The sequence below is a fragment of the Rhodoferax sp. RT4P68 genome (genome assembly GCF_056521305.1).
In genome coordinates this window covers 168,978-226,648 of record NZ_JBWMBB010000012.1, presented here as the reverse complement: position 1 = coordinate 226,648, position 57,671 = coordinate 168,978, and the positions used below count along the sequence as shown (strand labels likewise).

General features: G+C 67.4%; 43 protein-coding genes, 1 tRNA gene and 5 pseudogenes (2 of these 49 cut by a window edge). 31 read left to right on the top strand and 18 right to left on the bottom strand.

What is annotated here, in order from left to right; genetic code table 11:
- From AC099J_RS23880 to AC099J_RS23860, 5 genes are all read left to right on the top strand, one after another.
- Positions 1-60: the 3' end of a response regulator gene (locus tag AC099J_RS23880; RefSeq protein WP_479617786.1), read on the top strand. It extends 309 nt beyond the left edge of the window; only the last 60 of its 369 coding nucleotides appear in the window; its start codon lies beyond the left edge, outside the window; its stop codon occupies positions 58-60.
- 395 nt (positions 61-455) lie between these two features.
- Positions 456-1,448 carry an SOS response-associated peptidase family protein gene (locus AC099J_RS23875; protein ID WP_479617785.1) on the top strand — a complete coding sequence of 331 codons (993 nt, stop codon included), beginning with the start codon at positions 456-458 and terminating at the stop codon, positions 1,446-1,448.
- 139 nt (positions 1,449-1,587) lie between these two features.
- A complete protein-coding gene (gene imuA, locus AC099J_RS23870; protein ID WP_479617784.1) occupies positions 1,588-2,391 on the top strand; it encodes a translesion DNA synthesis-associated protein ImuA in 804 nt (267 codons plus the stop codon).
- Entirely contained in the window at positions 2,333-3,646 is a 1,314-nt protein-coding gene (locus tag AC099J_RS23865) for a Y-family DNA polymerase (protein WP_479617783.1), read from the top strand. The genes imuA and AC099J_RS23865 overlap by 59 nt, the downstream gene beginning before the upstream one ends.
- Positions 3,643-6,756: an error-prone DNA polymerase gene (locus tag AC099J_RS23860; protein WP_479617782.1), complete on the top strand. Its 3,114-nt coding sequence runs from the start codon at positions 3,643-3,645 to the stop codon at positions 6,754-6,756. The genes AC099J_RS23865 and AC099J_RS23860 overlap by 4 nt, the downstream gene beginning before the upstream one ends.
- A gap of 295 nt (positions 6,757-7,051) precedes the next feature.
- Here AC099J_RS23860 and AC099J_RS23855 read toward each other — a convergent pair whose 3' ends face one another.
- Positions 7,052-7,402 (bottom strand): RNA recognition motif domain-containing protein, encoded by a 351-nt coding sequence (locus tag AC099J_RS23855; protein ID WP_479617781.1) that lies wholly within the window; start codon positions 7,400-7,402, stop codon positions 7,052-7,054.
- Positions 7,403-8,262: 860 nt separating this feature from the next.
- Positions 8,263-9,234, bottom strand: coding sequence for a hypothetical protein (locus tag AC099J_RS23850; RefSeq protein WP_479617780.1), 972 nt, complete (start codon positions 9,232-9,234; stop codon positions 8,263-8,265).
- A gap of 157 nt (positions 9,235-9,391) precedes the next feature.
- Here AC099J_RS23850 and AC099J_RS23845 point away from each other — a divergent pair, with 157 nt between their 5' ends.
- Both AC099J_RS23845 and AC099J_RS23840 read left to right on the top strand, forming a co-directional pair.
- The gene (locus tag AC099J_RS23845) at positions 9,392-10,480 is read left to right on the top strand and encodes an alpha/beta fold hydrolase (RefSeq protein WP_479617779.1); all 1,089 of its coding nucleotides are present in this window, start codon (positions 9,392-9,394) and stop codon (positions 10,478-10,480) included.
- Positions 10,481-11,528: 1,048 nt separating this feature from the next.
- Positions 11,529-12,158 (top strand): hypothetical protein, encoded by a 630-nt coding sequence (locus tag AC099J_RS23840; protein WP_479617778.1) that lies wholly within the window; start codon positions 11,529-11,531, stop codon positions 12,156-12,158.
- Here AC099J_RS23840 and AC099J_RS23835 read toward each other — a convergent pair.
- The 5 genes from AC099J_RS23835 to AC099J_RS23815 all read right to left on the bottom strand — a co-directional run bounded on the left by AC099J_RS23835 (position 12,139) and on the right by AC099J_RS23815 (position 15,388).
- Positions 12,139-13,323: a tyrosine-type recombinase/integrase gene (locus AC099J_RS23835; protein ID WP_479617777.1), complete on the bottom strand. Its 1,185-nt coding sequence runs from the start codon at positions 13,321-13,323 to the stop codon at positions 12,139-12,141. The genes AC099J_RS23840 and AC099J_RS23835 overlap by 20 nt on opposite strands.
- Before the next feature lie 171 nt (positions 13,324-13,494).
- Positions 13,495-13,585, bottom strand: a tRNA-Ser gene (locus tag AC099J_RS23830).
- A gap of 24 nt (positions 13,586-13,609) precedes the next feature.
- Complete coding sequence (locus AC099J_RS23825; RefSeq protein WP_479617776.1) at positions 13,610-13,987, bottom strand: DUF2237 family protein; 378 nt, start codon at positions 13,985-13,987, stop codon at positions 13,610-13,612.
- A gap of 18 nt (positions 13,988-14,005) precedes the next feature.
- Positions 14,006-14,917, bottom strand: a complete 912-nt coding sequence (locus AC099J_RS23820; RefSeq protein ID WP_479617775.1) for an SPFH domain-containing protein — start codon at positions 14,915-14,917, stop codon at positions 14,006-14,008.
- A gap of 42 nt (positions 14,918-14,959) precedes the next feature.
- The gene (locus AC099J_RS23815) at positions 14,960-15,388 is read right to left on the bottom strand and encodes an NfeD family protein (protein ID WP_479617774.1); all 429 of its coding nucleotides are present in this window, start codon (positions 15,386-15,388) and stop codon (positions 14,960-14,962) included.
- 131 nt (positions 15,389-15,519) lie between these two features.
- On the opposite strand from AC099J_RS23815, the gene AC099J_RS23810 reads away from it, so the two are divergent.
- Positions 15,520-17,874: an Orn/Lys/Arg family decarboxylase gene (locus tag AC099J_RS23810; protein WP_479617773.1), complete on the top strand. Its 2,355-nt coding sequence runs from the start codon at positions 15,520-15,522 to the stop codon at positions 17,872-17,874.
- Positions 17,875-17,880: 6 nt separating this feature from the next.
- On the opposite strand, the gene AC099J_RS23805 is transcribed toward AC099J_RS23810, so the two are convergent.
- Both AC099J_RS23805 and fabI read right to left on the bottom strand, forming a co-directional pair.
- Positions 17,881-18,717 (bottom strand): DNA ligase, encoded by an 837-nt coding sequence (locus tag AC099J_RS23805; RefSeq protein ID WP_479617772.1) that lies wholly within the window; start codon positions 18,715-18,717, stop codon positions 17,881-17,883.
- 13 nt (positions 18,718-18,730) lie between these two features.
- The gene (gene fabI / locus AC099J_RS23800; RefSeq protein WP_479617771.1) at positions 18,731-19,513 is read right to left on the bottom strand and encodes an enoyl-ACP reductase FabI; all 783 of its coding nucleotides are present in this window, start codon (positions 19,511-19,513) and stop codon (positions 18,731-18,733) included.
- Positions 19,514-19,679: 166 nt separating this feature from the next.
- Between fabI and AC099J_RS23795 the strand changes: the two genes are divergently transcribed.
- The 15 genes and pseudogenes from AC099J_RS23795 to AC099J_RS23725 all read left to right on the top strand — a co-directional run.
- Positions 19,680-21,440, top strand: a complete 1,761-nt coding sequence (locus AC099J_RS23795) for an extracellular solute-binding protein (RefSeq protein WP_479617770.1) — start codon at positions 19,680-19,682, stop codon at positions 21,438-21,440.
- Between the two features lie 9 nt (positions 21,441-21,449).
- Entirely contained in the window at positions 21,450-22,484 is a 1,035-nt protein-coding gene (locus AC099J_RS23790) for a microcin C ABC transporter permease YejB (RefSeq protein ID WP_479617769.1), read from the top strand.
- Positions 22,484-23,533 (top strand): ABC transporter permease, encoded by a 1,050-nt coding sequence (locus AC099J_RS23785; protein WP_479617768.1) that lies wholly within the window; start codon positions 22,484-22,486, stop codon positions 23,531-23,533. The genes AC099J_RS23790 and AC099J_RS23785 overlap by 1 nt, the downstream gene beginning before the upstream one ends.
- Complete coding sequence (locus tag AC099J_RS23780; protein WP_479617767.1) at positions 23,530-25,143, top strand: ABC transporter ATP-binding protein; 1,614 nt, start codon at positions 23,530-23,532, stop codon at positions 25,141-25,143. Before AC099J_RS23785 ends, AC099J_RS23780 begins: the two co-directional genes overlap by 4 nt.
- A gap of 152 nt (positions 25,144-25,295) precedes the next feature.
- Complete coding sequence (locus tag AC099J_RS23775) at positions 25,296-25,907, top strand: LSm family protein (RefSeq protein WP_479617766.1); 612 nt, start codon at positions 25,296-25,298, stop codon at positions 25,905-25,907.
- 67 nt (positions 25,908-25,974) lie between these two features.
- Positions 25,975-27,471, top strand: a complete 1,497-nt coding sequence (gene nusA, locus AC099J_RS23770; protein WP_479617765.1) for a transcription termination factor NusA — start codon at positions 25,975-25,977, stop codon at positions 27,469-27,471.
- A gap of 24 nt (positions 27,472-27,495) precedes the next feature.
- Positions 27,496-27,802: pseudogene (locus tag AC099J_RS23765) on the top strand (translation initiation factor IF-2 associated domain-containing protein); the annotation flags it as partial.
- A 56-nt stretch (positions 27,803-27,858) separates the two neighbouring features.
- Positions 27,859-30,411: pseudogene (gene infB / locus AC099J_RS23760) on the top strand (translation initiation factor IF-2); the annotation flags it as partial.
- Positions 30,412-30,429: 18 nt separating this feature from the next.
- Positions 30,430-30,801 carry a 30S ribosome-binding factor RbfA gene (gene rbfA / locus AC099J_RS23755; protein WP_479617764.1) on the top strand — a complete coding sequence of 124 codons (372 nt, stop codon included), beginning with the start codon at positions 30,430-30,432 and terminating at the stop codon, positions 30,799-30,801.
- A 2-nt stretch (positions 30,802-30,803) separates the two neighbouring features.
- A complete protein-coding gene (gene truB, locus AC099J_RS23750) occupies positions 30,804-31,757 on the top strand; it encodes a tRNA pseudouridine(55) synthase TruB (protein WP_479617763.1) in 954 nt (317 codons plus the stop codon).
- Positions 31,754-33,580 carry a translational GTPase TypA gene (gene typA, locus AC099J_RS23745; RefSeq protein WP_479617762.1) on the top strand — a complete coding sequence of 609 codons (1,827 nt, stop codon included), beginning with the start codon at positions 31,754-31,756 and terminating at the stop codon, positions 33,578-33,580. Before truB ends, typA begins: the two co-directional genes overlap by 4 nt.
- Before the next feature lie 222 nt (positions 33,581-33,802).
- On the top strand, positions 33,803-34,498 hold the full coding sequence (locus AC099J_RS23740) for a DUF6781 family protein (protein WP_479617761.1): 696 nt from the start codon (positions 33,803-33,805) through the stop codon (positions 34,496-34,498).
- A gap of 297 nt (positions 34,499-34,795) precedes the next feature.
- The gene (locus tag AC099J_RS23735; protein ID WP_479617760.1) at positions 34,796-35,083 is read left to right on the top strand and encodes a hypothetical protein; all 288 of its coding nucleotides are present in this window, start codon (positions 34,796-34,798) and stop codon (positions 35,081-35,083) included.
- Positions 35,084-35,314: 231 nt separating this feature from the next.
- On the top strand, positions 35,315-37,969 hold the full coding sequence (locus AC099J_RS23730; protein ID WP_479617759.1) for a beta-propeller fold lactonase family protein: 2,655 nt from the start codon (positions 35,315-35,317) through the stop codon (positions 37,967-37,969).
- 60 nt (positions 37,970-38,029) lie between these two features.
- Positions 38,030-38,695: pseudogene (locus AC099J_RS23725) on the top strand (transposase); the annotation flags it as partial.
- An 84-nt stretch (positions 38,696-38,779) separates the two neighbouring features.
- Here the strand turns inward: AC099J_RS23725 and AC099J_RS23720 are convergent.
- Positions 38,780-39,027, bottom strand: a pseudogene (locus tag AC099J_RS23720) (citryl-CoA lyase); the annotation flags it as partial.
- 240 nt (positions 39,028-39,267) lie between these two features.
- Between AC099J_RS23720 and AC099J_RS23715 the strand changes: the two are divergent.
- Positions 39,268-40,188 carry a DMT family transporter gene (locus AC099J_RS23715; protein WP_479617809.1) on the top strand — a complete coding sequence of 307 codons (921 nt, stop codon included), beginning with the start codon at positions 39,268-39,270 and terminating at the stop codon, positions 40,186-40,188.
- A gap of 22 nt (positions 40,189-40,210) precedes the next feature.
- Here AC099J_RS23715 and AC099J_RS23710 read toward each other — a convergent pair whose 3' ends face one another.
- The 3 genes and pseudogenes from AC099J_RS23710 to AC099J_RS23700 form a co-directional block, all read right to left on the bottom strand.
- On the bottom strand, positions 40,211-41,149 hold the full coding sequence (locus AC099J_RS23710) for a DMT family transporter (RefSeq protein ID WP_479617758.1): 939 nt from the start codon (positions 41,147-41,149) through the stop codon (positions 40,211-40,213).
- Between the two features lie 146 nt (positions 41,150-41,295).
- Positions 41,296-41,790: pseudogene (locus AC099J_RS23705) on the bottom strand (methylated-DNA--[protein]-cysteine S-methyltransferase); the annotation flags it as partial.
- Positions 41,787-43,346, bottom strand: coding sequence for an AlkA N-terminal domain-containing protein (locus AC099J_RS23700; protein ID WP_479617757.1), 1,560 nt, complete (start codon positions 43,344-43,346; stop codon positions 41,787-41,789). The pseudogene AC099J_RS23705 and the gene AC099J_RS23700, both read right to left, overlap by 4 nt.
- A gap of 179 nt (positions 43,347-43,525) precedes the next feature.
- Here AC099J_RS23700 and AC099J_RS23695 point away from each other — a divergent pair, with 179 nt between their 5' ends.
- Positions 43,526-43,822, top strand: a complete 297-nt coding sequence (locus AC099J_RS23695) for a hypothetical protein (protein ID WP_479617756.1) — start codon at positions 43,526-43,528, stop codon at positions 43,820-43,822.
- A gap of 300 nt (positions 43,823-44,122) precedes the next feature.
- On the opposite strand, the gene AC099J_RS23690 is transcribed toward AC099J_RS23695, so the two are convergent.
- Together AC099J_RS23690 and malQ are read right to left on the bottom strand one after the other, a co-directional pair.
- Positions 44,123-45,031: a cation diffusion facilitator family transporter gene (locus AC099J_RS23690; RefSeq protein WP_479617755.1), complete on the bottom strand. Its 909-nt coding sequence runs from the start codon at positions 45,029-45,031 to the stop codon at positions 44,123-44,125.
- Between the two features lie 46 nt (positions 45,032-45,077).
- A complete protein-coding gene (gene malQ / locus AC099J_RS23685) occupies positions 45,078-46,622 on the bottom strand; it encodes a 4-alpha-glucanotransferase (protein WP_479617808.1) in 1,545 nt (514 codons plus the stop codon).
- A gap of 85 nt (positions 46,623-46,707) precedes the next feature.
- On the opposite strand from malQ, the gene AC099J_RS23680 reads away from it, so the two are divergent.
- Together AC099J_RS23680 and AC099J_RS23675 are read left to right on the top strand one after the other, a co-directional pair.
- Complete coding sequence (locus tag AC099J_RS23680; RefSeq protein ID WP_479617754.1) at positions 46,708-46,950, top strand: antitoxin; 243 nt, start codon at positions 46,708-46,710, stop codon at positions 46,948-46,950.
- Positions 46,947-47,339, top strand: coding sequence for a PIN domain-containing protein (locus AC099J_RS23675; RefSeq protein ID WP_479617753.1), 393 nt, complete (start codon positions 46,947-46,949; stop codon positions 47,337-47,339). The genes AC099J_RS23680 and AC099J_RS23675 overlap by 4 nt, the downstream gene beginning before the upstream one ends.
- 69 nt (positions 47,340-47,408) lie before the next feature.
- Here the strand turns inward: AC099J_RS23675 and glgX are convergent, their stop codons facing one another.
- The 3 genes from glgX to AC099J_RS23660 are packed head-to-tail and all read right to left on the bottom strand — an operon-like array spanning position 47,409 to position 53,931.
- Positions 47,409-49,520, bottom strand: a complete 2,112-nt coding sequence (gene glgX / locus AC099J_RS23670) for a glycogen debranching protein GlgX (RefSeq protein WP_479617752.1) — start codon at positions 49,518-49,520, stop codon at positions 47,409-47,411.
- 1 nt (position 49,521) lies between these two features.
- Positions 49,522-51,423 (bottom strand): 1,4-alpha-glucan branching protein GlgB, encoded by a 1,902-nt coding sequence (gene glgB, locus AC099J_RS23665; RefSeq protein WP_479617751.1) that lies wholly within the window; start codon positions 51,421-51,423, stop codon positions 49,522-49,524.
- A gap of 39 nt (positions 51,424-51,462) precedes the next feature.
- Positions 51,463-53,931, bottom strand: a complete 2,469-nt coding sequence (locus tag AC099J_RS23660) for a glycogen/starch/alpha-glucan phosphorylase (RefSeq protein ID WP_479617750.1) — start codon at positions 53,929-53,931, stop codon at positions 51,463-51,465.
- 169 nt (positions 53,932-54,100) lie between these two features.
- Here AC099J_RS23660 and glgC point away from each other — a divergent pair, with 169 nt between their 5' ends.
- From glgC to yjjJ, 4 genes are all read left to right on the top strand, one after another.
- Positions 54,101-55,372, top strand: a complete 1,272-nt coding sequence (gene glgC / locus AC099J_RS23655) for a glucose-1-phosphate adenylyltransferase (RefSeq protein ID WP_479617749.1) — start codon at positions 54,101-54,103, stop codon at positions 55,370-55,372.
- Positions 55,369-56,820 carry a glycogen synthase GlgA gene (gene glgA, locus AC099J_RS23650; protein WP_479617748.1) on the top strand — a complete coding sequence of 484 codons (1,452 nt, stop codon included), beginning with the start codon at positions 55,369-55,371 and terminating at the stop codon, positions 56,818-56,820. Before glgC ends, glgA begins: the two co-directional genes overlap by 4 nt.
- A gap of 110 nt (positions 56,821-56,930) precedes the next feature.
- Positions 56,931-57,437, top strand: a complete 507-nt coding sequence (locus AC099J_RS23645; RefSeq protein WP_479617747.1) for a DUF1993 domain-containing protein — start codon at positions 56,931-56,933, stop codon at positions 57,435-57,437.
- Between the two features lie 92 nt (positions 57,438-57,529).
- On the top strand, positions 57,530-57,671 hold the 5' end (the start) of the coding sequence (gene yjjJ, locus AC099J_RS23640) for a type II toxin-antitoxin system HipA family toxin YjjJ (protein WP_479617746.1). The gene runs 1,172 nt beyond the window's last position; only the first 142 of its 1,314 coding nucleotides appear in the window; the start codon lies at positions 57,530-57,532; its stop codon lies off the right edge, out of view.

Sequence of the window (57,671 nt, the reverse complement as noted above, 5' to 3'; positions counted from 1 at the left end):
CATCTGCTCAAGCCCTCTAGACGGCTGGACGGCCACCAGTCGAGACGGTTCGGCGGCTGAGATCCAGGTGCCCTGAACCACACAGCCTAGAAGGCAGGTACCGGTGCGAAGGGGGCGATGGAACACCGGTGCCCGAAGCGCCTGCGCCACTGCCAGCACCAGCGCAGTGGCCCGCGAGATGGCCGCGCCACAGGTGCGCAGGCCGGAGCGTCCGGGTGCCCGCAGATCGCCGCCCGTGCCAGGCGGGCATTCGCCGGGCGTCGCAGGACCCGGCTGCCCATCTTCCTCCCCCAGTGTCGCGTGGTGACGGTCGTGTCCTCGAGGCTGCGGTTGTCCATGGCCGCCGTACCCTACGGCGGGGCGAACATCGGCCTCCACCATGCTGCGCTGGCCCCCAGGCACAGCACGTACGATGTGCGCTCTTGCGCCCGCTGCCATGAAGGATTGAACGGCCGATGTGCTACTCCGCCCAGATCAAGGCCGACTACCTGCGCTTCACCAGGGAGTACGGCGCCCAGCTCAGCCTGCACGACTTTTACGATGTGTTCTGGCGCCGCCTGACCGACCGCAAGATCCAAGTCCCGCGGGCCGTCGAGTCAGCGTTCGCGTCACCGCTGACCGACGAGGCGCGCGCGATCAAGGCCCTGATCGGGCAACACGCGGCCGCGCACGCGCGAGTGCTGCGTGGGGAGCAGGCCAAGCAGCAAGAACGCTTGGACAAGGCGCAAGCGAAGCTGCTCGTCAAGACGACGAAGACGGCGACCGAGGAACGGCGCATCGCCCACAAGAAGATCGCCGAGCTGCAGCAGCGCTTCGACCAGTTGGAGCGCACCGAGCTCAGCGCTGCGGACGCGCGCTTCTTCCCCGGCAGCTACGTGCCCGTGATGGTGGTGGAGAACGGCGAGCGCGTCTTCAAACCCATGCGCTACCAGTGCCGGCCTTGGCACGTGCCGGCGACGTTCGATGCCCAGTACCCCGGCACCTACAACGCGCGCAGAGACAGCCTTCGGCAGTTCTGGAAAGAACTGTACGGAACCCACCATGGTGTCGTCATCCTGAGCGCGTTCTTTGAGCACGTGCCGCTGCACATGGCAGAAGGGCGGGCGCTGGCGCCCGGTGCGCTCGCGCGCACGACACAGGTGGAGTTTCGGCCGGAGCCGGCTCAGGACTTGCTGGCGGCCTGCATCTGGTCGCGTTGGTCGGGGCCGGGGGAGCCCGATCTGCTGTCCTTCGCGCTGGTCACCGAGGACCCGCCGCCGGAGGTGCTGGCCGCCGGACATGACCGCTGCATTTGCCCGATCCAGCCGCAGGACCTCGACGCCTGGTTGCGGCCTTCACGCGCGGACCTGGCGACGCAGGATTCGATCCTGGACCGGCGGATGCGGCCCTACTTTGCGCACGCGATTGCCGACCGCAGCGCAGCCATCCATGCGGGACAGTCGGCATGAGACTGCCGCTGCCATCGAGGCGCGCGCAGGCGCTGCGTCGCTGAGGACGGCGGCCGGGGGCGGCGCGGCGAGGGCCTCCAAGATCCGACAGACGCACGGATTCTTTCGTGGTACTGTATGGATATACAGATTGACTGCCATGTCCGCTCTCCCGATCTTCGACCCACCAGCCGCCGCGACTGCAGGCGCCTTGTCTGCGCTGGCGCTGCCGCGCCGCGTGGCGCAGGCCGTCTGGCGCGGTGACGCACTGGGTACCCGCCAGGCCGACACGTGCCCGACCGGCTGGCCTGCCCTGGATGCCGAACTGCCAGGCGGCGGTTGGCCACGGCAAGCCATTGTCGAAGTCCTGGCGGCCCAGCCGGCCGTGTTCGAATGGCGCCTGTTGGGTGCGGCCCTGCGCCGCACGGCAGACGCGGGCGGCCAGGTCGTCGTGGTGGCCCCACCGCGCGATCCGCATCTGCCCGGTCTGCAGCACATCGGCGTGCAGGAGCGCCAGTTCATCTGGATCCAGGCCGCGTTGCCGGCCGAACGCTTGTGGACCACCGAGCAACTCATCAAGTCCAACGCGGCCGGGGCGGTGGTCGCCTGGTTGCCCCAGGCGCGGCCCGAGCAATTGCGGCGCCTGCAGGTGTGCGCGCTGGCCTGCGAAGCCCTGGTGTTTTTGTGCCGGCCTGAAGCGGCCCGCCATGAATCGTCGGCGGCACCACTGCGCGTGCAGGCGTCGGTCGGCGCGGACTGGGAACTGACGGTCCAGATCCTGAAGCGCCGCGGCCCGTCGCACGATGTGCCCCTGGTGCTGCCCTCGGTGCCGGGGGGACTGGCGTCGGTGCTGACCCCCCGGACGCGCCAGCCCAGCCGATTGATTCCGTCTCAGGAGGCCGCCGATGCTGTGGGCCGCGCTGCTGTCCGCGAACGGCCCCGACGGCACGCCACCGTCGGATGACGCGCTGCGAGGCCTCGCGCTCTGGACGCTGCAGTTCACGCCGCGCGTCGCAGTCGTCGAGGACGCGGTGGTCATCGAGGTGGAGGCCAGTGCGCGTCTGTTCGGCGGCAAGCGCGCGTTGCGCGACCGCGTGGTGCAGGAGGCGCCCGAGGCCGGCGTGACGGCCGTCGCCTGGGCGCCCACCAGCCTGGCCGCCCTCGCGCTGGCCAGGGTGGGCCAGGAGAACGGCGTGCGGGCGCCGCTGGCCAGCTTGCTGGACCGGTTGCCGATGGACACGCTGTCGGCCGTGCGGCCGCACCGCACGACGCTGACCCAGCTCGGCTGCAAGACCCTGGGCGACATCCGAGCCCTGCCGCGTGGTGGCCTCAGCCGGCGCTTCGACGCCCAGCTCCTGGTGGCGCTCGACCAGGCCTACGGCCTGCGTCCGGAAGCCCACACCTGGGTCGCGCTGCCGGACACCTTCCAGGCCCGGCTCGAGATGGTGTCGCGCGTCGATACCGCGCCCGCACTGTTGTTCGGCGCGCGCCGCTTGCTGGTGCAGCTGGGCGGCTGGCTGGCGGCCCGGCAGGCCGGCACGACGGCGTTCACGCTGCGCTGGCGGCACGACGCCATGCGGGCGCGTGATGCCGGTGACGGCGGCGAGCTCACCGTGCGCACGGCCGCGCCGATGCGGGATGTCGAGCACCTGTGCCGGCTGCTGGCGGAGAACCTGGCGAAGGTCCAGCTGAAGGCGCCTGCGGGTGAACTGGAACTGGAGGCGCTCGACGTGCAGGCCTTGGCGGCGCTGAGCACATCGTTCCTGCCGGATGCGATGCGCCAGGGCGAGTCGATGACGCTGGTGCTGGAGCGCATCGCCGCCCGGTTGGGTCCGCAGCGGGTGCTGCGGCCGGTCATGGTGGAGGACCACCGCCCGGAGTGGATGCAGCAGTGGCAGGCGGCGCCATTGCCGATGCCCAAGAAGGTGGTGCGGCGCAGCCGGTTTCCGCAGCCGACCTTCGTGCTGCCCGCGCCCTTGCGCCTGGCGGTGCGCGACCACCGCCCGCTGTACCAAGGGCCGCTCCAGCTCGTGGCCGGGCCACACCGTGTGGAGGGGGGCTGGTGGCACCGTATCGGCGAGGACGGCGCGCAGACCACGCGCAATGTCGTGCGCGACTACTGGGTCGCGTTCAGCGCGCACAGTGGCGTGCTGTGGGTGTTCCAGGAGCGGCTGGCCGGGGACCGGTCGACCTGGTACCTGCAGGGATCGTTCGCATGAGCGTGGATGCGCGCGCGGGCATCCCGGCGTATGCGGAGTTGCGGTGCCTGAGCAACTTCTCCTTTTTGCAGGGGGCGAGCTGGCCCGAGGAACTGGTCGAGCGGGCCCAGCACCTGGGCTACAGCGCCCTGGCGCTGGTCGATGAATGCTCGATGGCCGGCGCCGTGCGCGCGCATGTCGCCGGTAAGGAGCACGGCCTGAAGGTGCTGCACGGTAGCCAGTTCGCGGTGCAGGGCGACACCCCGTGCACGCTCGTCGTGCTGGCCTGCAACCTGAACGGCTACGGCAATCTGTGCGAGTTCATCACGGGGCTGCGGCTGACCTCGCCCAAGGGCACCTACCGGCTAACGCTCGAGGCCGTCGATCCGCAGGACCTGTCCGACTGCCTGGTCGTCGTGTCGCCCGACCGCGACGCCTGCGATGCCCAGCTGGAACGGGTGGCCCGCTGGCTGTTGAGTCGCTTTACGGGGCGTTGCTGGCTGGGGGTTGAGCTGTACCGCGTGCTGGACGACGAGATGTGGCTGCACCGGCTGCGCCAGGTCGGCCAGCTGACCGCCATCCCGCTGGTGGCGTCGGGCGACGTGCGCCTGCACGTGCGCTCGCGCAAGCCGCTGCACGATGTGATGACGGCCACGCGCGTGGGGCGGCCGCTGACCGACTGTGGCTTCGAACTGGCGCTGAACTCGGAGCAGCACATGCGCAGCCGGGTGTTGCTGGCGCAGCGCTTCACACCCGAGCTGTTGGCCGAGACCCTGCAGATCGCCGACCGCTGCCAGTTCTCGCTGGACGAGCTGCGCTACCAGTACCCGGACGAGGTGGTGCCGGCCGGCCAGACGCCCGCCGGCTACCTGCGCCAGCTGGCGTACGAAGGGGCAGGGCGCCGCTGGCCCGCCGGCGTGCCGGCCAAGATCCAGACGCAGATCGAACACGAGCTGGCGCTGATCGCCGAGCTGGGCTACGAGCACTACTTCCTGACGGTCGCGGACATCGTGCGCTTCGCGCAGTCGCAGCACATCCTGTGTCAGGGGCGCGGCAGCGCGGCCAACAGCGTGGTCTGCTACTGCATCGGCGTGACCGAAGTCGACCCGGCCCGCATGAGCGTGCTGTTCGAGCGCTTCATCTCCAAGGAGCGCAACGAGCCGCCGGACATCGACGTCGATTTCGAGCACCAGCGCCGCGAGGAGGTCATCCAGTACCTGTACCGCAAGTACGGCCGGGACCGCGCGGCGCTGACGGCCGTGGTCATCAAGTACCGGGCCAAGATGGCGTTCAAGGACGTCGGGAAGGCCCTGGGCATCGAACTGGCCAAGCTCGACGCGTTGGCCTCGAACCTGGCCTGGTGGGATGGCCGCGAGGTCATGCCGCAGCGCGTGGCGGAGGCCGGGCTCGACTTTCACGACCTGGCCGTGCAGCAGCTGATGCTCCTGACCGGGCAGCTGATCGGCATGCCCCGGCACATGTCGCAGCACCCCGGCGGTTTCGTGCTCACCAAGGGGCCGCTGCAGCGCCTGGTGCCGATCGAGAACGCGGCGATGGAGGACCGCACCATCGTCGAGTGGGACAAGGACGACCTGGATGCGCTGGGCTTGCTCAAGGTCGATGTGCTGGCCCTGGGCATGCTGTCGGCGATCCGACGCTCCCTGGAGTTCATCAGCCAGCGCAAGCGCTATGCGTTCTCGATGCAGGACATTCCGGCCGAGGACCCGGCCACCTACGCGATGATCTCGCGCGCCGACACGGTGGGCGTGTTCCAGATCGAGAGCCGCGCGCAGATGGCGATGTTGCCGCGTTTGAAGCCGCAGTGCTTCTACGACCTGGTGATCGAGGTGGCCATCGTGCGGCCTGGGCCGATCCAGGGTCAGATGGTGCACCCGTACCTGAACCGGCGCCAGGGCAAGGAGCCCGTCGACTATCCGAGCGAGGCGCTGAAGGAGGCGCTGGGCCGCACGCTCGGCGTGCCGATTTTTCAGGAGCAGGTCATGCAAATCGCGGTGCTGGCCGCCGGCTTCACGCCGGGCGAGGCGGACCAGCTGCGCCGCTCGATGGCGGCCTGGAAACGCAAGGGCGGGCTGCAGCACTACTACGACAAGATCGTGCACGGCATGACCGCGCGCGGCTACGAGCAGGCCTTCGCGGAACAGATCTTCGAGCAGATCAAAGGCTTCAGCGAATACGGCTTTCCGGAAAGCCACGCCGCCTCGTTCGCCTTGCTGGTCTACGCGTCGTGTTGGATCAAGCACCACCACCCGGCCGAGTTCCTGGCGGCGATGCTGAACAGCCAGCCGCTGGGCTTTTACTCGCCGTCGCAGCTGGTGCAGGATGCGCAGCGCCACGGTGTGCAGGTGCGGGCTGTGGACGTGATGGACAGCGACTGGGACTGCACGCTGGAGGACCTACCGGATCCACCGGCCGTGCGGCTGGGCCTGCGGTTGGTCAAGGGCCTGCAAGAAGCCTCGGCCGCGCGCGTCGTCGCGGCCCGTTGGCAGTCGCCGTTCGACGACCCCGAGGACCTGTCGCGCCGCGCGGGGCTGGAGCAGCACGAGATGCAACTGCTGGCCGGTGCGGATGCGCTGAGGAGCCTGTCGGGGCACCGGCGCCAGCAGGTCTGGCAGGCGTCGGCACTGCGACGACCGCCGCAGCTGCTGCGCGACGCGTCTGTGGACGAGGAGTTTTTAGAGCTACCGGCCGCGCGCGAAGGTGAGGAGGTGGTGCACGACTACGACACGGTCGGCCTCACGCTGCGCAGCCATCCGCTGGCGCTGCTGCGGCCCGCGCTGCGCAAACGCCGGCTGGCCACGGCAGAGGAACTCGCGCGCGTGCCGGACGGGCAGTTCGTGCGCTACGCCGGCATCGTCACGATCCGCCAGCAGCCGGAAACCGCCAAGGGCACGGTGTTCATCTCGCTGGAGGACGAGACCGGCAATGTGCAGGTGATCGTCTGGAAGACCTTGAAGGAGCAGCAGCGCCCGGAGGTGCTGCGCGCGCGGCTGCTCGCGGTGTACGGGCAGTGGCAGCGCCAGGGCGACGTCAGCAATCTGATTGCGCGCAAGCTCGCAGACCTGACGCCGTTGCTGGGGCGGCTGACCACGGGCAGCCGGGATTTCCGGTAGCGTTGGACGCAGCGGTAGCCGACGGCCGCGGCTGGGCAACCTGCGCGACGCCACTGGGTGAAGGCGGTCCGGGTGGGTCAGCGAAAGCAGGCCCAATCGTTGCGTGGCGTCCGTGTGCGCGGCGCTGACAGGGTGGGGTGCCTCCATCGCTGTTCTCGGCAAGCTGCCCGCCGTCCTGGGATCGTTCCCACGGTGGTGCGGACTACGCAGACGCCCACGGCCGAGCATGGAACTTAGCCAACCAAGACCGAGAAAAACCGGCTCTGGGCCGGTCATTGAAAGGAGTGACTGGGCTTTAGTAGCGGCCACCGCCGTAGCCGCCGGTGCCATAGCCGACGTCCGAGCGTGTGCCCGCGCTGTAGCCAGAAGCACTGTAGCCACCGGCGCCGCCGACCGCTTCGCGGGGCCGGGCCAGGTTCACGACGATCGCGCGTCCATCGACAGACACGCCGTTGAGACCGGTGATGGCGGCTTGGGCGAATTCGTCGGTTGACATTTCCACAAAGCCAAAGCCTTTGGAACGGCCGGTTTCGCGGTCCATCATGACCTTGGCCGAAGAGACGCTGCCGAACTCGGCAAAGTTGCTTTCCAGGCTGGCGTCGGTCACGGAATAGGGAAGGTTGCCCACGTAGATTTTCACGCTCATGGAAGGAGTCTTTCTGAATGAAGTGCGCGGCGAATGACGCGCGTTGGAGGCAGAGTGCTGGGTGTGATTCCACAGCAACTGTCAAGGATTGACGGGGCCTGCAGTCGCAGCGCATCAGTCCGTAGGTGCCGTCGTGCGCAGCTAGCTTGAGGTCGCCGCATCAAGTGGGCAACGTCGCGCCGTGCCAGGATATTTCAGCCACGGGCTCCGGTCACTGTTGCGATCACCCTGTGAACGAGCAACCGAGGGGGGCGCGGTCGCGGCGGTCGGTGAGTGTGCCGCGGTCGGAATGACAGGCATCATATCATCGATATGGGGGGCCATTTCTGACGACCGCCACCGGCCGCAGGCCGAGGCTGCCGTTCGACCTCCCGTGGCCGCTATGACCGGCTGGTGATGGCCAGCTCGCATTCGCACGGGACTGCCGGCTGCAGGCGTCTTCAGAATCGAGTGGCGAGTGTGGGGGACCAGATGTCGAGGCCTCGGGGCCCACGACCCGGGGCGGACACGCGAGTCCATCGCCAGCGAGACGGCCAGTGGGGCAACTTGGTGCGTGACGCAAGGTCAGGGCGGGGGGCGGTCAGGGTGTGCAGCGCCTCGAGGCGCCTGAGGTTCACGGGCAGCTGTCGCGCGAGAAGGTGGGTTGACGCTGCTCCGGCGGCGGGTCGTGCACGCTCACCTACCTCGACCGACTGCGCGGCTGGCCGCGCGCGAACTGCGCAGCAGCTCGGCCGCCCCCACGCGCAAGGGCGTGTCGATCAGCCCGGACGTCGTGTCCATCCTGCCCCCTTGGGCAGCTTCCAGGCGTGCCTGGGCATCCGCGTCAATGGACCGAAATCACGGGGGCTGAAGGCGCGGGGCTACGCCGTCATCGCCTGTTGACGCGCCGGCACGGCATAGCTCAGCGGCGCCAGCGCGGTCTGGATGCGCCCCAACTGCGCCGCGCTGACCAGCCTGCCCAGCACCTGCAGGAAGCGCGGCTCCAGCGCGCCGGAGACGATGTACTGCCAGCGGTAGGCCTTGAGCACCACGCTGTTCACCTGCTCGACGCGCACACCATCCTGCGCCATGCCGCTGACTTCCATGAAGAACGCTGCGTCGGCTTTGGCCTGCGCCTGCAGGATGGCGTCGACGCCGCCGACCAGCAAGATCAGGTCGTCCACGGCCGCATCGCGCTCAGCGTCGGAGGACAGCTTGGCGTCCTCACGCTCCCACTCCAGCTCGTCGATGATCGCGTGCTGGGACTCCTCCCTCCAGTGGAACAAGAACACGTCCTTGAACAGCGGCGACAGGTCGCTGGCCAATCCAATGCTGGCGCGGTAGTGCGCCTGCGAAAACAGCTCGATGTGGCAGGTCAACGCCAGCACTGCCCAGGTGCACTTGCCCAGCACGAACGCGGCCACGTCGTTGGGCGAGATGTCGAAGCGGTAGCCGGCCGGCATGTCGCTGCCCACCAGGAGCTCGATGCGGCGGAACAGCTCCTGGTGCTTGAGCTCCTCGTCAGTGAAGCGCACGATGGCTTCCAGTGCGGTCTGGTCGCCCAGCCAGTGGTCGCGGCTCACCTCCAGCATCTTGGCGCCGATGAACCGCTCGACCAGGCCGAACATGTTGGCGTAGGTGCGGCCCTGGACCTGGCTCAGGAAGCGGCGCTCTGCCGGGCTCAGGAACGGCAGCTCATCGGCCAGCGACAGCCCGTCCGGCAGGAAGGTGTGGGCCAGGTCGAAGCGGCGGCTGCGGATCACGTCGCGTTCGATGTCCCAGCGGATGCGCTTGGAGACTTCGATGGTCTTGGCGTAGCGCGGAATGTCCAGGGTCGCGGAGCTGGTGGGCATGGTGTTTCCTTTCGGCTTGGATCCGTCTTGTCGACGTGTCCCAAGAATCCATCGGTGCGGGCGCTGGCGCATGGGGCGCTTGTCCCATGCGCCGCAGCGGGGCAGGGCGCTGGTGTCCAGGCATGGGACGCACGGCCCAGGCGCGAGACAATCGTGCATGCCCGCTGCCCAGAGTCCGCCGCCGCCGCCGCGCCAGAGCCTGCGCTTTTGCATCGCGGCCGACGGCACGCGCATCGCGATGGCGTCGATCGGCTCCGGCCCGCCGCTGCTGCGTGCCGCGCACTGGCTGAGCCATGTCGAGCACGATCTGCACAGCCCCGTCTGGCGCCCCTGGCTGGCCGAGCTCGCGCGCGACCACCAGTACATCCGCTACGACCAGCGCGGCTGCGGCCTGTCCGACAGCGCGGTGGCCGACTTCTCGCTCGACGCCTGGGTCGGCGACCTGGAGGCCGTGGTCGACAGCCTGGGGCTGCGCCGCTTTCCGCTGATCGGCATGTCGCAGGGCGGCGCGGTGGCGATGGCCTATGCGCAACGCCACCCCGACAAGGTATCGCACCTGGTCCTGCACGGCGCCTACGCCCGCGGCGCGCGGCGGCGTGCCACCAGCGACGCCGAGCTGCTGGAGGCCGAGACGCTGGTCAACCTGATCCGCCTGGGCTGGGGCCGCGACAACGCCGCCTTCCGCCAGGTGTTCACCAACCAGTTCATCCCCGGTGGTACGCCGGCGCAGCACCAGTGGTGGAACGAACTGGAGCGTCTGACCGCAAGCCCCGAGAACGCAGCGCGCACGCTCGATGCGTTCCACCGTATCGACGTGACCGACCTGGCGCGCCAGCTGCAGCTGCCCACACTGGTGCTGCATGCGCGCGGCGATGCGCGCGTGCCGTTCGACGAAGGGCTGCGTCTGGCGGCGCTGATCCCGGGCGCGCGCTTCGTGCCGCTGCACAGCGACAACCATGTGCTGCTGGAGACCGAACCGGCGTGGTCCACCTTCCTGGCCGAACTGCGCGGCTTTCTGGGCGCCGCGCAGGCCGGCGCCACCGTCAGCGCCGTCGATGCGGCGCTGACGCCGGCCGAGCGCGAGGTGTTGCGCCTCGTGGCCCTCGGCCTGGACAACCAGGCCATCGCACAGCAGTTGCAAAAAAGCGAGAAGACGGTGCGCAACCAGATGTCCAGCATCTTCGACAAGCTGGGCGTGCGCACGCGTGCTGAGGCGATCGTGTACGTACGCGACCGGGGGTCTTGACGGCTACCTCTTGAACCGACGTCGTGGCGTTCGCCACGGGCCCCGGCACGGCGCGCGTCAGCGCCCTGGCGCGTCCGCGTCGTTCTTTTTCAGGCGACGGATGTTCATCACCGCAAGGCCCATCTGCAGTCCGACCAGCGTCCACCCTTGCGTGGAGACCCCAGACAACCCAGAGCACGTTGCTGGGCAGGAAAACGTAGAGGCCGTTGGCGCGCCGCCGTTCAGAACTGGACGCTACCAGCCGCGCGACCGCCAGCGACGCCACCATGGCGGGCCATTGCAGGAGGCCGATCAGTTCCTCGCGTCGGCCCCCGCGACGCGCTCGAGCCCGTCGTACAGACCGTCCCCATCCCAAGGCGGCCCGTGCCTGCTTTCTTCGGCGGCGACTCCGGCGCGCGCGCCTTCTCGAAGCGGTGCCAACACGCGGGGAAATGCGCGGCAGTACCCCGGCGCGACTCCGGCCAGCTCGGCAAGGCGGCCATACGTGACCCAGCGCCCCGGTGGAACCTCACGGGAAACCCCCTGCGCACGCTCGCGCCAGTGGTCGCTCAGCAGTGCAGAAGATCTCGCGCCCTGCGCAGGCCGCCACGGCATCGCATCGCCCTGGCCAGCGTGCCGCCGCGCGTCACCCGGGCCAGCAGCCCGCGCTCCCGACCGATGGTCGACGCCTGGCCGGGCCGTACGCGTTCCAGCTTGCCCGCAGGGCTCACACGCGAACATGACCACCATCTCGACCGGGTCGCCCAGGCCGAGGCGGCCGGACGCCAGCGCTGCCAAGTCGCCGTGGAGGAGCAGGTTCTCGTGCAGCGCCATCGGCGCAAGCCGCCACGCGCGATAGGCCCGGCTGGACGCGATCAGCACCTGCCTCGGAGAGCGTTTCGCCGCATGGCAATCACCTTCCAACCCGAAGCCACCAATGGGTCGGACGGATGCGACCCGCTGCAGGCGCACTGGTGCACTACGCGGCGGCCCACGAGAAGATGGCCACCATCGGCGCCGAGCAGAGCCTGGTCATCGACCCGGGTCGCGGACCTTCGACGGGCTGGTGATGCGAGGCATGCGCTTGGCGCAGAAGCAATCGAGTTCCATCAACCGGGGCATGTCCGACGTGCTGCGGCTGGTGGCCCAGGAGATCTCCAAAGACATCGGCATGCCTGACCGGGATTTCGACGCGATCGACCTCGCGCTGCGCACCGGCAAATCGCCGCAGGTCTTCCAGAGGCCCGATGACATCCGCAAGCACCTGCCGCTCGCCGAAAGCGTGGCGCAGCAGGCCGTCTCGACCATGCGCCAGTGGATCGAACCCGGAAAGCCTGCAGAACATCGTTCTGGTGGGCGGCGGCTCCTTGCTGTTCAAGAAAGCGGTCAAGGCGGCGGTCGCGGAGCACCGCAATCACGAGGTCAAGGAGCCGCTGTTCGACAACGTGTGCGCCTTCCAGATCGCAGGACAGACTTTGCCGCCGGCGCGGTGGCGGCCTGCCCCCGCAGCACGGGAGAAGCGGGCCCATGGTTTCGACAGTCGGCTACACGCCCAGGGGGCCGGACACAGACCGCATGCCTGGGGCCTGCGGATTTCGGTCGACGTGTCCACGTCGGCGGCAACGCGGCCTGGTGCAGCTGGGCGCGTGATCTGGTCGGTGCCCTGACATTCAGAACGCCTAGGGTCGCCCCGAAATGAAATTGGCCCATAGCTCCATCAGATGCCGCCGCTTGTCGAACAGGTCGCCGCGGCGATAGGCTTCTTCGGTCTCATCGCCGATGGCGTGGGCAAGCGCCATCTCGCGCACTTCTGGGGGCGTGCTGGTGCGCTCCGCGCACCAGTCCGAAAACGTGCTGCGAAAACCGTGCGGCACGGCACTCAACTTGAACCGACGCATCACCGCAGTCAGCGACATGTCGGAAAGGGGCATCCGACCCGACGCGCCAGGGAAGATGAGGTCCACGTCGTGGCTTCGTGGGCGGTCGCGTAGCAGGCAAACGGCATCGCGGGACAACGGGACACGGTGTGCCCGCCCGGACTTCATGTGCTGCTTGGGAATGGTCCAGATCCCTTTGTCCAAGCTGACCTCGCTCCATGTGGCCATGCGCACACTGCCGGTACGACTGGCGGTCAGGATGCTGAACTCCAGGGCTCTGGCGCTGGCACCGGCGGCACCACGCAGGCGGCGCATGAACCCCGGCATGCCGTCGATCGGCAAAGCTTCGAAATGCACGCGTTCGTTGACCTTCGATGGTTTCGGCAGCGCGCCGTCCAGGTTGCCACGCCAGCGCGCAGGGTTCAGTCCCTCCGGGCGGTACCCACGCTGCATGGCATAGGCCAGCACCAACTCGACGCGGCTGCGCACCCGGACCATCGTCTCGTTCTTGGTGGACCAGCACGGCTCGATGACGTCCAGCACATCGGACTTGGTGACGTCCCGCACATGCTTGGCGCCGATCTTCGGATAGACGTAGGCGGCGAGTGTGTTCTTCCACTGGCTCAGGTGCTTGGCGTTCTTCCAGCCTGCCTTGTGCGCCTCGATGTAGGCCTCGGCGCTGCGCTGGAACGTCCACGCCATGACTGCCCGCTTTGTGCGACGCTCGGCCAGGGGGTCAACGCCTGTGCGGATCTTGTTCAACGATTCACGCGCACGTTGGGTGGCCTGGGCCAGGGTCACGGCCGGGTAGCCGCCCAGCCCAAGTTCAGCGCGCCGGGTGCCTATCGTGGTGCGCAGGATCCACGACTTGGCGCCAGAATTCTTGACCTGCAGGCGCAGGCCGGCGACCGTCCCGACAGGATGCAATCCAGGTGTGATGAGCCGCTTGATCTCGATGGCGCTGAGTGGTTTGGCATGTACGGGCATCGCAGACCCCCCATAGGACCCCCCATAAAAGTGTGCGCTTGGATGAGGCGACATGCAACCGGCATTTGCTTGGGAATAGCCTAAAAAAAGAAAAAGCCCTGTAGAAACAATGTTCTACAGGGCTTTCTTGAGACTTGCTGAGCCTTGATGAAATGCTCAGAAATGTGATTTTGGCGGAGCAGGCGGGATTCGAACCCGCGGTGGGCTATTAACCCACACACGCTTTCCAGGCGTGCGACTTAAACCACTCATCCACCGCTCCGCGAAGCCCGCGAGTATATCAGCGTCAGGTCGACGCGCTGCGCTGTGGCCAGGCGTGGCGCTGCAGGTCTTCGAGCAGCACGAATTCCAGCGCGCTGATGTGCGTCGACTCCAGCACCACGTGGGGCGCGCAGCCGGCTTCATGCGCCTCTTTCCACCGGTTCGCGCACAGGCACCAGCGGTCGCCGGGTTCGAGGCCGGCGAAGCGCAGGTCAGGGCGCGGCGTCGTCAGATCGTTGCCACGGCGCCGCGAGAAGGCCAGGAACTCGGCCGTGACACGCGCGCACACGACGTGGGTGCCGCCGTCGGTCTCGTCCGTGCGGCAGCAGCCGTCGCGAAAGTAACCAGTGAGCGGCGCATAGGAGCATGGCACCAGCTCGGAGCCCAGCACGTTGTGGTCCATGACGCCGTCCTCCATCGATCAGGCCCGGGGCAGCTGCACCATCTTCATGGCCGAGGCAATCAGTGCGGCCGTGTCCGTCATGTTGCTCGGCACGATCAGCGTCGTGTTGGCGTCGGCCGCGACCTTGGCATAGGCGTCCACCGCACGTTCCGCCACCTTGAGCTGCACCGCCTCGGCGCCGCCGGGCTGGCGGATGGCGGCCGCCACGCGCTCGATGGCCTGGGCCGTGGCTTCGGCCACGGCGGTCAGGGCTGCGGCCTCGCCCTGGGCTTCGTTGATGGCGGCCTGCTTCTCGCCTTCGGAGCGCGCGATGAAGGCCTCGCGCTCGCCGGTGGCGATGTTGATCTGTTCCTGGCGCCGGCCTTCGGAGGCGGCAATCAGCGCGCGCTTTTCACGCTCGGCCGTGATCTGCGCCTGCATGGCGTGCAGGATCTCCTTGGGCGGTGTCAGGTCCTTGATCTCGTAGCGCAACACCTTGACGCCCCAGTTCAGCGCGGCCTCGTCGATGGCCGCGACGATCTGCGCGTTGATGATGTCGCGCTCCTCGAAGGTCTTGTCCAGCTCCAGCTTGCCGATGACGCTGCGCAGCGACGTCTGCGCCAGTTGCGTGACGGCCATGATGTAGTTGGACGAGCCGTAGCTGGCGCGCATCGGGTCGGTGACCTGGAAGTACAGGATGCCGTCCACCTGCAGCTGCGTGTTGTCGCGCGTGATGCAGACCTGGCTGGGCACGTCCAGCGGGATCTCCTTCAGGTTGTGCTTGTAGGCCACCTTGTCGATGAAAGGGATCAGGAAGTTCAGGCCCGGTGTGAGGATGCCGTGGTACTTGCCCAGGCGCTCCACCACCCAGGCGTTCTGTTGCGGCACAACCTTGACCGACCGCGAGACGAACACCACCGCGATCACCAGCAGCACGAGCGCAATTTCCATCCTGACCTCCGTTTGATTTGTTGTGAAGACGCGCCCGGCTGCTCAGGCCTTGTCGACCATCAAGCGGTTGCCGACCACCGCCACCACCCGGTGCAGGCCGGCCTGCGGTGGCGAGGAGCCGTGCTGGACCGCGGTCCAGCGGGCGCCTCGGTAGTGTACGGAGGCGGTTCCGTCGGCATTCCACTGCTCCACTGACAAAGTCTCGCCAATGTCCAGATTCATGTCGGCGTTGGCCCGGGACGCAGCATCCGACTGGCGGCCGCGCAGCGCATACCAGAGTGCGACCCCACCGCCGCCGACCAGTGCGGCCGTCACGATCTGCCCTGTCATCGCCAGGCCGAAGCTGGCCGCCAGGGCGGCGGCGGCGGCGGCGATGGCCAGCATCAGCAGGTAGAAGGTGCCGGTGACCAGTTCCAGCACGACGCAGGTGCCGGCCAACAGCCACCAGAAGGTCGAGTCCGCGATGCCCATGCCCATGCCCCTTGCGTTGATCCGCGTTGATTGTGGGACAAAAGCAGCGGCCGCCAAACGCTCTGTCATCCAATGTCCTTACACTTCGCGCCTGTCGTTTTTCACCACGCCCCGATGGGCCGGAGTCCCGCATGAAGTTTCGTTTTCCCATCGTCATCATCGACGAGGATTTCCGCTCCGAGAACACGTCGGGTCTCGGCATTCGTGCGCTGGCCCAGGCCATCGAGAGCGAAGGGCTGGAAGTGCTGGGCGTCACCAGCTATGGCGACCTATCGCAGTTCGCGCAGCAGCAGAGCCGGGCAAGTGCCTTCATCCTGTCGATCGACGACGAAGAGTTCTCGCCCGGACCGGATCTCGATCCAGCCGTGCTGAACCTGCGCAAGTTCATCGAAGAGGTGCGGCGCAAGAACCTGGAAGTGCCGATCTACGTCTATGGCGAGACCAAGACGTCGCGCCACATTCCGAACGACATCCTGCGTGAGCTGCACGGCTTCATCCACATGTTCGAGGACACGCCGGAGTTCGTGGCTCGCCACATCATCCGCGAAGCCAGGAGCTATCTGGAAAGCGTGCAGCCGCCGTTCTTCAAGGCGCTGCTCGATTACGCCGAGGATGGCTCGTACTCGTGGCACTGCCCCGGTCACTCTGGGGGTGTGGCCTTTCTGAAAAGCCCGGTCGGCCAGATGTTCCACCAGTTCTTCGGCGAGAACATGCTGCGAGCAGACGTCTGCAACGCGGTCGAGGAGCTGGGCCAGCTTCTCGACCACACCGGCCCGGTGGCCGACAGCGAGCGCAACGCGGCGCGCATCTTCAACGCGGACCACTGCTTCTTCGTGACCAACGGCACCAGCACCTCGAACAAGATGGTCTGGCACCACACGGTGGCGCCGGGCGATGTGGTGGTGGTGGACCGCAACTGCCACAAGTCCATCCTGCACGCCATCATCATGACCGGCTCGATCCCCGTGTTCATGAAGCCGACGCGCAACCACTTCGGCATCATCGGGCCGATCCCGCAAAGCGAGTTCGAGCCCGAAGCGATCAAGGCCAAGATCCGCGCCAACCCGCTGCTGGCGGGCGTGAATGCGGACACGGTGAAGCCGCGCGTGATGACGGTGACGCAGTCGACCTACGACGGCGTGCTCTACAACACCGAGACCATCAAGGGCATGCTGGACGGCTACGTCGACACGCTGCACTTCGACGAGGCCTGGCTGCCGCATGCGGCCTTCCACCCGTTCTATGGTGCCTACCACGCCATGGGCAAGCGCCGCGCGCGGCCCAAGGAAGCGCTGGTGTTTGCCACGCAGTCCACGCACAAGCTCCTGGCCGGCATCAGCCAGGCCAGCCATGTGCTGGTGCAGGATTCGCAGAACCGCAAGCTGGACCGCCACCTGTTCAACGAGGCGTTCCTGATGCACACCTCGACCAGCCCGCAGTACGCCATCATCGCCAGCTGCGACGTGGCGGCCGCCATGATGGAGCCGCCCGGCGGCACGGCGCTGGTGGAAGAGAGCATCCTGGAGGCGCTGGACTTTCGCCGCGCCATGCGCAAGGTGCAGGAGGAGTTCGGCCCCGACGAATGGTGGTTCACGGTCTGGGGGCCGGAGCATCTGGTCGATGAGGGCATCGGCCGCGCGGACGACTGGATCATCAAGGGCGACGAGCGCACTGCCAAGTGGCATGGCTTCGGCGAGTTGGCCGACGGCTTCAACATGCTGGACCCGATCAAGTCGACCGTGGTGACGCCTGGCCTGGACCTGGACGGCAAGTTCGCCGACGAGGGCATCCCGGCCAGCATCGTCACCAAGTACCTGGCCGAGCACGGCATCATCGTGGAGAAGACGGGGCTCTACAGCTTCTTCATCATGTTCACGATCGGCATCACCAAGGGCCGTTGGAACACCATGCTGGCCGCGCTGCAGCAGTTCAAGGACGACTACGCGAAGAACCAGCCGATGTGGCGCATCCTTCCGGAGTTCTGCCAGCAGTACAAGCGCTACGAACGCATGGGCCTGCGCGACCTGTGCCAGCACGTGCACACGCTGTACGCCAAGTACGACATCGCGCGGCTGACGACGGAGATGTACCTGTCGGACCTGACGCCCGCGATGAAGCCCAGCGACGCCTATGCCCACATCGCGCACCGCAAGACCCAGCGCGTGCCGATCGACGAGCTGGAAGGGCGCATCACCACGAGTCTGGTGACGCCGTACCCGCCGGGCATCCCGCTGCTGATTCCGGGCGAGGTCTTCAACAAGAAGATCGTCGATTACCTGAAGTTCTCGCGCGAGTTCAACGTGCTGTGCCCGGGCTTTGAGACCGACATCCACGGCCTGGTGGAAACCGCGGACGAGAACGGCAAAATCAGCTACTTTGCCGACTGCGTGGCCGATGGCACGCCCATGCCCGAATCCGAAGTCGTCTCGCAGATCGAGGACTTTGTGCAGGTCGGCAGCAGCGGGCCGTACGGCCGCACGATCTGACGTTTGTCAGGGCGCTTCGCGTACACGCACGAAGCGCGCAAAGCGCGGCACGCCGCTCTCGTTGAGCCCGTTGTAGCGGTAGGTGACCAGGCTGCCGATGGGTGGCGGGGCGGCGCGCTGGGCGTCGCTGAAGCCGCTGCCCACTCGGAAGCGCAGGCCCTCGCCGGTCTCCACAAGCAGCGCCCCCATGCGGCCGGCGTGCTTGCCTTTGCCGGCAATGTGCGCGATGACGCGCGCCTCGGCGTCGTCATGCGGCTTGAACTTCAGAAGATCGTCATTGCGCTCGCTGCGGTAAGGGGATGTGCCCCGGTGCAGCATCAGGCCTTCACCGCCTGCGCGCACGGTGCTGTCCAGTTGCGCCTGCAGCGCCGCATGCGTAGTGGCGCGCTGTTGCGGCACGGGCACGACCCAGGGCGCGGCGGCGAGCGGGAGCAGCCGGCGCAGTGCGGCCAAGCGCTGGTCGAAGTCGCCAGGCTCGGCCGGCAGATCGAACACCATGAAGCGCAGCGCGCGCCAGGCCGTTTCGCTCGGCGTCTGGCTGCGCACGGTGGACAGCGCTTGCTCGAAGCGGCCACGCCCGGCCCACAGTTCGCCATCCAGCGGTTGGTCGGGCAGCGGTGCCGTGAACCAGGCCGGCGGCACGATGGCTTCGCCGCCACGCGTCCACAGCTGGCGCCCGTCCCAGTAGCCACGCACGCCGTCGTACTTTTCGCTGACCCAATAGTCCGCAAGCGGCATCCCGCGCCGGTAGACGTTGGCCAGCATCAGCTTGGGCGCTGCGGCGCGCGCTGGCGCAATGGCTGCCAGCAGCGCCGCCAACAGGATGGAGCGCCGCTGCAGCATGGTGGTCAGCCGGTTACTCTTCGAGCCCGCCGACGACCTGGCTGAACCCGCCGTCGACATAGGTGATCTCGGCCGTCACGCCGCCGGCCAGGTCGGACAGCAGGAAGGCCGCGACGTTGCCGACGTCTTCGATCGTCACGTTGCGCCGGATCGGCGAGACCGCAGCCACGGCCGGCAGCAGTTTGCCAAAGCCCTTGATGCCGCTGGCGGCCAGCGTCTTGATGGGGCCGGCACTCACGCCGTTGACGCGTATGCCCTTGGGGCCGAGCGCGCCGGCCAAGTAGCGCACCGACGCTTCGAGCGATGCCTTGGCCAGGCCCATGGTGTTGTAGTTGGGCACGGTGCGCACGGCGCCCAGGTAGGTCAGCGTGATCAGCGCGGACTTGTCGTTGAGGTAGGGCAGGGCGGCCTTGGCCATGGCCGGAAAGCTGTAGGCGCTGATGTCGTGCGCGATGCGGAAGGACTCGCGCGACAGGCCTTCGAGGAAGTCGCCGGCAATGGCCTCGCGCGGCGCAAAGCCGATGCTGTGCACGAAGCCATCGATCTTTGGCCAGGTCTGCGCCAGGTCGGTGAACAGCTTTTCGATCTGCGCGTCGTCGCCCACGTCACAGTCGAAGATCAGCTTGGAATCGAAGTCGGCGGCGAACTCGGTGATGCGGTCCTTGAAGCGCTCGCCCACGTAGCTGAAGGCCAACTCGGCGCCCTGCGCGTGGCAGGCTTTGGCGATGCCGTAGGCGATGGAGCGGTTGCTCAGGACGCCCGTGATCAGCAGCTTCTTGCCGGTAAGAAAACCCATGGTGTCGTGTCTCGCGCGGCTGTGTGAAGTCCGCGCCTTGCTGCTCCGAGCCGATCACGAAGCGGCGGAACACACCCATCTGAACAGGGCTTGCTCCGAAGGCGCTGGAGGATTGATGCAGAATTGTCGCATGCGGATTTTGTGTTGTTGGCTGGTCCTGCTGGTGATGTCACCGGCTTGGGCCGCCCACGCATACGCCCAGTTCGGCGACATCAAGTACGGCCCGGACTTCACCCACTTCGCCTACGTGAACCCGAATGCCCCCAAGGGAGGCGAGATCCGCATGGTGCCGCCGACGCGGCCGACGAACTTCGACAAGTTCAACCCGTTCACGTTGAAGGGCACGGCGCCGTACGGGATGGGTGGGCTCGTGTTCGAAAGCCTGCTCACCGGCAACCTGGAGGAGGCGACCACGGCCTACGGGCTGCTGGCAGAAGACGTGAGCGTGGCGCCGGACAAGCTCTCGGCCACCTTCCGCCTGAACCCCAAGGCACGCTTTCACGATGGCTCACCGGTGCTGGCGGCTGACGTCGTGCACTCGTTCGAGACGCTGATCGGCAAGCTGGCAGCGCCCCAGTTCCGCAGCATCTACGCCGAAGTGCGCAGCGCACGCGTACTGGACGAGCGCACCGTGCGTTTCGACTTCAAGACCCCCAACCCGGAGCTGCCGCTGGTGGTGGGTGGCATGGCGGTGTTCGGCCGGCAGTGGGGCGCGGGCAAGCCGTTCGACCAGATCACGACGGAGGTGCCGATCGCGTCGGGGCCTTACAAGATTGCCAACCCGCGGCTGGGGCGTGACATCACCTACGAGCGCGATCCCGACTACTGGGGCGCGCAGCTGCCGGTGCGGCGCGGGCACTACAACTTCGAGCGCGTCACCTACAAGATCTACTTGGACGACACCTCGCGCTTCGAAGGATTGAAGGCCGGCGAGTACGACTTCATGCGCGAGTTCACCTCGCGCAACTGGGCGCGCCAGTACTACGGCAAGGTCTTCGAGCGCGGCGAGGTGGTCAAGCGCGCGTTTCCGAACCGCAACCCCGGCGACTTCCAAGGCTACGTGATCAACGTGCGCAAGGACAAGTTCAAGGATGTGCGCGTGCGCCAGGCGCTGGCACTGGCCTACGACTTCGAATGGCTGAACCGCCAGCTGTTCTACAACCTGTACCAGCGCGTGAACGGCTACTTTCCGAACAGCGAGTTCCAGGCCGAAGGCTTGCCCAAGGCCGATGAGCTGGCGGTGATGGAACCGTTGCGTGCCCAACTGCGGGCCGAGGTGTTCGGCCCCGCGCTGCTGTCCGCCAGCACGGCCCCGCCCGCCAGCCTGCGCGAGAACCTGCGCAAGGCGCGCGCACTGCTGGCCGAAGCGGGCTGGACCTACCGCGACGGCGCGCTGCGCAACGCGCAAGGCGAGGCGTTCACCATCGAGTTCCTCAACGACCAGCCGTCCCTGATCCGCGTGGCCACGCCCTACCAGTCGGCGCTGCGCAAGCTGGGCATCGCGCTCAGTTTTCGGACGGTGGATTTCTCGCTGTCGCAGCAGCGCATGGACACTTTCGACTTCGAGATGACCTCGGTGCGGCTGCCGGGCAGCGCGGCGCCGGGGGGTGAGCTGCTGGAGCGCTTCGGCTCGGAGGCGGCAGCCACGAATGGCTCGTCCAACATCTGGGGCATCAGCGACCCGGCGATCGATGCCGTGGTGCGCAAGGTGGTCGGCGCCACCACGCGGCCCGAGTTGGCCACCGCCATGCGCGTGCTGGACCGCTTGCTGTCGCACGGCCACTATTCGGTGCCCCAGTACTACGGCAGTGCGTTCCTGATCGGCTATCGGCCGCAGCGCTTTGTGCTGCCGGATGTGATTCCGCCGTACTACGACGCCGGTACCTGGGCCGCCGCCACGTGGTGGGCGTCTGCGTCGAATAAGTAGCACGACACCATGGCCGCCTACATCCTCAAACGCCTGCTGCTCATGGTGCCCACGCTGTTCGGCGTGCTGCTGCTGACCTTTGCGGTGATCCAGTTCGTGCCGGGCGGGCCGGTCGAGCAGATGGTGGCGCAGTTGCAAGGGCGTGATTCGGGCGGCGAGGGGGCCGCTGCCAGTGGCGCCGGCTACCGTGGCCGCCAGGGGCTCGACCCGCAGCGCGTGGAGGAAATTCGCACGCTCTACGGCTTCGACAAGCCGGCGCACGAGCGCTTCTGGCTGATGCTGAAGTCGTTTGCCAAGCTGGACCTCGGCCAGAGCTTCTACCAGCGCAAGGCCGTGTGGGAACTGGTCAAGGAGAAGTTGCCCGTGTCCATCAGCCTGGGGCTGTGGACCTTCTTCATCAGCTACCTGATCGCCGTGCCGCTGGGCGTGGCCAAGGCGGTGCGGGCGGGCTCGCGCTTCGATTTTCTGACGACGCTGATCGTGCTGGTCGGCTACGCGATTCCGGGGTTCGTGCTGGGTGTGGCGCTGCTGGTGATCTTCGGCGGGCAACTGCAGTGGTTTCCGCTGCGCGGGTTGACATCGTCGAACTGGGAGCAGCTGAGCTGGGGCGCGCGCATCGTCGACTACCTGTGGCACATCACGCTGCCGGTCACGGCCATGGTGCTCGGCAGCTTTGCGGTGACGGCCATGTTGACCAAGAACTCGTTCCTCGAAGAGATCCGCAAGCAGTACGTGTTGACAGCGAGGGCCAAGGGCCTGGACGAGCGCAAGGTGCTGTGGAAGCACGTGTTCCGCAACGCGCTGATTCCCATCATCACGGGCTTTCCGGCGGCGTTCATCGGCGCCTTCTTCACGGGGTCTCTGCTGATCGAGACGCTGTTTTCGCTCGATGGGGTGGGGCTGCTCAGCTATGAGAGCGTGATCCGGCGCGACTACCCGGTGGTGCTCGGAACGCTCTACCTGTTCACGCTGATCGGCCTCGTGACCAAGCTGATTTCGGACCTGTGTTACGTGTGGGTCGACCCACGGGTCAGGTTCGACTGATGACGGACATCGCTCCTCTCGCCGCCCATCTCTCGCCCGGCCGCCGCGCCTGGCAGCGCTTCCGACGCAACCGCCTGGGCTTCTGGAGTCTGGTCATCTTCAGCACGCTGGTGGTGCTGAGCCTGTTCGCCGAGGTGCTGTCCACCGACAAGCCGCTGGTCGTGCACTACGAGGGCCAGACCTATTTCCCCGTGCTGCGCGACTATTCGGAGAAGACCTTCGGTGGCGATTTCGAGACGCCGGCCGACTACCTGGACCCGTTCATCCGCGAGCGCATCACGCAGGGCGGCAACTGGGCCGTCTATGCGCCGAACCCGTATGGGCCGCGCACGTTGAACTACTTCGCGACCTCGCCCAACCCGGCTGCGCCCTCGTCGGAGAACTACTTCGGCACGGACGACCGCGGGCGCGACCTGCTGGCACTGCTGATCTACGGCTTCCGCGTCAGCGTGTTGTTCGCCCTGGCGCTCACGGCCATCGGCGTGGTGCTGGGCGTGGTGGCCGGCGCCATCCAGGGCTATGCCGGTGGGCGCACGGACCTGGTGTTCCAGCGGCTGATCGAGATCTGGGGCTCCATGCCCGAGCTGTACCTGCTCATCATCTTCAGCGCCATCTTCGCGCCCAGCGTGGCGTTGCTGCTGGTGCTGCTGTCGCTGTTCGGGTGGATGGGCCTGTCGGACTACGTGCGGGCCGAGTTCCTGCGCAACCGGCAGATGGACTATGTGCGGGCCGCGCGCGCTCTCGGCGTGTCCAACCTGCAGATCATGTGGCGCCACATCCTGCCCAACAGCATGGTGCCGGTGGTGACCTTCCTGCCGTTTCGCATGAGCGCGGCCATCCTGGCGCTGACATCGCTTGACTTTCTGGGCCTCGGCGTGCCGCCGGGCACACCGTCGCTTGGCGAGCTGCTGAACCAGGGCAAGGCCAACATCGATGCCTGGTGGATTTCCATGTCCACCTTCGGCGTGTTGATGGTCACGCTGCTGTTGCTGACCTTCATGGGCGATGCGCTGCGCGACGCGCTGGATCCGCGCAAGGCCGACAAATGAACCAGGCGGAACACGGCTTGCTGCTGGACGTCAAGCAACTGCGCGTGGCCTTCGGCGCCACCGTGGTCGTGCACGGCGCCGACTTCACGATCTCGCCGGGCGAAAAGCTGGCGCTGGTGGGCGAATCGGGTTCCGGCAAGACGGTGACTGCGCTCAGCCTGCTGCGCCTGGTGGCCGACGCCACTGTCAGCGGCCAGCAGTTGTTCCAGAGCCGCCAAGGCTGGGTCGACCTGGCGACGCTGCCGCTGCGCGAACTGCGTGCCATCCGTGGGCAGGAGATCGCGATGATCTTCCAGGAGCCGATGACGGCTCTGAACCCGCTGTTTCCGGTCGGTGAGCAGATCGCCGAGGTCTTGCAGCTCAAGCAGGGCCTGTTGCGCGGCGAAGCCTGGTCGCAGGCGGTACGCCTGCTTGGCGATACCGGCATCCCCGAGCCCGAGCGCCGGGCGGCTTCCTATCCGCACCAGCTGTCCGGCGGGCAGCGCCAGCGCGCCATGATCGCCATGGCCCTGGCGTGCAAGCCGGCGCTGCTGCTGGCCGACGAGCCCACCACCGCGCTGGACGTGACGCTGCGTGCGCAGATCCTCGAACTGCTGGCCGATCTGCAGCGCAAGAACGGCATGGCAGTGCTGCTGATCACGCACGACCTGAACCTGGTGCGCAGCTTCGCCGACCGCGTGGCGGTCATGGAGGCCGGCCACATCGTGGAGCAGGGCCGTGTGGTCGACGTATTCGAACGACCGCGCCATGCTTACACCCGCCGACTGATCGACAGCCGGCCGGGCCGTGACGTTCCGGCCGTCGTGCCCGACAGTCCTGTGCTGATGCAAGGTCACGGCGTGCGCGTCTCCTACCCGGTGCCGATCGCCGGCATGCGGGGCTGGTTCCGCCGAGGGTCTTTCGTTGCCGTGCAGAACGCCGATTTCCAGGTGCCGGCAGGGCAGACGCTGGGTGTGATCGGCGAATCGGGCTCGGGCAAGTCGACGCTGGCGCTGGCAGCGCTGGGCCTGCTGCCGTTCGAGGGCGGGTTGGACGTGACCGGCGGCCACTGGAGCGCTGACCGGCAAGCCAACCTGGCGCTGCGCCGTGCCGTGCAGGTGGTGTTTCAGGACCCGTTCTCCTCGCTGTCGCCGCGGATGACCGTGGAAGACATCGTGGGCGAGGGCTTGCGCGTGCATGCACCGGGCCTGAGCGTCGACCAGCGGCGCCAGCGGGTGCTGCAGACGCTGGCCAGCGTGGGCATCACGCCCGAACGCTACCCCGCGCTGCTGCAGCGCTATCCGCACGAGTTCTCGGGCGGGCAGCGCCAGCGTCTGGCGATCGCCCGGGCGCTGATCGTCGAGCCGCGCCTGCTGGTGCTGGACGAGCCTACCAGCGCGCTGGACGTGACGATCCAGAAGCAGGTGCTGCAACTGCTGCAGTCTCTGCAGCGCGAACGCGGCCTGGCCTACCTGTTGATCACCCACGATGTCGATGTGGTGCGCGCCATGGCGCACCGGGTCATCGTCATGAAAGACGGAGCCGTCGTCGAATCCGGCACGGTCGACGACATCCTGGAAGCGCCGAGCCATCCCTACACGCGCCGCCTCGTCGAAGCGGCCGCGCGGTGACGGCGCCGCATACGTTCAGGGGCGTGTGAAACCAAGGCAATAAGCCTCGATCTGCGCTACAATCGCTGCTTCACGACCAAACGGGCGGGTATTTACCGCCCGTTTTTTTTGGTCGAACGCTTTTGAGGATTCGGCAAGTTTGAAGGAGAGCCGTGGCGCTGCAGGACCTGGTGGACAAGACCGTGCAAGGTCTGGGGTACGAGTTGGTGGACATCGAGCGCTCCGCTGGCGGGTTGCTGCGCATCACGATCGACCATCCCTGGGTGCCGGGCACCGACCAGTTCATCACGGTCGAGGACTGCGAAAAGGTCACGCGCCAGCTGCAGTTCGGCCTGGAAGTCGAGGGCGTGGAGTACCAGCGCCTGGAGGTGTCGTCGCCCGGCATCGACCGGCCGTTGCGCCGCGAATCGGATTTCGAACGCTTTGTCGGTCAACTGGTCGATTTGACGCTGAAGGCGCCGCTGGGCGCGGCCGCAGCTGGCCAGGTGCATGCCAGCCGCAAGAAATTTCGCGGCACGCTGGCGCGTGTTGCGCCGGTCGAGCCCGGTGGTCCTGCCCAGTGGCAGCTGCTGTGGATCGAGGAGCCGCCCGCGCCCAAGCCCGGGCAGACGCCTACCGTCAAGCCGGGCCGCAAGGTCAGCAAGAACAGCGTGCCGCCGCCGGTCAACGTGCTGGGCTTTGCGCTGGACGAGTTGCGCGACGCGCGCCTGGCGCCCGTGGTGAACTTCAAGGGCCGGGGGGGCACTGGCGCCGAGTCGGACTGACGGGGTGGCGGGCCCGGTGTTCGGCGCCCAGGTTTTTTGGTGTGGATGCAAGCAGGAGATTCGTGACATGAATCGCGAAATGTTGATGTTGGTCGACGCGATCTCGCGTGAGAAGAACGTGGAGCGCGATGTCGTGTTCGGCGCGGTCGAGGCTGCGCTGGCCCAGGCCACGAAAAAGCTCTACCAGGGCGAGGTGGACATTCGTGTCGCCGTCGACCGCGACAGCGGCGACTACGAGACCTTCCGCCGCTGGTTGGTCGTGCCCGATGCGGCCGGCCTGCAGAACCCCGAGGCCGAGGAGCTGTTCACCGACGTCAAGGAGGACATCTCCGACATCGAGGAAGGCGACTTCATCGAAAAGCCGGTCGATTCCGTGCCGATCGGCCGCATCGGTGCCATGGCCGCCAAGCAGGTGATCCTGCAGAAAATCCGCGACGCCGAGCGCGAGATGCTGCTGAACGACTTCATGTCGCGCGGCGACAAGATCTTCGTCGGCACCGTCAAGCGCATGGACAAGGGCGACATCATCGTGGAGAGCGGCCGCGTCGAAGGCCGGCTGCGCCGCAGCGAGATGATCCCCAAGGAAAACCTGCGCACCGGCGACCGCGTGCGGGCCATGATCATGGAGGTGGACCTGACGCTGCGCGGCGCGCCCATCATCCTGTCGCGCTCCGCGCCCGAGTACATGATCGAACTGTTCCGCCAGGAAGTGCCCGAGATCGAGCAGGGCCTGCTGGAGATCAAGTCCTGCGCCCGCGACCCTGGCTCGCGCGCCAAGATCGCGGTGCTCTCGCATGACAAGCGCGTCGACCCGATCGGCACCTGCGTCGGCGTGCGCGGCACGCGTGTGAACGGCGTCACCAACGAGTTGGCCGGCGAGCGGGTGGATATCGTGCTGTGGAGCGAAGACCCGGCGCAGTTCGTGATCGGTGCACTGGCGCCGGCCAACGTGTCTTCCATCGTCGTCGACGAGGAGCGTCATGCCATGGATGTGGTGGTGGACGAGGAAAACCTCGCCATCGCGATCGGCCGCGGTGGCCAGAACGTGCGCCTGGCGTCCGAGCTGACCGGCTGGAAGATCAACATCATGGACGCGGCCGAGTCGGCGCAGAAGCAGGCCGACGAGACGGATTCCAGCCGCAAGCTGTTCATGGAAAAGCTCGACGTCGACGAAGAAATCGCCGACATCCTGATCTCCGAGGGGTTCACCAGCCTGGAAGAAGTGGCCTATGTGCCGCTGCAGGAAATGCTGGAGATCGAAAGCTTCGACGAGGACACCGTCAACGAGTTGCGGTCGCGCGCCAAGGATGCGCTGTTGACCATGGAAATTGCCAGAGAAGAAGGCGTGGATGGGGTTTCGCAGGACTTGCGCGACCTGGACGGTCTGGAGGCCGACCTCATTGCCAAGCTGCAGGCGAACGGGGTGAACACCCGCGACGATTTGGCCGATCTGGCCGTCGATGAACTCACCGAAATTACCGGCCAGTCTGCGGACGAGGCCACGGCCCTGATCATGAAGGCGCGCGAACACTGGTTTGCCAGTGACGCCGCTTCTCAAGAGTAATGGTCATGAAAGGTCGCACTACACATGTCCACCACTACCGTCGCTGAATTCGCCACCGAACTGAAGAAGCCCGCCGAAACCTTGCTCGAGCAGCTCAAGGGTGCGGGTGTCGCCAAGAACTCTTCCTCCGATGTCCTGTCGGAGTCGGACAAGCAAAAGCTCCTGAGCTACCTGCAGGCCAGCCATGGCACGCTGTCGGCCGAGCGCAAGAAGATCACGTTGGTCAAGAAGTCGACCACCGAGATCAAGCAGGCCGATGCCTCCGGCCGCGCCCGCACCATCCAGGTGGAAGTGCGCAAGAAGCGCACGTTCATCAAGCGCGATGACGCGTCCGACGAAGGCCAGGAAGGTGTGGTCGACGAAGGCCAGGCCGACACCGGCGCCGAAGACGCCGAATTGGCACGGCGCGAGGAAATGGCGCGTGAGCAGGCCGAGCTGATCCGCCGCCAGGAGGAAGAGCTGGCAGAGCAGCGCCGCCAGCGCGAAGCCCAGGAGCAGCGCGAGCGCGAGGCCGCCGAGAAGGCCGCGCGTGAAGCCGCAGCCGCCGAGCTGGCCGCCGCTGCCGAGGCGCGCCGGCTGGATCAGCAGGCGCAGGCGCAAGCCGCCGCCGGCGCCAGCCGTGCGGCTGAGCCAGTGCCTGCCGCAGCCGCCCCCGTACCTGCAGTGTCGGACGCGCAGCTCAAGGCCGACGAGGCCAAGCGCGAGAAGGCCGCTGCCGCTGCTGCGGAATCCAAAGCCCGTGCCGAAGATGAAGCCGCACGTGCCCGCGACCTGGGCGAGCGCCGCCGCAAGGCCGAAGCCGAAGCCGCCGCCATCCGTTCCATGATGGCCGCACCCAAGAAGGTGCTGGTCGCCAAGAAGGAAGAGCCCAAGCCCGTCGTCAAGCCGCCGGAAGTCGCCAAGCCTGGTGTCAAGGGCACGCTGCACAAGCCGGCCGCCGGCAGCACCGTGGCGCGCCCCGGTGCGCCCGCTGCCGCACCTGCAGGCCCTGGCAAGGAAGTCAAGTCTGCCAAGCTGTCCTCCAGCTGGGCGGGTGATCCGGCCAAGAAGAAGGCGATCCCGACGCGTGGCGATACCAGCGGCGGCGTGGGCCGCAGCAACTGGCGTGGTGGCCCGCGTGGCCGCCGTGGCGACCACCGCGATCACCGCGACGAGCAGATGCCGGCGGCGCAGGCCGAGGCGCGCATTCTGGAAGTGCACGTGCCCGAGACCATCACCGTGGCCGAGCTGGCGCACAAGATGTCGATCAAGGCGTCCGAGGTCATCAAGCACCTGATCAAGCTGGGCCAGATGGTCACCATGAACCAGCCGCTGGACCAGGACACCGCCATGATCGTGGTCGAGGAGATGGGCCACACCGCCGTCATCGCCTCGCTGGACGATCCGGAAGCGTTCACGGAGGAAGAAGTGCAGACGCAGCAGGCCGAGTCCCTGCCGCGCGCACCGGTGGTCACCGTCATGGGCCACGTGGACCACGGCAAGACTTCGCTGCTGGACTACATCCGCCGTGCCAAGGTGGCGGCGGGCGAAGCCGGCGGCATCACACAGCACATCGGTGCCTACCATGTCCAGACCGCGCGCGGCATGGTGTCCTTCCTGGACACCCCCGGCCACGAGGCGTTCACGGCCATGCGGGCCCGCGGCGCGCAGGCAACCGACATCGTGATTCTGGTGGTGGCGGCCGACGACGGCGTCATGCCGCAGACGCGCGAAGCTATCAAGCACGCACGGGCGGCCAAGGTGCCGATCGTGGTGGCGATCAACAAGATCGACAAGCCCGGTGCCAACAGCGAGCGTGTGCGCAACGAGTTGGTGGTCGAGCAGGTCGTGCCTGAGGAATTCGGCGGCGATTCGCCGTTCGTCGAAGTCTCGGCCAAGACCGGCGTCGGCATCGACGCACTGTTGGAGCAAGTGCTGCTGCAGGCCGAAGTGCTGGAGCTGCGTGCTCCGGTCGAGGCCTCTGCCCGGGGCCTGGTCATCGAAGCGCGACTGGACAAGGGCCGCGGCCCGGTGGCCACGGTGCTGGTGCAGTCTGGCACGCTGAAGGTGGGCGACGTGGTGCTGGCCGGTTCGACCTCGGGCCGCGTGCGCGCCATGGTGGACGAGGACGGCAAGCCGGCCAAGTCTGCCGGCCCGTCGATCCCGGTCGAGATCCAGGGCCTGACGGAAGTGCCGCAGGCCGGCGACGAGTTCATGGTCATGGCCGACGAGCGCCGTGCGCGCGAGATCGCGACCTACCGTGCCGGCCGGTTCCGCAACACCAAGTTGGCCAAGATGCAAGCCGCCAAGCTGGAGAACATGTTCTCCGACATGTCGGCGGGCGAGGTCAAGACCCTGCCCATCATCATCAAGGCCGACGTGCAGGGTTCGCAGGAAGCGCTGTCGCAGTCGCTGCTCAAGCTCTCGACCGAAGAGGTCAAGGTGCAGGTGGTGTACGCGGGCGTCGGTGGCGTCAGCGAATCCGACATCAACCTGGCGATTGCGTCCAAGGGCATCGTGATCGGCTTCAATGTGCGGGCCGATGTCGGCGCGCGCAAGCTGGCCGAGGGCAACGACGTCGACATCAAGTACTACAGCATCATCTATGACGCCGTGGACGAGCTGAAGACCGCGATGGCCGGCATGCTGGCACCCGAGAAGCGCGAAGAAATCATCGGCCATGCCGAGATCCGCACGGTGTTCGTGGCGACCAAGATCGGCACGATCGCGGGCTCTTACGTGCTGGACGGTGTGGTGCAGCGCAATGCGCACTTCCGCCTGCTGCGCGAGAACGTTGTCATCTACACGGGCGAGATTGAGTCGGTCAAGCGCATGAAGGACGATGTCCGCGAAGTGCGCGAAGGCTTCGAGTGCGGTATCAAGCTCAAGAACTACAACGATATCCACGAAGGCGATCAGCTGGAGATCTTCGAAGTCAAGGAAATCGCCCGGACGCTGTAAGCGCGAGGAGCCAACACCATGCCCGCCAAGAAGTCCGCCACGCCCAACCGCAGCCTGAAGGTGGCCGATCAGATCCAGCGCGATCTGACGGAGATCCTCGCGCGCGAGCTGAAGGACCCGCGCGTGGGCATGGTCACGGTGCAAGGCATCGAGGTCACGCCCGACTACGCCCACGCCAAGGTGTTCTTCAGCGTGCTGGTGGGCGACCCGGTGGAGACCGAGGCCGCGTTGAACCAGGCGGCCGGCTTTCTGCGCAGCCACCTGTTCAAGCGGCTGCACATCCACACGGTGCCCACGCTGCACTTCCAGTTCGACCGCACCACCGAGCGCGCGGCCGACATGAATGCCTTGATCGCCAAGGCGGTCGCGTCGCGGGCGAAAGAAGACTAGACATGCCAGCGCCACCACGCACCAGGGTGCAGCGGCGCCCTGTGCATGGGGTATTGCTGCTCGACAAGCCGCTGGGCCTCTCCAGCAATGACGCCTTGCAAAAGGCCAAGTGGCTGCTGCGCGCCGAAAAGGCCGGCCACACCGGCACGCTGGACCCATTGGCCACCGGCGTGCTGCCGCTGTGCTTCGGCGCGGCCACCAAGTTCAGCCAGTTGCATCTGGACGCCGACAAGACGTATGAGACCACCGTGCGCCTGGGCCGCACAACCACCACGGCCGACGCCGAGGGCGAGGTGCTGCGCGAGCGGCCCGTGGCCTGCACGCCTGGCCAGGTCGTCTCCGTGCTGGACCGGTTCATGGGCCCCATCGCCCAGGTGCCGCCCATGCACAGCGCGCTCAAGAAGGACGGCAAGGCCCTTTACGAATATGCCCGCGCCGGCCAGACGGTGGAGCGGGCGGCGCGCCACGTCGTCATCCACGACCTGGAGCTGCTGGACATGCAGCTGCAGGGCGATGCACCGTTCCTGCGCTTGCAGGTGCACTGTTCCAAAGGCACCTACATCCGCACGCTGGGCGAAGACATCGCCGAGGCGCTGGGCTGCGGCGGCCACCTGGTGGCGCTGCGCCGCGTGGCCACCGGCCCGTTCGACATCGCGCAGTGCGTCACGCTGGAGGCGCTCACGGCGATGGCCGAGCCCGAGCGCGAGGCGGCCATCCTGCCCACGCAGGCGCTGCTGGGCGATCACACCTGCGTCACGCTGGGCGTTGAAGATGCTGGCCGTTTCCTGTCCGGCCTGCGCCGGCGCGGTGCCTGGCCCGATGCGGATCGCGTCGCGGTGTTCGGCGCTGAACCCTCCGCCTTGCTCGGCACCGCCCACGCCAAGGCCGGCGAACTGATTCCATCCCGGCTGCTCAGCCCCCCCGAAATTCAACAGATCCTAGGAAGCCCCATATGAGCAAACAAATCCGCAACATCGCCATCATCGCCCACGTCGACCATGGCAAGACCACGCTGGTCGACCAGCTGCTGCGCCAGTCGGGCACCTTCGCCGAGCACGAAAAAGTGGTCGACACGGTGATGGACAACAACGCGATCGAGAAAGAGCGCGGCATCACCATCCTGGCCAAGAACTGCGCCGTGACCTGGAAGGGCACGCACATCAACATCGTCGACACCCCGGGCCACGCGGACTTCGGCGGTGAAGTCGAGCGCGCGCTGTCCATGGTCGACGGCGTGGTGCTGCTGATCGATGCGCAAGAGGGTCCCATGCCCCAGACCCGCTTCGTGACCAAGAAGGCGCTGGCCCTGGGCTTGAAACCCATCCTGGTCGTGAACAAGGTGGACAAGCCAGGCGCCCGCCCGGACTACGTCGTCAACGCCGCGTTCGACCTGTTCGACAAGCTCGGCGCCACCGACGAGCAGCTCGACTTCCCCGTGGTCTATGCCTCCGGCATCAACGGCTGGTCGTCGCTGGTCGAGGGTGAGCCCAACGAGCAGTGGGGCCCGGACATGTCGGCCCTGTTCGATACCGTGCTGCAACACGTGCCGGCACAAATGGGTGACCCGGCCGCGCCGCTGCAACTGCAGATCTCGGCGCTGGACTTCTCCACCTTCGTCGGCCGCATCGGTGTGGGCCGCATCAGCCAGGGCACGATCAAGCCCATGATGGACGTCGTCGTCATGGAAGGCCCCGATGGCAAGGCCGTGAAGGGCCGCGTCAACCAGGTGTTGACCTTCCAGGGCCTTGAGCGCGTGCAGGCCCTGGAGGCCGGCCCGGGCGAGATCGTGCTGATCAACGGCATCACGGATGTCGGCATCGGCGTCACCATCACCGACCCGACCAGCCCCGCGCCGCTGCCCATGCTCAAGGTCGACGAGCCGACGCTGACGATGAATTTCTGCGTGAACACCAGCCCGCTGGCCGGCCGCGAAGGCAAGTTCGTCACCAGCCGCCAGATCTGGGACCGCCTGCAAAAGGAGCTGCAACACAACGTGGCTCTGCGCGTGAAGGAAACCGACGAAGAAGGCATCTTCGAGGTGATGGGCCGCGGCGAACTGCACCTGACCATCCTGTTGGAAAACATGCGCCGTGAGGGCTATGAGCTGGCCGTGTCCAAGCCGCGCGTGGTGTTCCGCACCGTCGACGGCGAGCGCCACGAGCCCATCGAGATGGTGACGGCCGACATCGAAGACCAGCACCAGGGTGGCGTGATGCAGGCGCTGGGCGAGCGCAAGGGCGAGCTGGTCAACATGGAACCGGACGGCCGTGGCCGCGTGCGCCTGGAATACCGCATCCCTGCGCGGGGCCTGATCGGCTTCTCGAACGAGTTCCTGAACCTCACGCGCGGCACGGGCCTCATCAGCAACATCTTCGACAGCTACGAGCCGCACAAGGGCGACATCGGCGGCCGCAAGAACGGTGTGCTGATCTCCATGGACGACGGTGAAATTTTCACCTACGCCCTGGGCAAACTGGACGACCGTGGCCGCATGTTCGTGCGCCCGAACGACCCGGTGTATGAGGGCATGATCGTCGGCATCCACAGCCGTGACAACGACCTCGTGGTCAACGCCACGCGCACCAAGCAGCTGACCAACTTCCGCGTCAGCGGCAAGGAAGACGCAATCAAGATCACGCCGCCGATCGACTGCACGCTGGAATACGGCGTTGAGTTCATCGAGGACGACGAGCTGGTTGAGATCACGCCCAAGAGCATCCGTTTGCGCAAGCGCCATCTGAAGGAACACGAGCGCAAGCGCGCATCGCGGGACAGCTGATCAGGGTGTGCGGCCTGGCACAGCCAGGTCGCGGTATGTGCCGAACGGGCTTCGCTGCATGGGCTGGCGCGGCCCGTTTTGCATGGGGCCGTCTGGTTGTCCAGAGTCAAAGCCGGATCCGCTCGCGTGAAAAACCATCGCCGTCCGGCCGCATTCGTGCAAGATGGCGCCCGGGCGTCACGGGGGCGCCCGCACCAATCCATCAGCTCCAGGAGACACCACATGGCAGGCAAACTCGGCATCGACACCGACGCACTGATTTCGCAGTACGAGCAGGCGACTTCCAAGCAGGGCGCAGCCCTGCGCAAGGCCGTGCACGACGCGACACTGCAGGCGCTGCAGCAGCGCGAGCTGACGATCAAGGCCATCAAGGACGTGGTCAAGGTCGTCACGCAGGCGGCCGCCACGGGCACCGCGCGCAACACCCAGGGTGTGGATGCCGAGGCCATGCTGGGCCAGGCCGTGGCCGGCGTGGACAGCGCCGTACAGCAGGCCGTGCAGGCCAGCCAGCGCGCGTTGCAGCAGCTGCTGGACCAGGGCGCCGACCTGCGCGAGAAGCACGTGAAGAAGGCCCTTGCCGACATCGAGAAGATGGAAGACATGGTCTTCGACACCATGAAGAAGGCCACCGCCGGCGCCAACATGGCGCCCCTGCAGGGCGCGTTGGACCAAGCGCTCAAGCTCTTCGGCCAGGGTGACAGCGCCACCGGCCAGGCCGCCAGCACCGCTGTCGACGCGCTGATGGAGCGGGCTCGCACTGCCACGCGCGAGGGCCGCGAGTTCAACCAACGCGCTGCCCAGGTCTTCATCGACCAGTACGCCACGCTGGTCAGCGGCGTGCTGATCGGCATGTCCGAGGCCATGTCGTCGGGCGCCGGGGCCAAGGCGGCGCCTGCGGCGGCACGCAAGAGCCGCTGACCAGGGCCGGGCGTCGCTGCGGCCCCGGTCGTCGACCGGCCGCCGCGTGCTTCGCCAGCGTCGCCATCGCCTTGATCGCATTCGCTGCCTGGGGCGGTATATGACTAACCCTGCAGTGTCTCCTGCAGGTCTTGCGAGAGGCCGGCGCCCACCGGCTGGGGTTGGCCGCCACCCGAAGCGCCGCGCAACTGGCGCGTTTTGACTTCGTCCCCTGCTGCAGACCTCGTTGGAGGTCATGCGCTTCTTTGGCACACGCCGGACGATGCCGAGCCTGCGGTCGCAGTAAACCAGTACCTGTTGTCGTTGACCGGCATCGCCGTTGCAGCCAGCCTGTACGTCATGGAGCGCCGAGGCGACGCGCTGGCCGCAGCCCACTACGCCTCGCCCGGCACCCCGGTGGGGCGCGACCTCTCGTACCGGCCCTGTGTGGTCGATGCCCTGGCGACCGGGCGTGGCCGCTTCTACGGCGTGGGCGTGACCAGTGCGCGCGCCGGCTGCTACCTGTCGTTTGCGCTGCCGGCCGCCGGCACATTTCGCGGGCTGACCACGGTCAAGGTCAAGCTGACCGGCACGGAAAACGGATAACCCCAGCTACCCCGCTGGGTGCTGACGATATGACCAGCTCGAGCGGTTGCGGAATGATGAAAGGGCGTATCGCGCTCAACGACATAGGCTTCAGATAGCACGGCTCCAAAGCCAGGGCGCTGGTTGGTTTGCCCACCACAGGGTCACATTTTGACATTGTGTATGCAATAAATGAAGAGGATGTATTTTGCATGTAAACTTCTGCTCCTCTATTGCATCGGCCCGCTTGCCATGAGTTCATCACTTTTCCTGAACGCCCGCATCTTTATGACCAGTTGCGTACTCCTCTCCGCGATCTCCTGCGGCGGTGGAGCCGGCGGCGATGAGGGGGTGCAAGAACCCAACGCACCCACTCTCGAATCGCCAGCCTTCTCCATCGGAGGTACGGTCAGAGGATTGGAAGGCGCGACCGGTCTAGTGCTGCGCAACAACGACAGTGACGTCGCAGCGATCGCTTCTGACGGGCAGTTTCAGTTTGCCGGTCTGCTCCCGGCAAGTACAAGTTACGTCGTTGCGGTCGGCACACAGCCAGCAGGCCGCACCTGCACGGTCGGCGGCTCCACGGGGACGGTGGTCGCATCCGACGTGTCGAACGTCCAAGTCGTGTGCTCTGCAACAAGCTTTTCCGTCGGTGGGTTGGTGACCGGTCTGGCTGCCGCAGTCGGTTTGACACTGCTGAACAACGGCACTGATCCCGTGTTGGTTTCCGCCGATGGGCCGTTCGCGTTCACCGTGCCTGTCGCCTATGGCGGCAGCTTCGAATTAACCGTTGGACAGCAGCCGCGGGGTCGCGCATGCTCGATCTCCAACTACCGAGGCATCAGCATTTCCGCATCTGTCATGGATGTTCGTGTCACCTGTTCCTCGGTGACCTACACGGTCGGGGGCACCGTTTCAGGACTGAAACCAAACACGACTCTGGTGCTGGAGAATAGCGGGGGCAATCGGATAGACATCTCGGCCAACGGTGCCTTTGAGTTTCCAGGTCACATACCCTACGGTGGAAGCTATTCGGTTACGGTTGGGGCACAACCACTCGGCCAGACATGCTCCGCAGCCCAGCACAGCGGTACGGGCATGACGGCAAATGTCTCAAGCGTCAGTGTCACGTGCGCACCCAACGCCTACCCCGTGGGCGGCCGCGTCAATGGCCTTTCAGGTGGCAACCTCGTTCTGCAGAATGGGGGAGACACCGTGACGGTCGGCGCGGACGGCGTTTTCATGTTCCCAGCTTCAACGGCATTCGGGGGCAGCTACAGTGTTACGGTCCTGAGTCAGCCTGCAGGCCAGTCGTGCGCCGTGACGAACCACACGGGCCTTGGGGTGACGCAGGCAGTCACCGATGTCCTGGTGATCTGTTCGGTCAGGACCTTCACTGTCGGCGGAACGGTGTCAGGCCTGAAAGCCGGAAAACAACTTTCCATGGTCAACAACGCCGGCGACGCCATCACCATCGTCGCGAACGGCACCTTCACTTTCCCGACGACCGTCCCATTTGGTGGGAGCTATGCCGCTTCTGTTTCAACCCAGCCCGTCGGCCAGACGTGTTCAGCCAGCCAGAACGCGGGCTCAGCCATCAGAGACAACGTAGCGTCCATTTCAGTCTCGTGTGCAACAAACGCGTATAGGGTTGGCGGTCACGTCACTGGCCTGACGGGCGGCACGTTAGTTCTGCAGAGCAATGCCGGCAGCGCTCTCCCAGTTTCTGCAAATGGAGGCTTTCAGTTCACAACGCCAGTTCCGTCGGGTGCCACCTATAACGTCACGGTGCAAGCGCAGCCGCTTGCACAGCTTTGCACAGTTTCAGATGGGTCGGGGGCGGTGACCTCTGCCGACGTGAATGCGATCGCGATCAGTTGCGCACCTGCGCCGCAATTTGTCTATGCCAGATCCCCAGGAGCTAACTCGATCTATCAGTTTCGGATCGGCTCTGACGGAAACCTGCAGTCGATCGGATCGGTGCCCGTTTCAGCGCCCAGCGCCATCGTCGCGAACACCCGCGGTACGAACGTTTATGCCTTCAAGGGGGGCGATTGGGACGTAACCAAGTTTGCTGTTGACGCGAACGGCGCATTGCAACAGGTTTCATCACCTTTGCCGAATGAGCATCTCAAGGTGAGCCCATGGGTTACATCTGCGGTTGTGGATCCGCACGATCGCGTCCTGTTCGCGGCCAGGTCGACCGGCCAAAGCATGGTGGAAATCGTCGTTCGGGATGGCGCCTTCACTGCTGCGCCATACTCTTACCCAAACGGGAGCCAGAGTGGCGTTGTCACCGATGCGTTGGGCCGTTTCTTGTACGTGACAGACTATTTTGCCAACACCGTTACCACCTATCCTCTCTCGAGCACTGGGTTGACGCAGCCTGCGACTTTCGTGACGAGTACCGGACGGTGGCCCAGCATGGTTGTCCACTACACGCCACCGACGCTCGGTGTGGAATCGGTGTACGTTTTGAACGACGGCGACCGGTCTATTTCGCAATTTTCCCTGTCCTCCAATGGAGCTTTGACCCCAACGAGTGCGGTGACGACAGTGCCCAGCCACTTAGGGTTCCCGGTAGCTATCGCCGTGAACCGACATTTGCCGTTTCTTTATGTGCTGGCCTTGGGCGCCGATGGGGCACCTGGCCACATCTTGCAGTACCGTGTCGGGGCGTTCGGTGAACTGCAACCCCTGACCCCGCACACAGTGGCAACCTTGCCATCGTCTGTGACCATGAAGATCAGCCCCTTCGGACAGTATCTGTACGTCGGCAATGATGATGTGCAGAGCACTATCTCGCAGTTCGCTATCGGTGCAGATGGCGCTTTGACTCCGTTGTCAACGCCGGTTATTTCCGTTGGACGGGATATTTCACAGTTCATCACTGTGGCGCCTCGCTAGACAGCTAGGAGTGTGCGCGGCAGAGCGTGACGCCCGAGGGCGGGCTTGATGAATTCAGGCATGCCCGCCAGCTACCTCCCCTACGAGCCCCAACAACAACGCCTGCTGCCCGACGCACTGCAAGACTGGTTGCCCGAGGGGCACCTGGCGTACTTCATCAGCGACAGGGTAGACAGCCTGGACCTGCGCGCCTTCCACGCCCGGTATGCCAAGGGCGGCCCGCGCAACCAACCCTTCCACCCGGCCATGATGGTCAAGGTGCTCATCTATGGCTACGCCACGGGCACGTTCAGTTCGCGCAAGCTGGCCGCCAAGCTGCACGAAGACGTGGCCCTGCGCGTTCCGGCCGCGGAGAACTATCCGGCGCATCGCACGCTGTCGGATTTCCGTGCGCTGCACCTGCAGGAGTTGGCGGACTTGTTCGTGCAGGTGTTGCGCCTGGCGCGTGAATGCGGCCTGGTCAAGCTGGGCACCGGTGCCGTCGATGGCACCAAGCTCAAGGCCAACGCCAGCAGCCACAAGGCCATGAGCTACGAGCGCATGGTCAAGGCCGAGGCCGAACTGAAGGAGCAGATCGACGGATTGCTCAACCGCGCCAAGGCTGCCGACGACCTGGAGAAGAACGAGCCCGAGCTGGACATCCCCGGCGAGATCAAGCGCAGAGAAGACCGGCTGGCGGCGATCACGGCGGCCAAGCTGCGGCTGGAGCAGCGCCAGCAAGAGGCCACAGCGAAGCCGCGCATCACGTTGGTGGGCACGCCGATCTCGGCCAGCAGCGCGGCCACGGCGCCGGTTGCGTGGATCGCGATCGGCCGACACCGCGCCCTGCAGATTCTCGGGCGCGCTTATATGACCAGGCGCGTGGCAATCGCGCTGGGCGTCAGGGCCGTGCTCCATCAGCACGAGCAGCACCACGTCGCAGATGCGCCTGTCCAGTGGGCGCGGCGGGCGCTGCAGGATCTGCATCAGCATCACCTCGGTGAAGCTGCGCTGGCCCATCAGGTCCTGGACCAGGTCGGCAGCGCCGTAGGCAGGCTGGTCAGCGAGTGCGTGCACAAGCGGGCTTCGGGAGTGTTGGCGGCCTGGCGGTCATGCGGTCTCCTTCGGGTTCTGGGGCGCCATCGCGAGTTCGCGCGCGGCGGTCGTGTGCACCTTACCGACCGGGAGCACGGCAGGCTGGCGTGGAAACGGATGCGCTTGGGGCTGGCCAATCAGGCGGAGCAGGGCGCATCGCCGGTGCTCTGACGCGGTGCGGTTGCAGGGAGAATGCGCGGCTCCGCCCTACCGAACCGCCGTCCATGCAACTCACCCACGCGCGCGCCCTCTTGCTGATGCTGCTGGCCACCCTGATGTGGTCGATCGCCGGCGTCGTCACGCGGCACCTGCAGTCGGCGCAGGGCTTCGAGATCACGTTCTGGCGCAGCTTCTTCACGCTGGTCACGCTGCTGGTGCTGTTGCCGCTGATGCAGGGCCGGGCGCTGTGGGGGCGCATGCGCGCCAGCGGCTCGGCGCTGTGGATTTCGGGTCTGTGCTGGAGCGTGATGTTCACCGCCTTCATGGTCGCGCTGACGATGACCAGCGTGGCCAACGTGCTGGTCACCATGGCGCTGGGGCCCTTGTTCACGGCGCTGGTGGCGCGCGTCGTCATTGGCCAGCGGTTGGCCAGGCGCACCTGGGGCGCCATCGCGGTGGCGGGCGTCGGCATCGCCTGGATGTACGGCACGCAGTTCCGCCTGGGGGCGGGCGGTCAGCTGGCCGGCACGCTGGTGGCGGTCTGCGTGCCGATTGCCGGCGCCATCAACTGGACGGTGGTGCAGCGCAGCAACGCCACCGGGCGCAACATCGACCTGGTGCCTGCCGTGATGGTCGGCGCGCTGCTGTCCACGCTGCTGACGCTGCCGCTGTCCTTGCCCTGGCAGGCGACCCGGCACGACATCGGCCTGCTGGCGCTGCTGGGCGTGGTGCAGCTGGCCATCCCCTGCGTGTTGGCGGTGCGCTGCGCGCGCGTGCTGAAGGCGCCCGAGGTGTCACTGCTGGCGCTGCTGGAGGTGATCTTCGGCATCGCCCTGGCCTGGCTGGGCGCAGGTGAAGAGCCCGGGCCGACGGTGCTGGCGGGCGGCTCGCTGGTGATCGCGGCGCTGGTGGGCAATGAGCTGCTGGGCTGGCGCGAACGCGCGGAGCTTGACCGGCAACTGGTGCCACCCACCACCACCGGGTAGCCGAGGTTCGGCGCCGACGCTCCTACCTTGGTGCCGTTCCCGGCAACCGCACCAGCCCCGCGGCCAACGCCGTCCCGCAGACGATCACCACGCCGCAGCCCAGCATCCACGGCGTCAGTTCCTCACCCAGCAGCAGCGTGCCGTACAGCACCGCGAACACCGGCACCACGAAAGTGACCGTCAGCGTGCGCGCCGGCCCCATGCGCGCAATCAGGCGGAAGAACAGGATGTAGGCGAGCGCCGTGCACAGCACGCCGGCCACTGCCAGCCCGATCCAGGCGCCAAGGCCGGGCATCGTGGTGGGCCAGAACAACAGAGCGGGCAGCGCCAGCCCCAGCGTCGCGCCCAGCTGGCTGCCGGCGGCCAGCACCAGTGAGGGCACCCCGGTCAGATAGCGCTTGGTGAAGCTGGCGGCAATGGCGTAGCAAACGCAGGCTGCCAGGCAGGCCAGCACGGCCCAGCCGGTGGCCGCCGCGCCGGCCGTGGGCGTGAAGCTGGCCTTGCTCCCGGCCAGGAGCGCCACGCCGATGAAGCCCAGCGCCAGCCCGGCCGAGCGCGAGGCACCGGGCCGGTCGCCCAGCCACACCCAGGCAACGATGGCGCCGAACAGCGGCACCGTCGCGTTCAGGATGGACGACAGCCCGGTGCTGATCGACAGCACCGCGAACGCGAACAGCGCGAACGGAATGCCCGAGTTCAAGAGGCCCACGAACAGCACCGGCCGCAAGTGTTGACGCAGCTGTGGTGCCAGGCCGCGCGCCCAGAGCAGCGGCAGCAGGCAGGCCGCGGCGATCGTGACGCGGCCGGCCGCCGTGGGCAGCGGGCCGAACTCCAGCGCCGCCATGCGCATGAACAGGAACGACGAGCCCCACAGCGCCGACAGCAGCGCAAAGTCGAGCATCCAGGGCGCGGCGCGGCCGGCCGCCGCCGGGGCGACGGAACTCAAGCCGCCCTCCGCCATCGTTCGCCCACGCCCACGCCCACGCCCACGCCCACGCCCACGCCCGCGCCCGCGCCCGCGCCCACGCCCACGCCCACGCCCACGCCCGAGCCCGAACCCGAACCCGAGCCCGAGCCGAGCGCACCGTTCGCGCCGGGCGCCTGGGACGCGCCGGCCTCCAGCGACAGCAGAAACGTCTTGCGCGGCAGGCCACCGGCGTAGCCCGTCAGCGCGCCGCCCGCTCCGACCACGCGGTGGCACGGGACGATGACCGAGAGCGGGTTACGCCCGACGGCGGCGCCCACGGCGCGCACGGCAGCGGCGTGGCCAATCTGACGCGACAGCGCGCCATAGCTGGTCGTCTCGCCGGGCGCAATGCCCAGCAGCCCCTGCCACACCGCACGCTGAAAGGCCGTGCCGCCGGCCAGGTCCAGCGGCAGCGTGAAGCGGCGCAGCGTGCCGGCGAAATACGCAGCCAGCTGCTGCTGCGCTTCCAGCAGCACGGCGTGCCGCGCTGCTGCATGCGGCCATGCGCTGGCGTCAGGCTGGTGGCGTTGGCCGTCGAACCACGCGCCGCACAGGCCGTTGTCGGAGGCGGCCAGCACCATGGGGCCGAGGGGGGTGTCGATGCGGCATTGCTGCGTCGAGGTGTGAAATTTCATGGCGATGCTCCTGCGGAGGTTGAGGTCTTGGCCGGCCGTGGCGGCAAGGTGGCCCAGGCGCGCAGCACGGCATAGCTGCGCCAGGGCTTCCAGGCCTGCGATGCCGCTTCGGCCGCGCGCGCCGGCTGGCGTTCATCGCGCAGGTGCAGCGCGTTGTGCAGCGCCACGTCGCCGGCCGGGAAGGCATCGGGCCAGCGCAGCGCGCGCATGGCGATGTACTGGGCCGTCCAGTCGCCGATGCCGGGCAGGGCCTTCAGCGCCGTGATGGTGGTCGGCACGTCGACGCCCGGGTGCAGCGCCAGCCCACCGGCCACGGCGCGCGCCAACGCCACGATGGCGGCCTGGCGCTGGCGCACGATGCCCAGCTGCCCCAGCGCCTCGCCAGCGTCATCGCCCAGCGCGGCCACCTCGTCGGCACTGGGGAACAGATGCGTGAGCCCGGCCACCGGTGTCTCGATCGGCCCGCCCAGCCGCGTGACCAGGCGCGATGCCAGCGTGCGCGCCGCCGCCACCGTGATCTGCTGGCCCAGTACGGCGCGCACGGCCAGTTCGAAACCGTCCATGCAGCCCGGCACGCGCAGCCCAGCGCCGGCGGGGAAGCTTTCGCCCAGCACGTCGTGGATGGCCTCGGGTTCGGCGTCCAGATCCAGCAACACGCGCACGCGGCGGATCAGCTGCGGCAGCACGCCGCGCAGGCTGTCGGACACCTGCAGCATCACCTGGTGGCGCTCCGGCACGAACTGCAGCTGCAGCCAGCCGGCGTGCATCTGGCCGCCCGCCTGCAAGCGCCAGGTGCGCGCGAGCGATGGCATGGGCTGGTCGCTGGCGGCGATCTGCTCCATGCCCGGGATCTGCCGCGCCGCGAAAAAGTCGAGCATGGCCTGCCAGTCGTACGGCGGCCGGTAGCCCAGCCGCACCGCGCTGGCCTGGCCCTCGGGCCGGCCGCCGGCGCGGCGCAAGGTGCTCGGGTTCAGACCGTAGTGCGCAACGAAGGCCGCGTTGAAACGCCGCAGGCTGTGAAAGCCGCTGCTGGCCGCCACCTGCGCCATCGGCAGATCGGTATCGGCCAGCAACTGCTTGGCCGTCAGCAGCCTGCGGGTCTGAAGATACTGCAGCGGCGAGACACCGTACTGCGCCTCGAAGATGCGGCGCACGTGGCGGTCCGAGACGCCCAGCCGATCGGCCAGCGCCTGCACCGTCGGCCCCTCTTCGGGCCAGACCTCGGGCTCGTCGAGCAAACGCGCGGCCTGACGCGCGAGGATGTGGCTGGCGTCCTGCGTTGACCAGGCCAGTGCCTGTGGCGCCAGCTCGGGTCGGCAGCGCAGGCAGGGCCTAAAGCCGGCGCGTTCCGCCTGGGCCGCGAGCTCGAAAAAGCGGCAGTTCTCGCGTCGGGGCGTCTTCACGCTGCAGACCGGCCGGCAGTAGATGCCGGTGCTCGTCACGCCGGTGAAGAAGCGGCCATCGAAGCGTGCGTCGCGCGAGGCCAGGGCACGGTAGTGCGCGTCGTCCTGCGGATTGGCGAGAGCGGGGGCAGCTGGTGTGGGGGCGGGGGCCATGGGCGGGATGATAGGCCGGCCCCGGGCCGCAGCTGGCCGTTTCCGGACCTGTGCTTCGGGGCACGGGAAAAGCTGTTCCACAGGCTTCCCACGCGCAGCCGGGCACTCGGCCGACAATGTGTCGGGTCGACGCGCAGCACCATCTAGGGAGTGCAACCACCGCGTTCAGAAAGAGCCCCATGACCCAGTACCGCGTGACTGCCGTGCGCTACCAGAACCAGCGGCTGACGGCCCTGCAACTTGGCGAAGGTGAAGGCCCCGGCCAGTGGGTGCAGGAGCCGCATGCGGTCGAGGTGGCCTTTGTCGTAGACCAGATCGACGCGGGCGCCACCGTGCGCGCATTGCTGCGCGCCGACCATCAGGTCGAGGAGGGACCGCAGCTGAAGGTGGTCACCAGCGAGCAGGGCGAACGCTCAGTGGCGCTGGACAACGCGCCCACCGACTGTCTGGAGTTGTCCGATCTGGAGCGCTTTTGAGGAGCATGGCCATGTCACGCAAACCTTTGAACCATGTGCAGTACCTGGCCGAACTGAACCAGCGGTTGTGGGCCGATCCACAGTTCAGCGAAGGCATGGAATTCAAGCTCTACCCCGACGGCGAATTGCCGGGCATCTGCGTGATGCCGATGCCATGGGCACGTGCTGCATCCCCGCACTGTTCGCGCGCATCGAGGCCCAGGTGGCCGCCGAGTTCCATGTCGTCGTGCCCATCGCGCCGCGCGTGCTCGAGGCGATGGCGGCCTAGCGGCGCCTGTCTCGGGAGGCCCATCGCCGCATTCACGCGGCAGTGACGGCGCGCGCCTCCATGCCCAACGGCAGCAGCTGAATCGTGGTGTGCAGGCCAGGCACAGCCTCCATGAGCGCGGATTCGATCTCGTCGCGCAAAGCCGCAGCGCGTGCCAGGCGCCAGTCGCCTGGCAGGTGCACATGCAGGTCGGCATAGCGGCGATTGCCGGCGCCGCGCGTGGACACGTGGTCGATGCGGATACCGGATGCCTGCTCGCGCGCGACGAAGTCGGCCAGCACGCGGGCGATGTCTTGTTCCAGGGCCGGGTCCAGCGCCGAGTCCATCAACCCTTGCGACGACCTCCACACCAGGTGCGCGCCTTCGCGCAGGATGTTCAGCGCCACGGCGATGCCGATCAGCGGGTCCAGCCAGAGCCAGCCGGTGGCGGCCACGGCGAGCAGGCCGAAGACGACGCCGGCCGTGGTCCAGACGTCCGTGACCAAGTGTCGCGCGTCAGCTTCCAGTGCCATGGAACGGGCCGCACGCGCCCCGCGAAACAGCGCCCAGGCCAGTACACCGTTCAGCACCGAGCTGAGCACGGACAGGCCCAGCCCGATGTCCAGCTGCGCCAAGGGCTGCGGCTCGATCAGTCGCAGCACCGAGACCCAGACGATGCCGACGGCTGCCGCCATGACCAGCAGGCCCTCGAAGCCGGCCGAGAAGTACTCGGCCTTGTGGTGGCCATAGGGGTGGCCCGCGTCGGCCGGGCGCTGCGCCACGCTGACCATCCACAGCGCGAACAGCGCACCAGCCAGATTCACGACGGACTCCATCGCGTCCGACAGCAGGCCCACCGAGCCGGTCAGCCACCAGGCGGCGGTCTTCAGCGCAATGGTGACCACCGCCACCGCTGCCGAAATCTTGAGCAGCTTGGTGGGAGAGGGTGTGCTGGCCTTCATGCCGTGCCGGCGTAGGGTGTGGATGTGGGCCGTGTGGACGGGGGCGTCACCCGCGCCCGTACAGGCGCGTCAGCGCCACCAGCTGCTGCGCATGTTGCGGCGCCACCTGATCCCACGCGAAGCGCCAGGCCCAGTGCCCATCGCCTTGCCCCGGCAGGTTCATGCGGTGCTCGGTTGCCAGGCCCAGCACATCCTGCATCGGCGCGATCGCCGTGTCGGCCACGCTGGCCCAGGCCATGCGGACCAGCGTCCAGTGGATGTCGTCGGCCAGGCCCTCGACGGGTTGCCCCAGGTAGCGGGCCACGTGCTCGCGCTCGGCCTGCGTGGCGCTGGCCCACCAGCCCTGGCTGGTGTCGTTGTCGTGCGTGCCGGTATAGACGACGGTGGCGGCTTCGTGGTGGTGCGGAAGGTACGGGTTGTCTGCTTCGCCGCCGAAGGCGAAGTGAAGGATGCGCATGCCCGGCAGGTCACAGTCGCGGCGCAGCGCGTCCACGTCGGGGGTGATGATGCCCAGGTCCTCCGCAATGATGGGCAGCGGGCCCAGCGCGCCGGCGATGGTGTCGAACAGGGCCTTGCCCGGCCCTGGCATCCAGCGGCCGTGCATGGCCGTGGGCTCGGTGGCCGGCACTTCCCAGTACGCCGCGAAGCCGCGAAAGTGGTCGATGCGCACGATGTCCACCAGCGCGAAGGTGTGGCGGATGCGCTCGGTCCACCAGGCGTAGCCGTCGGCGGCGTGCGCGCTCCAGCGGTACAGCGGGTTGCCCCAGCGCTGGCCGGTGGCGCTGAAGTAGTCCGGCGGCACGCCGGCCACCACGCGCTGGTGGCCATCGCTGCCCAGCTCGAACAGGTGCTGGCGCGCCCACACGTCGGCGCTTTGCGGCGCGATGAAGATCGGCGCGTCGCCCACGATCGCGACGCCGCGCGCGTTCGCATACGCGCGCAGCTGCTGCCACTGGCGAAAGAAGCACCACTGCACGAAGCGCCAGAAGGCGATGCGATCGGCGTGCGCGATGGCCGCGCTGCGCAGCGCGGCGGGCTCGCGCCGCGCCAGCATGGCCGGCCAGTCGGCCCAGTCGCAGCCCGGGTGCGCCTCGGCCAGCACCATGAACAGGGCGTAGTCCTCCAGCCAGTGCTGGTGCGCCACGCAGAAGGCGTCGTAGGCGGTGCGGTCGTCGCCATCGGCCTGGCGGGCGAAAGCGGCCGCCGCAAGCGCCAGGCGCTCCATGCGCCAGGGCACGACGGCTGCGTAGTCGATGCGTGTCTGTGGGAAGGCGCTCCCGGGCAGCAGGTCGTCCTGGCGCAGCCAGCCACGCGCGGCCAGTTCGCCGAGGTCGATCAGCAGCACGTTGCCGGCAAAGGCCGAGGGGCTCATGTAGGGCGAGTTGCCCGGGCCGATGCCGGTCAGCGGCAGGATCTGCCAGAGCTTCTGCCCGGCCTCCTGCAGCCAGTCGACGAAGCGGTAGGCCTCAGGGCCGAAGTCGCCCGAGCCGTGGGGGCCGGGCAGGGCGGTGGGGTGCAGCAGGATGCCGCTGGCGCGGGGGAGTCGCATGCGGTGGGAAGAGTGAAAGTTGGAAGGGGTGGTCGCAAGCAGTCTTCGGGCCAAACCCGATCGGGCTGGACCAGAGATGACGCCGGATGCTACATTCTTTTGCTATATAGCATTGCTGGAGAGTGGCATGGACACAGCGAAGATTTTCTGGTCGGGACGCTCCCAGGCGGTACGGCTTCCACGGGAGTTTCGATTTGAGGGTGAAGAGGTCCGCATCCGGCGCCAAGGCCGGTCAGTGATCCTGGAGCCGATGGCCCAGGACTGGGCGTGGCTGGAACAGGTCGTGGCACCGGTCGATGAAGACTTCGAACAGGCCGCAACGGAGCCAGTGCGGGATCAGGCGCGTCCGGCGCTGGACTGCTTCGGGTGAAGTACCTGCTCGATACCAACGCGCTCGTCGCGTTGATGAAGGGACACGCCGGGTTCCTGGATCGGTTGCGCGCGCACCGGCCGACCGATTTTGGCCTGCCAGCCATCGTGGCCCACGAACTGTTCTACGGCGCCTGCCGTAGCCAGCGCCAGACCGAGAATCTGGCGCGGCTGGATGCGCTGCAGTTCGAAGTGCTGGCCTTCGAGCGCGAGGATGCGCGCTGCGCTGGCGAATTGCGCGCGCTGCTGGCCGCGGCGGGGACACCGATCGGCCCCTATGACGTGTTGATTGCAGGCCAGGCTTGGGCGCGCGATCTGACGGTGGTCACGCACAACACACGCGAGTTCCAGCGCGTGGCGCAAATCCGCGTGGAGGACTGGGAGATCTGAGTCAGATGCCAGTCCGCGACCGGTGCACTCGGCAGTGGATGCCGACCGAAATCAGTCCAGCTGCGCTGTTCAGTCGACCTTGATCCCAGCGCCTTCGGCTGCCAAGAAAGCCAACGCATGCGCTGCAAGCGCAAACGGCTGCTCGCCCTGGTCGTACCAACGCGTGAGGCCGCGCGGGTGGCTGGTGTCCAGCAGGCCGCGCCAGACGCCTGCCGGCAGCATGAAGGCGCTGTCCACCTTGCCCGCGTTGACCAGCAGCAGCAGCGGTGCGCGGGCGCGGCCGGGCTTGCCGATCAGGCAGCCCAGCACGCGCTGGCCCGGGTCGTTCCACGCGTCACCGGCCAGCGGCGTGCCGTCGGCTTGTAGCCACGTCAGGTCGTGCAGGCCCAGTGGGTCCGACAGGCCGCTGTACCAGTGGTTGCCGAAGGGCAGGGCCTGGCGGCGCAGCGACAGGACACGCGCGGTGAAGTCGATCAGATCGGTGTCGGCCTTGGACCAGTCGATCCAGGTCGTCGGGTTGTTCTGGCAATACGGGTTGTTGTTGCCGCCCTGGGTGTGGCCCAGCTCGTCGCCGGCGGCCAGCATCGGCGTGCCTTGCGCCAGCAGCGTGGTGGCCAGCAGGGCGCGCGCCAGGCGGGCACGCAGCGCCAGCACGGCCGGCTCGATGCTGGGGCCCTCGACGCCGCAGTTGAAGCTGATGTTGTGGCCGTGGCCGTCACGGTTGTGCTCGCCGTTGGCCTCGTTGTGGCGCTGGTCGTAGCTGAGCAGGTCGCGCAGGCTGAAGCCGTCGTGCGAGACGACGTAGTTCACCGATTCGGCCGGCTCGCGCTGGCGCGGCTGGAACAGATCGGAGGAGCCGCACAGCCGCAGCGCGAAATCGCCGCGCGAGGTGGCGCCCTCGCGGCCGGCGGCGGGCAGCACCCAGAAGGCGCGCATCGCGTCGCGGAAGTGGTCGTTCCATTCCAGCCAGCCGCGCGCGAAGCCGCCGACCTGGTAGCCACCGGGGCCGATGTCCCAGGGCTCGGCGATCATCTTCACGCGCGAGAGCACCGGGTCCTGCGCCACGGCGGTGAAGAACGCGCCGCCGCGCTCAAAGCCGTGGTCGCCGCGGCCCAGCACCGGCGCCAGGTCGAAGCGAAAACCGTCCACATGCAGGTGCTCCACCCAGTAGCGCAGGCTGTCCATCACCAGTTGCAGCACGCGCGGCTGGCGGATGTCCAGCGTGTTGCCGCAGCCGGTGTGGTTCTCATACAGCGCCTTGTGGTCGGGCGGCAGGCGGTAGTAGAGCGCGTTGTCCAGCCCGCGAAAGCTGAGCGTGGGGCCGTTCTCATCGGTCTCGGCCGTGTGGTTGTAGACCACGTCCAGCAGCACCTCGATGCCGGCGGTGTGTAGCGCGCGCACCATGGCGCGGAACTCGTCGCGCTGGCCCGTGCCCGAGTCGCTGGCTGCCAGCCGTGGCGCCGGGCAAAAAAAGCCCAGCGTGTTGTAGCCCCAGTAGTTCGAGAGGTTCATCTCGACCAGGCGCTGCTCGTCCAGCGCATAGTGCACCGGCAGCAGGCTGACGGCGGTGACGCCCAGCTTTTGCAGATGCGCGATGGAGGCGGGGTGCGCCAGGCCCGCGTAGCTGCCGCGCAGCGTGTCCGGCACGGCCGGGTTGCACATCGAGAAGCCGCGCACGTGCAGCTCGTAGATCACGCTGTTGGCCAGTGGCGTGCGCGGGGCCTGGTCGCCGCCCCAGTCCACGTCGTCGTGCACCACGCGGGCCTTCAGCGCGTGGGCGCCGTTGTCGGCCGTGTCCATGTGCAGCGGGTGGCGCAGGTCGGCAGCGAAGTGCTCGTCCCGCCAGGCGAAGCTGCCGACGATCTCGCGCGCGTACGGGTCCAGCAGCAGCTTGAAGGGGTTGAAGCGGTGGCCGCGGTCTGGCCGCCAGGGGCCGTGCGCGCGCAGGCCGTAGACCAGGCCGGGCATGGCGCCGGGCAGGTAGCCGTGGAACACATCGGCGCTGCGGCCGGGCAGGGCGACGCGGGCGATCTCGGTCTCGCCAGTGTCGTCGTACAGGCACAGCTCGATCGCCTGCGCGTGCTCGGAGACGATGGCGAAGTTGATGCCGGTGCCGTCGAAGCTGGCGCCCAGGGGCCAGGGATGGCCGCTTTGCAGTGCGTGGGGGTCTGGTTGTTTCATGTCATGTCTTCCATTCCAGAAAGACCGTGGCCAGTGGCGGGAGGGTGAGCAACACGGAATGCGTGCGGCCATGGCTGGGCACGGGCTCGGTGCCGGCGACGCCCCAGGGCGTGCCGGCGTTGCTGCCACCGTAGTAGACGGAATCGGTGTTCAGCCGCTCGTAGTAGCGGCCGGGGCGGGGCACGCCCAGGCGGTAGCTGGCGTGCACCTGCGGCGTGAGGTTGCAGACGACCAGCATCAGCTGGCCCTCCTGCTGGCCGTAGCGGGCAAAGGCCAGCACGGACTGGCTCGCGTCCTCGGCCTCCAGCCAGTCGAAGCTGCTGCCGTCGCGGTCGCGCTGGTGCAGCGCCGGGTAGGAGCGCATCACGCGGTTCAGGTCGCGCACCAGCTGTTGCATGCCGGTGTGCAGCGGCTCGGCGAGCAAATGCCAGTCCAGGCTTTGCGCTTGGTTCCACCCGCGCTCCTGCGCGAACTCGCCGCCCATGAACAACAGCTTCTTGCCGGGGTGGCCCCACATGGCGCCGTACAGCGCGCGCAGGTTGGCGAAACGCTGCCAGGGGTCACCCGGCATGCGCGCCAGCAGAGAGCCCTTGCCGTGTGCCACCGCGTCATGCGGCAGCGCCAGCACGAACTGCTCGCTGAACGCATGGGACAGGCTGAACGTCAGCTCATGGTGGTGGTGCTGGCGGTGCAGCGGATCGCGCGCGAAGTAGCGCAGTGTGTCGTGCAGCCAGCCCAGGTTCCATTGGTAGTCGAAGCCCAGGCCGCCGGTGAATGCGGGCCGCGTGACGCCGGGGAAGGCCGTGGCTTCCTCGGCCAGCACGATGGCGCCTGGCCGCTCGGCGGCCACCACCTCGTTCAATCGCTTGAGGAAAGCGACTGCGTCGACGTTCTCGCGGTCGCTCTGTGCGCTGGGCGTCCACGTGCCGTCCTGGCGGCTGTCATCGCGGTAGAGCATGGTGGCCACGGCGCCCACATGCAGCCCATCCACGCCAAAGCGCTCCAGCCAGTACAGCGCGTTGCCGAGCAGGTAGCTGTGCACCGCGGCGCCGCCGTAGTGGAAGATCTGCGGGCGCCCGTCCGCATGGCGGCTGTCGCGCGGGTCGGTGTGCTCGTACAGCGCCGTGCCGTCGAAGCGGGCCAGCGCATGCGCGCTGTTCGGGAAGTGCGCGGCCATCCAGTCCAGCAGCACGCCCAGCCCTTGCGCGTGGGCGCTGGCGACGAAGCGGCGAAACCCGGCCGCGTCGCCGTGGCGCGCGGTCAGCGCGTACAGGCCGTTCGGCATGGGGCCGCTGGCGCCGTCGGCTGCGCACTCGCCGATTGGCATCAACTGCAGGTGGGTGAAGCCCAGGTCCAGCGCGTAGGGGATCAGCGTGTCGGCCAGCTCGTCCCAGTGCAGCCAGCGGTCACCTTCCTCGGGCTTGCGGCGCCAGCTGGCCAGGTGCACCTCGTAGATGGCCATCGGCGCGGCGTGCGCATTGGCCTGGTGGCGATCCTCGCGGGCCTGCACGACCGGCAGCAGCTCTGCCACCTCGCTGGCCGTGCCGGGCCACCGTTCGCAGGCTAGCGCGTAGGGGTCGGCCTTGCGCGGCAGCAGTTGGCCCTGGCTGTCCTCGATCTCGTATTGGTAGAGAGTGCCGACGCCTATGCCGGGCACGAACAGCACCCAGACGCTGGCATGTGGCAGCCGCTGCAGGGGGTGGCGCTGCCCGTCCCAGTTGTTGAACGGCCCCACCACGCTGACACGACCCGCATGGGGCGCCCAGACGGCAAAGCGCGTGCCGTGGACGCCGCCCTGGCACAGCGGGTGCGCGCCCAGCACGGCGTAGGGCCGAAGGTGCGCACCCTCGGCCAGCAGCCGCAGGTCGGAGTCGGAGATCAAGTTGGAGGCCGGCAGTCCCATCGCAGGGCGCAGTGTGGCACTGCCCGTGGTCTCAAGCGCTCAAGCCCTGGGTTCGATGCGCCAGATCTGCCGTGCGTACTCGCGGATCGTGCGGTCGGCCGAGAACACGCCCATGCCCGAGACGTTGGTGATGGCCTTGGCGCACCACTCCGAGGGCTTGCGGTAGAGCGCGTCCACCTCGGCCTGCGTCTGCACGTAAGAGGTGTAGTCGGCCAGCAGCATGTAGTGGTCGCCGCCCCACAGCAGCGAGTCGATCAGCCCACGGTAGCGGCCGGGCTCGTCGGGCGAGAACTGGCCGCCGGCGATCGCATCGAGCACGGCCTTCAGGCCCGGCTCGCTCTCGTAGTAGCGCATGGGCTGGTAGCCGCCCATCTTCATGGCCTGCACCTCGGGCGTCTTCAGGCCGAAGATGAAGATGTTCTCATCACCCACGGCTTCGCGGATTTCGATGTTGGCGCCGTCGTCGGTGCCGATGGTCAGCGCGCCGTTCAGCGCCAGCTTCATGTTGCCGGTGCCCGATGCTTCCGTGCCGGCGGTGGAGATCTGCTCGGACAGATCGGCGCCCGGCATGATGGTCTCGGCCACCGAGACGCCGTAGTTCGGGATGAACACCAGCTTGAGCAGGTCCCCCACGCGCGGGTCGTTGTTGATGACGCGGCCGGCGTCGTGGATCAGCCGGATGATGTTTTTGGCCGTGTGGTAGCTGGAGGCCGCCTTGCCGGCGAACAGCACCACGCGCGGCACCCAACCCTTGCCATCCGGGCCTTTGGGGTGGGCCAGGATGGCCTGGTAGCGCGTGATCACGTGCAGCACGTTGAGCAGCTGGCGCTTGTATTCGTGGATGCGCTTGACCTGCACGTCGAACAGGCTGTCGGGGCTCACGTGCACGCCGGTCGTGCGGGCGATCAGCGCGGCCAGGCGGGCCTTGTTGGCGCGCTTCACGTCCATGAACTCGGCCTGGAAGGCCTTGTTATCTTTCAGCGCGTGCACCTTCTTCAGCTCGTCCAGATCCTTGCGCCAGCCCTGGCCGATGTGGCGATCCAGCAGGCCGGACAGGCCCGGGTTGGCCTGCGCCAGCCAACGCCTGGGCGTGACGCCGTTGGTCATGTTGGTGAAGCGCTCGGGCCACAGCGCGGCGAAGTCGGCAAAGATGGTCTGCACCAGCAGGTCCGAATGCAGCTTGGACACACCGTTGACCTTGTGGCTGCCAACGATGGACAGGTTGGCCATGCGCACGCGGCGCTCGCCCTGCTCGTCGATCAGCGACAGCCGCGCGAGGAAGCCGTCGTCGCCGGGCCGGAAGGCAGCCGCGAACTCCAGGAACTCCTTGTTGATGCGGAAGATGATCTCCAGGTGGCGCGGCAGCACATGCTGCATCAGGCCCACCGGCCAGGTCTCCAGCGCCTCGGGCATCAGGGTGTGGTTGGTGTAGCTGAAGGTGCGTCTGCAAATCGCCCAGGCTTGCGTCCAGGCCATGCCCTGCTCGTCGACCAGCACGCGCATCAGCTCGGCCACGCCAATGGCCGGGTGCGTGTCGTTCAGGTGGATGGCGACGTGGTCGGCCAGGTTGGACAAGGTGCCGTGCTCGTCCATGTGGCGCTTGAGCAGGTCTTGCACCGAGGCGGCGACAAAGAAGTATTCCTGCTTCAGGCGCAGCTCGCGACCGGCCGGCGTGCTGTCGTTGGGGTAGAGCACCCAGGAGATGTTCTCGTACTCGTTCTTGGCCGTGGCGGCGCGCTGGTAGTCGCCGGTGTTGAAGGCGTTCAGGTCGATGTGCGCGGGCGCGGCTGCCTTCCACAGGCGCAGCGTGCTGACCTTGTCGGTGCCGTGGCCCGGGATCACCATGTCGTAGGCCTTGGCCGCCACCTCGGCAGCAGCGCGCCAGACGGCCTTGCCGTCCACATGCTCGACCCAGCCGCCAAAGCGCACCGGGTACGTCACGCCCCAGCGCGGGAACTCCCAGGGCGTGCCGTCCTGCAGCCACGGGTCGGGGTGCTCGATCTGGGCGCCGGCATGGATCTCCTGCGCGAACATGCCGTACTCGTAGCGGATGCCGTAACCGAAGGAGGGCAGGCCCAGCGAGGCCATGGAGTCGAGAAAACACGCGGCCAGGCGGCCGAGGCCACCGTTGCCCAGCGCGGCGTCGGGCTCGCGGTCGGCCACGTCTTCCATGGCCTGGGCGTGGGCGCCCAGGGCCTCGGTGGCGCCGGCCTGCTGGCCCAGCGCGGCCAGTGCGTTGGACAGCGTGCGGCCGATCAGGAACTCCATCGACAGGTAGTAGACGCGGCGTGCGCGGGCGCCACGGTCGGCGGCCTGGGTCTGGACCCAGCGTGCCGAAAGCTGTGCCCGCGCGACCTGCGAGACGGCGTGCATCAGCTCGGTCCGGGTGGCCTTGGCGGGGGCTGCGCCGACGGTGTGCAGCAGGTGGTCTTCCACGCTGGCAACGATCGCGCGGTTGGTCTGAGTGGGGCTCACGGCAAATCCTTTTCTTGTGGGGGTCGACGCCATCTGCACAACCGCGGCGCAGGGCGTCTTGTCGCTTGTCGGACCAAGCAGGGTCCATGCCAAGGAGCGCGCGAATTCTCGCACGCACCCTCCGGCCGGCCGGTCGAACGCGGCTATCCTAGATGCTCGATGGTTTCTGTTTGACGAGAGAGCACGGAGGCAGGGGCAACCCATGAAATCGACCGATCTGGCACAACAATTGGACTTGCCCAAGCGCGCCATCGCGCTGGTGCTGGCCGGCGGGCGCGGCAGCCGCCTGATGCACCTGACCGACCGACGCGCCAAGCCGGCCGTGTACTTCGGCGGCAAGTTCCGCATCATCGATTTCGCGCTGTCGAATTGCCTGAACTCCGGCATCCGCCGCATCGGCGTGATCACGCAGTACAAGAGCCACAGCCTGCTGCGCCACCTGCAGCGCGGCTGGGCGTTCCTCAAAAGCGAGATGAACGAGTTCGTCGACCTGATGCCGGCGCAGCAGCGCAACGACGACGAGAGCTGGTACCGCGGCACGGCGGACGCCGTCTACCAGAACCAGGACATCCTGGCCAGCTACCGGGCCGACTACATCGTGGTGCTGGCCGGCGACCACATCTACAAGATGAACTACGCCATCATGCTGGCCGACCATGTGGCCAAGGGCCGCGATTGCACGGTCGGCTGCATCGCCGTGCCGCGCGCGCAGGCCACGGCCTTCGGCGTGATGGCGGTGGACGAGAACAGCATGATCACCGACTTCCTGGAGAAGCCGGCCGACCCACCGCCGATGCCCGGCCGCCCCGACATGGCGCTGGCCAGCATGGGCATCTACATCTTCAATGCGCGCTACCTCTACAAGGAGCTGGAGCGCGATGTGAACGACCCCGATTCCAGCCACGATTTCGGCAAGGACATCATCCCGCGCGCCGTGCGAAACGGCCACGCCGCCGCCCACCCGTACGAGCTGTCGTGCGTGAACATGCGGCTGGGCGAAGAGGCCTACTGGCGCGATGTCGGCACCATCGACGCGTACTGGGACGCGAACATCGACCTCACCGCCACCGACCCGCAGCTGAACCTGTACGACACCCGCTGGCCGATCTGGACGTACCAGTCGCAGCTGCCGCCGGCCAAGTTCGTGCACAACACGGATGACCGGCGCGGCATGGCGGTCGAGACGCTGGTCTCGGGCGGCTGCATCGTCTCGGGTCATGTGCTGCGCTCGGTGCTGTTCAGCAGCGTGCGCGTGAACTCCTACGCCAGCGTGAGCTGGTCGGTGTTGTTGCCCGGCGTGCAGATCGGCCGGCGCGCCCGCGTGAACCGGGCCATCGTCGACCGCGGCTGCATCATCCCCGACGGCATGGTCATTGGCGAAGATGCTGCGCTGGATGCCGCGCGCTTCTACCGCAGCGAGAACGGCATCGTGCTGGTGACCGCGCCCATGCTCGCAAAGCTCGAATACGCATGAAGGTGTTGCAGGTCGCAGCGGAAGTGTTTCCGCTGGTCAAGACGGGTGGGCTGGCGGATGTGGTGGGTGCCTTGCCGCAGGCGCTGGCGGCGGCAGGTGCCGATGTGCGGTTGATGCTTCCGGGGCTGCCGGCCATCGTCGCCGGTTTGCAGCGGGCCAGCGTGGTCTGCGAGCTGGGGCCGCTGTTCGGCGCCGGCCGCGTGCGGCTGCTGCGCGGCGAGTTGGCATCCGGACTTTTGGCGTATGTGGTCGACGCGCCCTATCTGTACGAGCGAGCCGGCGGCCCCTACCTGGCCGCCGACGGCAGCGAATGGGCAGACAACCTGCAGCGCTTCGCGTTGCTGGGCTGGGCCGCAGCGCACGTGGCGGCCGGCGAGCTCGACACGCACTGGCGCCCCGATGTGATGCACGCGCACGACTGGCACGCAGCCATGTCGTGTGCCTACGTGGCCGCGCGGCCGGTGCGCAGCGTGACCACCGTGTTCACGGTGCACAACCTGGCGTTCCAGGGCTTGCACGACCCGGCGGATTTTTTTCTGCTGAACCTGCCGTCGCGCTTCATGGCCTCCAACGCGCTGGAGTTCCACGGCCAGTTCTCGTTCATGAAGGCGGGGCTGAAGTTCGCCTCGCGCGTCACCACCGTCAGCCCCACGTACGCGCGGGAGATCTGCACGCCCGAGTACGGCAGCGGTCTGGACGGCGTGATCCGCGCGCGGGGTGCCCACGTGTCGGGCATCCTGAACGGCGTCGACCCGCTGGTGTGGGACCCGGCCACCGATGACGGCATCGCCGCGCACTTCAGCGCGGCTGATCTTTCTGGCAAGGCGCGTTGCAAGGCGGCGCTGCAGCAGACCTTGGGGCTGGCGGCCGACCCGGCGGCCCCGCTGTTCGCCCTGGTCAGCCGCCTGACGGCGCAGAAGGGGCTGGACCTGGTGCTGGGCGCTTTGCCCGAACTGCTGGCCCGTGGGGGTCAACTGGCGGTGCAGGGCTCTGGCGATGTGCCGCTCGAGCAGGCGCTGCGTCAGGCCCAGGCGCAGCACCCTGGCCGCGTGGCGGTGCATCTGGGCTACGACGAAGCGTTCGCGCACCAGATGATGGCCGGTGCAGACGCCATGTTGGTGCCCTCGCGCTTCGAGCCCTGCGGCCTGACCCAGTTGTATGCGTTGCGCTATGGCACCGTGCCGGTGGTGCGCCGCGTGGGCGGGCTGGCCGACACGGTGGTCGATGCGACCGAGGACGCCCTGCGGCGCGACACCGCCACCGGCTTTCAATTCGGCCCGGCCTCGGTCGAGGGGCTGGGCCGCACGCTGCTGCGCACCATCCAGGCTTTTCATCAGCCGGCTGTGTGGGGGCAACTGGTGCAGCGCGGCATGGCGCAAAACTTCTCATGGGGACCGGTGGCCGAGCAGTACCTGGCGCTGTACCGCAGCGCGGCCGGCGTGGGCTGATGGAGGGGCGGGTTGCGCCGCGGGTGGTGCGCGGCGCACACGCTACGCGCGGCCTGCATAAGATGCGGGCGCGCCACGCTCCGTGCGCGCACCACTTTTCAGGACACCCCATGACCATTTCCATGTACCAGGCCAGCGTGCCGCGCTTCGTCAACATCCTGGGCAACCTCTTCCGCATCCTGGACAAGACCCAGGCCCACATCGACGCGAAGAAGATCGCCGACGCCACGCTGACGGGCGCCCGCTTGTTCCCCGACATGCTGCCGCTTTCCACGCAGGTGCAGATCGCCTGCGATTCGGCCAAGGGCGTCGTGGCCCGTCTGTCGGGCGTCGAGGCCCCCGTCTTCGACGACAAGGAGACGACACTGGCCGAGTTGAAGGAGCGCATTGCCAAGACCATCGCCTTCATCGAGAGCGTGCCGGCCGACAAGATCGACGGCACCGAGGACAAGGCCATCGTCACCAAGCGCGGCGAGAAGGAGACACACTACAAGGGCATGCAGTTCTTGCTGGGCCACGCCGTGCCCAACTTCTACTTCCACGTCACCACCACCTACGCCATCCTGCGGCACAACGGCGTGGAGATCGGCAAGCGGGACTTCTTGGGCAACCCTTGAGACTGCTGGCCGCGTTTATCTATTCAATTTATGCGGTCTGATGTTGATTTGATTGAATAATGTCGAGAATTTAACTATTCAGTAATCAGTCCATGCATGCTCTCGCCGCCACGGCCCTGGACGCATTGCGCCAGCAAGGCGGCGTCATGACCAGCGCTGAGTTGCAGCAGCGCCTGGGCGTCAGCCAACCCACGGTGTCGCGGGTGCTGGCGCCGTTGGTCCAGTCCGGCGCGG

Coding starts and splice junctions, on each gene's coding strand:
- AC099J_RS23875 (WP_479617785.1), top strand. CDS start 456: ATGTGCTACTCCGCCCAGATCAAGGCCGACTACCTGCGCTTCACCAGG.
- imuA (WP_479617784.1), top strand. CDS start 1,588: ATGTCCGCTCTCCCGATCTTCGACCCACCAGCCGCCGCGACTGCAGGC.
- AC099J_RS23865 (WP_479617783.1), top strand. CDS start 2,333: ATGCTGTGGGCCGCGCTGCTGTCCGCGAACGGCCCCGACGGCACGCCA.
- AC099J_RS23860 (WP_479617782.1), top strand. CDS start 3,643: ATGAGCGTGGATGCGCGCGCGGGCATCCCGGCGTATGCGGAGTTGCGG.
- AC099J_RS23855 (WP_479617781.1), bottom strand. CDS start 7,402: ATGAGCGTGAAAATCTACGTGGGCAACCTTCCCTATTCCGTGACCGAC.
- AC099J_RS23850 (WP_479617780.1), bottom strand. CDS start 9,234: ATGCCCACCAGCTCCGCGACCCTGGACATTCCGCGCTACGCCAAGACC.
- AC099J_RS23845 (WP_479617779.1), top strand. CDS start 9,392: ATGCCCGCTGCCCAGAGTCCGCCGCCGCCGCCGCGCCAGAGCCTGCGC.
- AC099J_RS23840 (WP_479617778.1), top strand. CDS start 11,529: ATGCGAGGCATGCGCTTGGCGCAGAAGCAATCGAGTTCCATCAACCGG.
- AC099J_RS23835 (WP_479617777.1), bottom strand. CDS start 13,323: ATGCCCGTACATGCCAAACCACTCAGCGCCATCGAGATCAAGCGGCTC.
- AC099J_RS23825 (WP_479617776.1), bottom strand. CDS start 13,987: ATGGACCACAACGTGCTGGGCTCCGAGCTGGTGCCATGCTCCTATGCG.
- AC099J_RS23820 (WP_479617775.1), bottom strand. CDS start 14,917: ATGGAAATTGCGCTCGTGCTGCTGGTGATCGCGGTGGTGTTCGTCTCG.
- AC099J_RS23815 (WP_479617774.1), bottom strand. CDS start 15,388: ATGGGCATCGCGGACTCGACCTTCTGGTGGCTGTTGGCCGGCACCTGC.
- AC099J_RS23810 (WP_479617773.1), top strand. CDS start 15,520: ATGAAGTTTCGTTTTCCCATCGTCATCATCGACGAGGATTTCCGCTCC.
- AC099J_RS23805 (WP_479617772.1), bottom strand. CDS start 18,717: ATGCTGCAGCGGCGCTCCATCCTGTTGGCGGCGCTGCTGGCAGCCATT.
- fabI (WP_479617771.1), bottom strand. CDS start 19,513: ATGGGTTTTCTTACCGGCAAGAAGCTGCTGATCACGGGCGTCCTGAGC.
- AC099J_RS23795 (WP_479617770.1), top strand. CDS start 19,680: ATGTCACCGGCTTGGGCCGCCCACGCATACGCCCAGTTCGGCGACATC.
- AC099J_RS23790 (WP_479617769.1), top strand. CDS start 21,450: ATGGCCGCCTACATCCTCAAACGCCTGCTGCTCATGGTGCCCACGCTG.
- AC099J_RS23785 (WP_479617768.1), top strand. CDS start 22,484: ATGACGGACATCGCTCCTCTCGCCGCCCATCTCTCGCCCGGCCGCCGC.
- AC099J_RS23780 (WP_479617767.1), top strand. CDS start 23,530: ATGAACCAGGCGGAACACGGCTTGCTGCTGGACGTCAAGCAACTGCGC.
- nusA (WP_479617765.1), top strand. CDS start 25,975: ATGAATCGCGAAATGTTGATGTTGGTCGACGCGATCTCGCGTGAGAAG.
- rbfA (WP_479617764.1), top strand. CDS start 30,430: ATGCCCGCCAAGAAGTCCGCCACGCCCAACCGCAGCCTGAAGGTGGCC.
- truB (WP_479617763.1), top strand. CDS start 30,804: ATGCCAGCGCCACCACGCACCAGGGTGCAGCGGCGCCCTGTGCATGGG.
- typA (WP_479617762.1), top strand. CDS start 31,754: ATGAGCAAACAAATCCGCAACATCGCCATCATCGCCCACGTCGACCAT.
- AC099J_RS23740 (WP_479617761.1), top strand. CDS start 33,803: ATGGCAGGCAAACTCGGCATCGACACCGACGCACTGATTTCGCAGTAC.
- AC099J_RS23730 (WP_479617759.1), top strand. CDS start 35,315: ATGAGTTCATCACTTTTCCTGAACGCCCGCATCTTTATGACCAGTTGC.
- AC099J_RS23715 (WP_479617809.1), top strand. CDS start 39,268: ATGCAACTCACCCACGCGCGCGCCCTCTTGCTGATGCTGCTGGCCACC.
- AC099J_RS23710 (WP_479617758.1), bottom strand. CDS start 41,149: ATGGCGGAGGGCGGCTTGAGTTCCGTCGCCCCGGCGGCGGCCGGCCGC.
- AC099J_RS23700 (WP_479617757.1), bottom strand. CDS start 43,346: ATGGCCCCCGCCCCCACACCAGCTGCCCCCGCTCTCGCCAATCCGCAG.
- AC099J_RS23695 (WP_479617756.1), top strand. CDS start 43,526: ATGACCCAGTACCGCGTGACTGCCGTGCGCTACCAGAACCAGCGGCTG.
- AC099J_RS23690 (WP_479617755.1), bottom strand. CDS start 45,031: ATGAAGGCCAGCACACCCTCTCCCACCAAGCTGCTCAAGATTTCGGCA.
- AC099J_RS23680 (WP_479617754.1), top strand. CDS start 46,708: ATGGACACAGCGAAGATTTTCTGGTCGGGACGCTCCCAGGCGGTACGG.
- glgX (WP_479617752.1), bottom strand. CDS start 49,520: ATGAAACAACCAGACCCCCACGCACTGCAAAGCGGCCATCCCTGGCCC.
- glgB (WP_479617751.1), bottom strand. CDS start 51,423: ATGGGACTGCCGGCCTCCAACTTGATCTCCGACTCCGACCTGCGGCTG.
- AC099J_RS23660 (WP_479617750.1), bottom strand. CDS start 53,931: ATGGCGTCGACCCCCACAAGAAAAGGATTTGCCGTGAGCCCCACTCAG.
- glgC (WP_479617749.1), top strand. CDS start 54,101: ATGAAATCGACCGATCTGGCACAACAATTGGACTTGCCCAAGCGCGCC.
- glgA (WP_479617748.1), top strand. CDS start 55,369: ATGAAGGTGTTGCAGGTCGCAGCGGAAGTGTTTCCGCTGGTCAAGACG.
- AC099J_RS23645 (WP_479617747.1), top strand. CDS start 56,931: ATGACCATTTCCATGTACCAGGCCAGCGTGCCGCGCTTCGTCAACATC.